The sequence below is a fragment of the Methylobacterium sp. Gmos1 genome, from assembly GCF_053764715.1.
Genome location: NZ_JBSNCC010000019.1, coordinates 54226 through 109631 on the forward strand (window position 1 = coordinate 54226; position 55406 = coordinate 109631).

The 55406-nt window shown below is 71.3% G+C and carries 50 protein-coding genes, 2 tRNA genes, 1 rRNA gene, 2 pseudogenes and 1 CRISPR repeat array (1 of these 56 running past the window's edge); of the genes and pseudogenes, 28 read left to right on the forward strand and 27 right to left on the reverse strand.

Features of this window, described 5'->3' with window-relative positions:
• Positions 1 to 143: direct repeats of the CRISPR family, unit length 29 nt; unit sequence GTGTTCCCCGCAGGCGCGGGGATGAACCG (it extends 801 nt beyond the left edge of the window).
• A 66-nt stretch (positions 144 to 209) separates the two neighbouring features.
• From ACS5PV_RS26510 to ACS5PV_RS26520, 3 genes and pseudogenes are all read right to left on the reverse strand, one after another.
• Positions 210 to 530 carry a BrnA antitoxin family protein gene (locus ACS5PV_RS26510; protein ID WP_455398327.1) on the reverse strand — a complete coding sequence of 107 codons (321 nt, stop codon included), beginning with the start codon at positions 528 to 530 and terminating at the stop codon, positions 210 to 212.
• Between the two features lie 70 nt (positions 531 to 600).
• Positions 601 to 789: pseudogene (locus tag ACS5PV_RS26515) on the reverse strand (BrnT family toxin); the annotation flags it as partial.
• Between the two features lie 218 nt (positions 790 to 1007).
• Positions 1008 to 1208 (reverse strand): annotated as a pseudogene (locus tag ACS5PV_RS26520) (hypothetical protein); the annotation flags it as partial.
• A gap of 129 nt (positions 1209 to 1337) precedes the next feature.
• Between ACS5PV_RS26520 and pyk the strand changes: the two are divergent.
• The gene (pyk, locus tag ACS5PV_RS26525) at positions 1338 to 2774 is read left to right on the forward strand and encodes a pyruvate kinase (RefSeq protein WP_455398328.1); all 1437 of its coding nucleotides are present in this window, start codon (positions 1338 to 1340) and stop codon (positions 2772 to 2774) included.
• A 320-nt stretch (positions 2775 to 3094) separates the two neighbouring features.
• Here pyk and ACS5PV_RS26530 read toward each other — a convergent pair whose 3' ends face one another.
• A complete protein-coding gene (locus ACS5PV_RS26530; protein WP_455398329.1) occupies positions 3095 to 3649 on the reverse strand; it encodes a hypothetical protein in 555 nt (184 codons plus the stop codon).
• An 88-nt stretch (positions 3650 to 3737) separates the two neighbouring features.
• Here ACS5PV_RS26530 and ACS5PV_RS26535 point away from each other — a divergent pair, with 88 nt between their 5' ends.
• Entirely contained in the window at positions 3738 to 4247 is a 510-nt protein-coding gene (locus ACS5PV_RS26535) for a GNAT family N-acetyltransferase (protein ID WP_455398330.1), read from the forward strand.
• Between the two features lie 7 nt (positions 4248 to 4254).
• Here ACS5PV_RS26535 and ACS5PV_RS26540 read toward each other — a convergent pair whose 3' ends face one another.
• The 4 genes from ACS5PV_RS26540 to ACS5PV_RS26555 form a co-directional block, all read right to left on the reverse strand.
• Positions 4255 to 5256, reverse strand: a complete 1002-nt coding sequence (locus ACS5PV_RS26540; RefSeq protein WP_455398378.1) for an alpha/beta fold hydrolase — start codon at positions 5254 to 5256, stop codon at positions 4255 to 4257.
• A gap of 32 nt (positions 5257 to 5288) precedes the next feature.
• Positions 5289 to 5894, reverse strand: a complete 606-nt coding sequence (locus ACS5PV_RS26545) for a tetratricopeptide repeat protein (RefSeq protein ID WP_455398331.1) — start codon at positions 5892 to 5894, stop codon at positions 5289 to 5291.
• Positions 5895 to 5980: 86 nt separating this feature from the next.
• Complete coding sequence (gene ykgO, locus ACS5PV_RS26550) at positions 5981 to 6106, reverse strand: type B 50S ribosomal protein L36 (RefSeq protein WP_012334921.1); 126 nt, start codon at positions 6104 to 6106, stop codon at positions 5981 to 5983.
• Between the two features lie 184 nt (positions 6107 to 6290).
• Positions 6291 to 6593 (reverse strand): hypothetical protein, encoded by a 303-nt coding sequence (locus tag ACS5PV_RS26555; RefSeq protein WP_455398332.1) that lies wholly within the window; start codon positions 6591 to 6593, stop codon positions 6291 to 6293.
• 183 nt (positions 6594 to 6776) lie between these two features.
• Between ACS5PV_RS26555 and ACS5PV_RS26560 the strand changes: the two genes are divergently transcribed.
• The 6 genes from ACS5PV_RS26560 (at position 6777) to ACS5PV_RS26585 (ending at position 12834) form a co-directional block, all read left to right on the forward strand.
• A complete protein-coding gene (locus tag ACS5PV_RS26560) occupies positions 6777 to 8309 on the forward strand; it encodes a phytoene desaturase family protein (protein WP_455398333.1) in 1533 nt (510 codons plus the stop codon).
• A gap of 113 nt (positions 8310 to 8422) precedes the next feature.
• On the forward strand, positions 8423 to 9169 hold the full coding sequence (locus tag ACS5PV_RS26565; protein ID WP_455398379.1) for a lysophospholipid acyltransferase family protein: 747 nt from the start codon (positions 8423 to 8425) through the stop codon (positions 9167 to 9169).
• A complete protein-coding gene (locus ACS5PV_RS26570; RefSeq protein ID WP_455398334.1) occupies positions 9166 to 10284 on the forward strand; it encodes a glycosyltransferase in 1119 nt (372 codons plus the stop codon). Before ACS5PV_RS26565 ends, ACS5PV_RS26570 begins: the two co-directional genes overlap by 4 nt.
• Before the next feature lie 26 nt (positions 10285 to 10310).
• A complete protein-coding gene (locus ACS5PV_RS26575) occupies positions 10311 to 11726 on the forward strand; it encodes an amidase (protein WP_455398335.1) in 1416 nt (471 codons plus the stop codon).
• Between the two features lie 358 nt (positions 11727 to 12084).
• Entirely contained in the window at positions 12085 to 12594 is a 510-nt protein-coding gene (locus tag ACS5PV_RS26580; protein WP_455398336.1) for a hypothetical protein, read from the forward strand.
• Between the two features lie 63 nt (positions 12595 to 12657).
• Positions 12658 to 12834: a hypothetical protein gene (locus ACS5PV_RS26585; RefSeq protein ID WP_455398337.1), complete on the forward strand. Its 177-nt coding sequence runs from the start codon at positions 12658 to 12660 to the stop codon at positions 12832 to 12834.
• Between the two features lie 27 nt (positions 12835 to 12861).
• Here the strand turns inward: ACS5PV_RS26585 and ACS5PV_RS26590 are convergent, their stop codons facing one another.
• From ACS5PV_RS26590 to ACS5PV_RS26600, 3 genes are all read right to left on the reverse strand, one after another.
• Positions 12862 to 13089, reverse strand: coding sequence for a hypothetical protein (locus ACS5PV_RS26590; protein ID WP_455398338.1), 228 nt, complete (start codon positions 13087 to 13089; stop codon positions 12862 to 12864).
• 19 nt (positions 13090 to 13108) lie between these two features.
• Positions 13109 to 13606: a lysozyme inhibitor LprI family protein gene (locus tag ACS5PV_RS26595; RefSeq protein ID WP_455398339.1), complete on the reverse strand. Its 498-nt coding sequence runs from the start codon at positions 13604 to 13606 to the stop codon at positions 13109 to 13111.
• A 144-nt stretch (positions 13607 to 13750) separates the two neighbouring features.
• On the reverse strand, positions 13751 to 14284 hold the full coding sequence (locus ACS5PV_RS26600) for a MucR family transcriptional regulator (RefSeq protein ID WP_455398340.1): 534 nt from the start codon (positions 14282 to 14284) through the stop codon (positions 13751 to 13753).
• A gap of 488 nt (positions 14285 to 14772) precedes the next feature.
• Here ACS5PV_RS26600 and ACS5PV_RS26605 point away from each other — a divergent pair.
• A tRNA-Gln gene (locus ACS5PV_RS26605) sits at positions 14773 to 14846 on the forward strand.
• 441 nt (positions 14847 to 15287) lie between these two features.
• Here ACS5PV_RS26605 and ACS5PV_RS26610 read toward each other — a convergent pair.
• The 8 genes from ACS5PV_RS26610 to urtA all read right to left on the reverse strand — a co-directional run bounded on the left by ACS5PV_RS26610 (position 15288) and on the right by urtA (position 23096).
• On the reverse strand, positions 15288 to 16334 hold the full coding sequence (locus ACS5PV_RS26610; RefSeq protein WP_455398341.1) for an aliphatic amidase: 1047 nt from the start codon (positions 16332 to 16334) through the stop codon (positions 15288 to 15290).
• 66 nt (positions 16335 to 16400) lie between these two features.
• Positions 16401 to 16712 (reverse strand): FmdB family zinc ribbon protein, encoded by a 312-nt coding sequence (locus ACS5PV_RS26615; protein WP_455398342.1) that lies wholly within the window; start codon positions 16710 to 16712, stop codon positions 16401 to 16403.
• 1 nt (position 16713) lies between these two features.
• Complete coding sequence (gene fmdA / locus ACS5PV_RS26620) at positions 16714 to 17943, reverse strand: formamidase (RefSeq protein ID WP_455398343.1); 1230 nt, start codon at positions 17941 to 17943, stop codon at positions 16714 to 16716.
• An 89-nt stretch (positions 17944 to 18032) separates the two neighbouring features.
• Positions 18033 to 18776: an urea ABC transporter ATP-binding subunit UrtE gene (gene urtE, locus ACS5PV_RS26625; protein WP_455398344.1), complete on the reverse strand. Its 744-nt coding sequence runs from the start codon at positions 18774 to 18776 to the stop codon at positions 18033 to 18035.
• A 15-nt stretch (positions 18777 to 18791) separates the two neighbouring features.
• Positions 18792 to 19565 (reverse strand): urea ABC transporter ATP-binding protein UrtD, encoded by a 774-nt coding sequence (urtD, locus tag ACS5PV_RS26630; RefSeq protein ID WP_455398345.1) that lies wholly within the window; start codon positions 19563 to 19565, stop codon positions 18792 to 18794.
• A gap of 8 nt (positions 19566 to 19573) precedes the next feature.
• Positions 19574 to 20707 (reverse strand): urea ABC transporter permease subunit UrtC, encoded by a 1134-nt coding sequence (gene urtC / locus ACS5PV_RS26635; protein ID WP_455398346.1) that lies wholly within the window; start codon positions 20705 to 20707, stop codon positions 19574 to 19576.
• Between the two features lie 11 nt (positions 20708 to 20718).
• Positions 20719 to 21645, reverse strand: coding sequence for an urea ABC transporter permease subunit UrtB (gene urtB, locus ACS5PV_RS26640; protein WP_455398347.1), 927 nt, complete (start codon positions 21643 to 21645; stop codon positions 20719 to 20721).
• 194 nt (positions 21646 to 21839) lie between these two features.
• Complete coding sequence (gene urtA, locus ACS5PV_RS26645; RefSeq protein WP_455398348.1) at positions 21840 to 23096, reverse strand: urea ABC transporter substrate-binding protein; 1257 nt, start codon at positions 23094 to 23096, stop codon at positions 21840 to 21842.
• Between the two features lie 258 nt (positions 23097 to 23354).
• On the opposite strand from urtA, the gene ACS5PV_RS26650 reads away from it, so the two are divergent.
• Both ACS5PV_RS26650 and ACS5PV_RS26655 read left to right on the forward strand, forming a co-directional pair.
• A complete protein-coding gene (locus ACS5PV_RS26650; RefSeq protein ID WP_455398349.1) occupies positions 23355 to 26771 on the forward strand; it encodes an ATP-binding protein in 3417 nt (1138 codons plus the stop codon).
• A complete protein-coding gene (locus tag ACS5PV_RS26655) occupies positions 26764 to 27663 on the forward strand; it encodes a response regulator (RefSeq protein WP_455398350.1) in 900 nt (299 codons plus the stop codon). The genes ACS5PV_RS26650 and ACS5PV_RS26655 overlap by 8 nt, the downstream gene beginning before the upstream one ends.
• 87 nt (positions 27664 to 27750) lie before the next feature.
• On the opposite strand, the gene ACS5PV_RS26660 is transcribed toward ACS5PV_RS26655, so the two are convergent.
• Entirely contained in the window at positions 27751 to 28596 is an 846-nt protein-coding gene (locus ACS5PV_RS26660; protein ID WP_455398351.1) for an IclR family transcriptional regulator, read from the reverse strand.
• A gap of 143 nt (positions 28597 to 28739) precedes the next feature.
• On the opposite strand from ACS5PV_RS26660, the gene ACS5PV_RS26665 reads away from it, so the two are divergent.
• From ACS5PV_RS26665 to ACS5PV_RS26720, 12 genes are all read left to right on the forward strand, one after another.
• Positions 28740 to 29429, forward strand: a complete 690-nt coding sequence (locus tag ACS5PV_RS26665) for an SDR family NAD(P)-dependent oxidoreductase (RefSeq protein ID WP_455398352.1) — start codon at positions 28740 to 28742, stop codon at positions 29427 to 29429.
• A complete protein-coding gene (locus ACS5PV_RS26670; RefSeq protein ID WP_455398353.1) occupies positions 29426 to 29716 on the forward strand; it encodes a (2Fe-2S)-binding protein in 291 nt (96 codons plus the stop codon). The genes ACS5PV_RS26665 and ACS5PV_RS26670 overlap by 4 nt, the downstream gene beginning before the upstream one ends.
• Positions 29709 to 31085 carry an FAD-dependent oxidoreductase gene (locus ACS5PV_RS26675; protein ID WP_455398354.1) on the forward strand — a complete coding sequence of 459 codons (1377 nt, stop codon included), beginning with the start codon at positions 29709 to 29711 and terminating at the stop codon, positions 31083 to 31085. The genes ACS5PV_RS26670 and ACS5PV_RS26675 overlap by 8 nt, the downstream gene beginning before the upstream one ends.
• A complete protein-coding gene (locus ACS5PV_RS26680; RefSeq protein ID WP_455398355.1) occupies positions 31085 to 32233 on the forward strand; it encodes an NAD(P)/FAD-dependent oxidoreductase in 1149 nt (382 codons plus the stop codon). Before ACS5PV_RS26675 ends, ACS5PV_RS26680 begins: the two co-directional genes overlap by 1 nt.
• A gap of 31 nt (positions 32234 to 32264) precedes the next feature.
• Positions 32265 to 33800, forward strand: coding sequence for an ABC transporter substrate-binding protein (locus ACS5PV_RS26685; RefSeq protein ID WP_455398356.1), 1536 nt, complete (start codon positions 32265 to 32267; stop codon positions 33798 to 33800).
• Between the two features lie 284 nt (positions 33801 to 34084).
• Positions 34085 to 35026 (forward strand): ABC transporter permease, encoded by a 942-nt coding sequence (locus ACS5PV_RS26690; RefSeq protein WP_455398357.1) that lies wholly within the window; start codon positions 34085 to 34087, stop codon positions 35024 to 35026.
• The gene (locus ACS5PV_RS26695; RefSeq protein WP_455398358.1) at positions 35023 to 35877 is read left to right on the forward strand and encodes an ABC transporter permease; all 855 of its coding nucleotides are present in this window, start codon (positions 35023 to 35025) and stop codon (positions 35875 to 35877) included. Before ACS5PV_RS26690 ends, ACS5PV_RS26695 begins: the two co-directional genes overlap by 4 nt.
• On the forward strand, positions 35874 to 36848 hold the full coding sequence (locus ACS5PV_RS26700) for an ABC transporter ATP-binding protein (protein ID WP_455398359.1): 975 nt from the start codon (positions 35874 to 35876) through the stop codon (positions 36846 to 36848). The genes ACS5PV_RS26695 and ACS5PV_RS26700 overlap by 4 nt, the downstream gene beginning before the upstream one ends.
• Complete coding sequence (locus tag ACS5PV_RS26705) at positions 36845 to 37840, forward strand: ABC transporter ATP-binding protein (protein WP_455398360.1); 996 nt, start codon at positions 36845 to 36847, stop codon at positions 37838 to 37840. The genes ACS5PV_RS26700 and ACS5PV_RS26705 overlap by 4 nt, the downstream gene beginning before the upstream one ends.
• Positions 37841 to 37958: 118 nt before the next feature.
• Positions 37959 to 38372, forward strand: coding sequence for a hypothetical protein (locus ACS5PV_RS26710; protein ID WP_455398361.1), 414 nt, complete (start codon positions 37959 to 37961; stop codon positions 38370 to 38372).
• Between the two features lie 187 nt (positions 38373 to 38559).
• The gene (locus tag ACS5PV_RS26715) at positions 38560 to 39108 is read left to right on the forward strand and encodes a YciE/YciF ferroxidase family protein (protein WP_455398362.1); all 549 of its coding nucleotides are present in this window, start codon (positions 38560 to 38562) and stop codon (positions 39106 to 39108) included.
• A gap of 240 nt (positions 39109 to 39348) precedes the next feature.
• Positions 39349 to 40464, forward strand: a complete 1116-nt coding sequence (locus ACS5PV_RS26720; RefSeq protein WP_455398363.1) for a calcium-binding protein — start codon at positions 39349 to 39351, stop codon at positions 40462 to 40464.
• A gap of 79 nt (positions 40465 to 40543) precedes the next feature.
• On the opposite strand, the gene ACS5PV_RS26725 is transcribed toward ACS5PV_RS26720, so the two are convergent.
• The 5 genes from ACS5PV_RS26725 to ACS5PV_RS26745 all read right to left on the reverse strand — a co-directional run bounded on the left by ACS5PV_RS26725 (position 40544) and on the right by ACS5PV_RS26745 (position 48114).
• Complete coding sequence (locus ACS5PV_RS26725; protein WP_455398364.1) at positions 40544 to 42859, reverse strand: xanthine dehydrogenase family protein molybdopterin-binding subunit; 2316 nt, start codon at positions 42857 to 42859, stop codon at positions 40544 to 40546.
• 299 nt (positions 42860 to 43158) lie between these two features.
• The gene (locus ACS5PV_RS26730; protein WP_455398365.1) at positions 43159 to 43512 is read right to left on the reverse strand and encodes a HigA family addiction module antitoxin; all 354 of its coding nucleotides are present in this window, start codon (positions 43510 to 43512) and stop codon (positions 43159 to 43161) included.
• A 120-nt stretch (positions 43513 to 43632) separates the two neighbouring features.
• A complete protein-coding gene (locus ACS5PV_RS26735; RefSeq protein ID WP_455398366.1) occupies positions 43633 to 45396 on the reverse strand; it encodes a response regulator in 1764 nt (587 codons plus the stop codon).
• Positions 45389 to 45850 (reverse strand): response regulator, encoded by a 462-nt coding sequence (locus tag ACS5PV_RS26740; protein ID WP_455398367.1) that lies wholly within the window; start codon positions 45848 to 45850, stop codon positions 45389 to 45391. The genes ACS5PV_RS26735 and ACS5PV_RS26740 overlap by 8 nt, the downstream gene beginning before the upstream one ends.
• A gap of 8 nt (positions 45851 to 45858) precedes the next feature.
• Positions 45859 to 48114 (reverse strand): ATP-binding protein, encoded by a 2256-nt coding sequence (locus ACS5PV_RS26745; protein WP_455398368.1) that lies wholly within the window; start codon positions 48112 to 48114, stop codon positions 45859 to 45861.
• A gap of 421 nt (positions 48115 to 48535) precedes the next feature.
• Here ACS5PV_RS26745 and ACS5PV_RS26750 point away from each other — a divergent pair, with 421 nt between their 5' ends.
• The 5 genes from ACS5PV_RS26750 to ACS5PV_RS26770 all read left to right on the forward strand — a co-directional run bounded on the left by ACS5PV_RS26750 (position 48536) and on the right by ACS5PV_RS26770 (position 55069).
• Positions 48536 to 49459, forward strand: coding sequence for a LysR family transcriptional regulator (locus ACS5PV_RS26750; RefSeq protein ID WP_455398380.1), 924 nt, complete (start codon positions 48536 to 48538; stop codon positions 49457 to 49459).
• A gap of 120 nt (positions 49460 to 49579) precedes the next feature.
• On the forward strand, positions 49580 to 50773 hold the full coding sequence (locus ACS5PV_RS26755; RefSeq protein WP_455398369.1) for a CaiB/BaiF CoA transferase family protein: 1194 nt from the start codon (positions 49580 to 49582) through the stop codon (positions 50771 to 50773).
• Entirely contained in the window at positions 50770 to 51705 is a 936-nt protein-coding gene (locus ACS5PV_RS26760) for a hydroxymethylglutaryl-CoA lyase (protein WP_455398370.1), read from the forward strand. The genes ACS5PV_RS26755 and ACS5PV_RS26760 overlap by 4 nt, the downstream gene beginning before the upstream one ends.
• A gap of 170 nt (positions 51706 to 51875) precedes the next feature.
• Positions 51876 to 53198, forward strand: coding sequence for an MFS transporter (locus ACS5PV_RS26765; protein ID WP_455398371.1), 1323 nt, complete (start codon positions 51876 to 51878; stop codon positions 53196 to 53198).
• 251 nt (positions 53199 to 53449) lie between these two features.
• On the forward strand, positions 53450 to 55069 hold the full coding sequence (locus tag ACS5PV_RS26770; protein ID WP_455398372.1) for a flavin-containing monooxygenase: 1620 nt from the start codon (positions 53450 to 53452) through the stop codon (positions 55067 to 55069).
• Between the two features lie 110 nt (positions 55070 to 55179).
• Here the strand turns inward: ACS5PV_RS26770 and ACS5PV_RS26775 are convergent.
• Positions 55180 to 55256: transfer RNA gene (locus ACS5PV_RS26775), tRNA-Met, on the reverse strand.
• A 44-nt stretch (positions 55257 to 55300) separates the two neighbouring features.
• Positions 55301 to 55406, reverse strand: a 5S ribosomal RNA gene (gene rrf, locus ACS5PV_RS26780); the annotation flags it as partial.

Here is a 55406-nt window from a genome sequence, read left to right on the forward strand (position 1 = left end):
CGCAGGCGCGGGGATGAACCGATCTGGCTTGAGGACACGACACGGGCGATGACGTGTTCCCCGCAGGCGCGGGGATGAACCGCCTCGACGAGGCGGCCTGCCTGCGGGGCTTCGGTGTTCCCCGCAGGCGCGGGGATGAACCGAACCAAGACGTCCTGAACCCGCACATGGTGCTGTATTCCCCCGTGCGCGGGTTAGGCCCATCAGCCTCAAGCAGCCCGCAGCTTGCGCGCCGCCTCCGCCAGCACCTCGTTCATCCGCGTCTGCCAGCCCGGGCCCGTCGCCTTGAACGCGGCCAACACCTCGGGGTCGACGCGCAGCGAGATCGGGACGCGCTTCACGTCGGCCTTCGGGCGTCCGCCGCGGCTCCTGAAGGCAGCAGCAAGATCCGGGGGCAGTCCTTTCGGGCCGAGCCGCATCCGAGACAACTCTTCGTCGGTCAACGGCGGGTTGTCGGACACCTCGTCCCAATCCTCCTGGGAGTAGTGCGGATTTGGAACGTAGCCGGGGGCGTGCCTGGAGCGCGTCATAGATGGCCCTTTCCTTGCGGTCGGCGCGGCGGACGCTGACGATGTCCGTCGCTTCCGAGCCGGGCGGAGAGACGATCACTACGACGGTCACGCCGTACCACGTGCCGACCAGCTTGTGCCGCGCGCGGCCGGTGGGGCTGGGCTTGCCCGGCAGGACGGCGTAGCGATCGACATCGAAGGCTTCCTCGAATTCCGCGAAGTCGAAGCCGTGCTTCGCGAGGTTCGCTTGCCGCTTCGGCTCGTCGTAGCTGAACAGCATGATTGCGGTATATACGAAAACCCGGCCGGAATGAAGGGGCTCGATGCAGGTGCGGGCGCTTGCCGGTACGCCATCCGCACGTTTCCCGCGCCTCTTTCGCCGCCCGTCGCCGCAATGGTTCGCGACGCCGCCCGCAACTTCTGCGCCGCCTCCGCCGGCACCTCGTTCATCCGCGTCTGCCAGCCCGGCCCCGTCGCCTTGAAGGTCTCGACCACGTCCGGGTCCAGGCGCAGGCTCACGAGCTGCTCGGGCCGCTCGCCTCGCGGCCGTCCGCCGCGGCTCGGCAGCGCCGCGTAGACCTCGGGCGGAAGGATCTCCCGGGCGAACTCCTCGTCGGTCAATTCGGGAGACCCCACGTCGTCCCGATCCTCCTGCGTGCAGGCGGGAGGGGCCGGGGCGGTCATCGAGGGACCGGGCATGGGCGCTCCTTCCCCGACGAGCTCGTGCGATGCGCGCCCATCCCACCCGCGCCGCCAAATCGCCGATTGACCCGGGCGCGCCGACCGGCTTTCCGTAGCGCGACTTTTCTCACCCCGGACGACACCCCCATGAAGCGCGCCCGCCGCACCAAGATCGTCGCGACCCTCGGCCCGGCCTCCGAGGATCCGGCGGTGATCGAGGCGCTGTTCGCGGCCGGCGCCGACGTGTTCCGCATCAACATGAGCCACCTGCCGCGCGAGCGGCTGATCGAGCGGGTGGCGACGATCCGGGGCATCGAGCAGAAGCTCAGGCGCCCGATCGCCGTGCTGGTCGACCTCCAGGGGCCGAAGCTCCGGGTCGGGCGCTTCGCCGAGGACGCCGCGGTGATCGAGAACGGCCAAAACTTCGTCCTCGACGACGATCCGGCGCCGGGCGACGCGACCCGGGTCCACCTGCCCCATCCCGAGATCCTCTCGGCCCTGGAGCCCGGCCACGCGGTGATCGTCGACGACGGCAAGCTGCGCCTCGTCGTGACCGAGGTCGGGCCCGGCCGGGCGGTGACCCGGGTGGTGACCGGCGGAAAAATCTCGAACCGCAAGGGCGTGTCGCTGCCCGACACCACGATCCCGGTCGCGGCGATGACGGAGAAGGACCGCCTCGACCTCGAGGCCGGCCTCGCGGCGGGGGCCGACTGGATCGCGGTGTCGTTCGTGCAGCGCCCGGAGGACGTCGCCGAGGTCAAGGCGGTGGCGCAGGGACGCGCCCTGGTGATGGCCAAGATCGAGAAGCCGCAGGCGGTGGCGGCCCTCGACGCGATCATGGCGGTGGCCGACGGGCTGATGGTCGCCCGCGGCGATCTCGGGGTCGAGATGCCGCTGGAGCAGGTGCCCGGCGTGCAGAAGCGCATCACCCGCGGCGCGCGCCGCCTCGGCAAGCCGGTGGTGGTGGCCACGCAAATGCTCGAGTCGATGATCTCCGCCCCGGTGCCGACCCGGGCCGAGGTCTCGGACGTCGCGACCGCGGTCTACGAGGGCGCCGACGCCGTGATGCTCTCGGCCGAGAGCGCGTCGGGGGCGTTCCCCATCGAGGCGGTCTCGACGATGAACCGCATCGCCGAGCAGGTCGAGCGCGACGGGATCTACTGGTCGATCATCGCGGCGCAGCGCAACCAGCCGGAATCGACCGCGTCCGACGCCATCGCGGCCGCCGCCCACCAGATCGCCGAGACGCTCGGCCTCAACGCCGTGATGGCCTGGACCGCTTCCGGTTCGACCGCCCTGCGGCTCGCCCGCGCCCGCCCCGACGCCACGGTGATCGCGCTCACCCCGAAGCGCGAGACGGCGCGGCGCCTCGCGCTCGCCTGGGGCACCCACCCGATCGTCACCAACGACGCCAGCGACATCGACGACATGTCGTTCCGCGCCTGCAAGTTCGCGGTGCGCGAAGCCTTCGCGGGGGTGGGAGACCGGGTGATCGTGGTGGCTGGCCTGCCCTTCGGCACCCCGGGGGCGACGAACCTCGTGCGCATCGCGACGGTGACGCCGGAGCATGCGGCGAAGGCGTGACGTGGAGAAGCAAGCGGAGTTGCCCGTGAGTTGGGAATATGTGGCGCATTATGCTCAGGCATGATCCGCTCGCCCTGGCTCGAACGCTCCGAAGGGTGAGCCAAACTTCGGAGGAACGGCTGCGAGCCTCCTCCCGGTAAGGGGCGGCTCAACACTGCGGAATGGTGGCACCGTCCGGGCAAGGGACCGCCCTTCACGGTCCCGATCGAGGAGGATGGGCGGAGCGACTTCTGGGCCATTCAGCGGATCTGTGACGGATTCCGCGCGGTGCCTCGCTTGCTGCTGGACAATTAGGCCTCACCATCGCGTGTCATTCGGCGCTACGGGAGGCGGACACTCTGCGCAACGGCCCGCCAGACCGCCCGCTCCGGTTTCTCATCGGCGGCTCCGAGGCTGGCGCGGCCGTCGGCCCGATAGGTCAGCATGCGCTCGCCCGGCGTGGAGAGCGACCATTGCTCCTCGTCGTTCGCCTCGCACGGCCAGGTCGTCAAGGTCGCGCCGAGGTCGAACGAGAAGACGGCCTGCCGGGAGGCGGCATCGAGCGTGAACGCCGTCAGCGCCTGCCCGTCCATCGCCCGCGCGGCGTCCTCGGTTCGCGCGGGAGGGCTGTCGTCATCCGCCAGGACCTGCCCGGCGGCGGTGACGCGCCAGCGGCAGTGGAAGATGAAGAGGTGCCACTCCCCGACCGGCTTGACGATCCGCTGCGCCGCCCGCTCCCGCAGCCGGGGGGAGGACGAGGTCGAGACGTATGGCTCGCGCACGAAGAGACGGGGTGATCCGAACTCGAAGGAGAGGATGCTGCCCTGCCCGCGTTCGACGCTCCAGCAGGGCAGGCCGATCAGCGGCGCGAAGGCGGTGGTGACGGCATCATCCATGCGCCCGATCATGCCGGCAGCCGTGAGGCTCGCCAATCGCCGCGTCAGGCTTTCTCGCAAACCCGCGCGCGGGCATGATCGATAACCGATGGACACGCCCGCGATCCCGACCCTCCGCACATCCCGGCTGACGCTGAGAGCCCTCGGCGAGGCGGACCACGCCGCCCTGCACGCGCTCGCGCATGACGAGGCGGTCGGCCGCTTCATGCATGAGGGCGATCCGCCGTCGATGGCGGACATCGCCGCCCGCGTGGCGGGATCGCGGCGCCAGTGGCACGCGCGCGGCTACGGCATGATGGGCGTAGCGGATTCCGAGGGATTCGTCGGACGTCTCGGGCTTTTTCACCCGCAAGGTGCTGCGGAGCCTCTCCTGGTCTACGCGCTGAGCCGGCGCGGCTGGGGCCGGGGTTACGCGACCGAGGCCGGCCGCGCGTTCCTGCGCTGGTTGCGCGAGACCCACGGCGCGATGACGGTCCACGCGCAGATCGACCCGCGCAACGACGGGTCGGCGCGGGTGGCGGCCAAGCTCGGGGGCGTGCGGACGGGAACGGTGTCGCGGGCGGGCCGTGTGCTGGACGTCTGGGCCCTCAATCCCTGAAGACCCCCTACTCCGCCCCCGCCCGCTCCCGCGCCGCCAGGGCCTCGATCTCCGCCACCACCGTGTCGGCGGCGACGTACTGGAGCATGTGGCCGACGCCCGGCAGCACTACGAGCTTGGCGCCCGGCACCTCGCGGCCGAGCGCCGCGGCGTGGACCTCGGTCTTCACCACCCGGTCGACGTCGCCGGCGATGATGACGGTGGGCGCCGTGATCTCGCGGTAGCGCGGGCTCTGGCGTTGCAGGAAGGCGTAGAGACCGTCGAGATCGCGCAGGTTCGCCCCGAAGGTCGAGGGGCGCAGGACGAGCGGCACCCGCGCGCCGTCGAGGTAGCCCTCGGGCAGGCCTTGCGGGCGGAAGACCACCTCGGCGAAGCGGTCGAGATAGAGGAAGCCCAGCGGTGCCGCGACCGTGTAGGTGGCGAGCGTCAGGAGCATCCGCCCGGGCCACGAGCGGTACCAGGCGGCGTAGCCGCCGACCGAGCCGCCCGGCCAGGGGTGGCTCACGGGGGCGAGGAGCGCGAGGCCGGAGACCCGCTCGGGGTGGTCGAGGGCGATGGCCGTGGCGAGTGCGCCCGACCAGGAATGGCCGACGATCAGGGCCGGGCCGATCTTCATCGCCGCCAGCGCCTCGCTCACCAGCCGGGCCTGCACCGCCGGCGAGGCGGCGTCGGGCGCGATGCGGTCGCTGTAGCCGAAGCCGGGCCGGTCGAAGGAGAGCACCCGGAAGCCGTCGCCGGCGAGGCGCCGGCCGATCGCCTGCATCGGGTCCATGGCGTTGGCCGACGCCCCGTGCAGCAGCACGACGGTGCCGCGGCTGGGCGCGCCCTCGCCGGGGCCGGCCTCCAGCACCGCGAGGTGGCCGCCCTCGACCGAGACCCGCCGTCCTGCCGGGGGATAGCGCGCCTCGACGACCATCGTGATGATCCAGGTCGCGAGCAATCCCGCGGCGACGAGCGCGAGCACGAATCCGGCGAGCAGGCCGGCGATCAGGGTCAGCACGCGGGAGATCCGTCTTGCGAGCCGGCGCAGAGGCCGGCCGGTCACAGGTCGCGGCCGTCGACGTCGGGGCTGAGGCGCTCGATCGCCTCGTGCACCTTGCCCATGCGGGGATAGAGCGCCTCGGCGCGGCGGAAGGCGGCGAGCGCCCGGGTCTTGTCGTCGTTCGCCATGTAGATGTGGGCGAGCGCCGCCCAGGCCTCGAAGTGGCGCGGCTCCAGGGTCAGGGTCTTGTGCAGGTCGGCGAGCGCGCTCGCCTGGTCCTCGAGGAGGAAGAACGCGGTGGCGCGCCGGCTCCAGCCCTCGGCCCAACCGGGCTCCAGCACCGTCACCCGATCGAGGAGCTCGATGGCCAGCGGATAGTCCTTGGCCTGCATCGCCTCCGCGGCGCGGCTCGCCAGCAGGTCGACGGTGTCGCTGCCCGAGCGGTCGAGGCGGCGCTCGATCAGCTGGGCGACGCCCCGGGCCTCGGCGTCGTCCTTGGCGCCTTTGAGCCGGGCGTACAGGTCGTCGAGGGTGACGGGCGCGCGCGGCGCCTCCTTGGGCGCGTCCTTCGGGGCCGCGGCCACGGATGGAGTCGTCCAAACGACGAAAGCCGGCGCTCCGAGAAGGCCGGCCATCATGCAGATCGGAAGAGAGAGACGGCGCATGCCGGCACTGTCCGGCGCCGGCGCTGCCCCGTCAACGCGATGGCTTGCCGCGGGCTCCGGGGGAGCCCGGCAAGCCCCGCGCGTCTTCAGCCCTGGCGGGCCTTGTAGCGCTTCTGGGTCTTGTTGATGACGTAGACCCGGCCCTTGCGGCGCACGAGCTGGTTGTCACGGTGCCGGCCGCGGAGCGACTTCAGCGAGTTGCGGATCTTCATCGGTCTGGTCTCACGTCGGTGCGCCGGAACGCCCGGGCGCGGATGGGAAAGCGGGCTCGCGGCGAACGCCGACAAGGCGAACGCCGACGCCGGGCGATGCGAGAGCACCGCCCGTGCGGAGGCGCGTGACTTACCCGGCGGGGACCCGAAAAGTCAACCGGACCGGGGCGAAAACGTCGCGGGCTTACGGCCGCGAGAACGGCGCGTTCGGCGTCAGGGCCGGCGAGCCGGGGCTGAGGGGCTCGCTGTCTCCGATGACGCTGGTGGTGCCGCCGGGCGGTCCGTCGAAGCCGACGACGCCCATCGGGTTGCTCGGCGTGACGTTCGGGTTCGGCCGCAACGGGCGGACGCTGCCGGTGGCCGGCGGGTCGATCGGGGTCGTTGCGCGCGGGCTCACCGTGATGTCGAGGGCTTCCTGGGCCGAGGCTGGCCCGGCGAGGCCGAGGGCGAGGAGGCCGGCGACGGCGAGGGTCGTCTTCCTGTTCATGGGTGTCTCCGGTGCGGGGTTCGCTTGCTGCCGGGTCAACCCGCCGGAGCCGGGCCCGGGTTCCCTGACCTTCAGGAATGCCACCGGCGCGGCAACGTGTGCCGCGCCCCCCGCGTTGACCCGCCCTCCCCCGAGCCTAGCTTGTCCGGAACGGGCGCTCACGCCCGCTCGGGAGAGGCTGTGATGGCGGGGACCTCGGTCGCGGTGGTCGGCGGCGGGTTGGGCGGTCTGGCGGCGGCCTGCGTGGCGGCGGCGCGGGGGCACGACGTCACCCTCTACGACAAGAACGCCTGGATCGGCGGCAAGGCCGCGGTGCTGCACGAGGGCGGCTTCCGCTTCGACATGGGGCCGACGATCCTGACGGTACCCCGGGTGCTCGAGCGCATCTTCGCCGAATCTGGCCGCTCGGTGCACGATTACATGGACCTGCGCCGCCTCGACCCGCAATGGCGCTGCTTCTTCGACGACGGTAGCCGCATCGACCTGATGGAGAACGTCAAGACGATGGCGGCCGAGATGGACCGCTTCGCCCCCGGCCAGGGTGCCGGCGAGGGCTACGAGCGCTTCATCGCCCTCTCCGAGAACCTGCACGGCGTCTCCGAGCGCTTCTTCTTCTGGAAGCCGGTGCAGGACCTGCTCGACACCATCAACATCCGCGCCAACCTCAATCCCGGCACCCTGCGCGACGTGCTCTCGCTGCGCATGCACGCTTCGGTCGCCGGCACCATCCGGGGCAAGGTGCGCGACGCGCGTCTCGCCCAGATGCTCGACCACTTCGTGCAGTATGTCGGGTCCTCGCCCTACGGTGCGCCGGCGGTGCTGTGTGCCATCGCCCACATGCAGACCGCCGACGGGGTCTGGTACCCGATGGGCGGCACCCGCGCGGTGGCCGAGGGGCTGATGAAGCTCGCCGGCGATCTCGGCGCGAAGCTCAAGCCCCACAGCGAGGTCGAGGGCGTCGCGATCGAGAACGGCGCCGTCAAGGGCGTGCGGGTCGGCGGCGGCGTGGTGCCGTACGATCGCGTCATCTCGAACATGGACGCGGTGCGCACCTACCGCGAGCTCGTCGGCGGCGAGGTCGGCCGGACTTACGAGAAGCGCAGCTTCGAGCCGGCCTGCTCGGGGGTGGTGCTCTATCTCGGCCTGAACAAGCGCTACGACCACCTCGCCCACCACGACTTCGTGTTCTCGCGCGACCCCGAGGAGGAGTTCGACGCGATCTACCGCAAGGGCGAGCCGGCGCCGGACCCGACCGCCTATCTCGCGGCACCCAGCAGCACCGATCCTTCGGTGGCGCCGGAGGGCGGCGAGGCGCTCTACGTGCTAGTCCACACCCCGTACCTGCGCCCGCACCACGACTGGTCGCAGATGCTGCCGGCCTACCGCCAGAAGATCCTCGACAAGCTGAAGCGCACCGCCGGCATGCCGGACATCGAGGAGCGCATCGTCGTCGAGCGCCACCTGACCCCGGCCGACATCCACTCGCGCTACAAGGTGCTCAACGGCGCGATCTACGGGCTGGCCTCGCACGGCCGGATCATGGGGGCGTTCAAGCCCGGCAACCGCTCGCGGGAGGTGCGCGGCCTCTACCTCGCCGGCGGCGCCGCCCATCCGGGGCCGGGCATGCCGATGGTGATGATGTCGGGCTGGATCGCCGCCGACGCCCTCGACCAGGACGCCCGCGGGACCGCCGAGGACCTGAAGGCGGCCTCGTGAGCGGACGGGCCGACCCGTCCCGGCGGGCCTTATCGTCCCGGCGGGCCTTATCGTCCCGGCGGGGCCTGCCCGAGGACCCGGTGGCGGCCCGCTCCCCCGCCATCTGGCGCTTCATGGGCGTGTACTTCGCCCGCTACGTGCGGCGCCACCTCAACGGCGTGCGGCTGGCGAACTGGGGCCAGCCCCCGGCGGCGCCCGCCGCCGGGCCGGTGGTGATCTACTGCAACCATCCGGCCTGGTGGGATGCGGCGCTCATCATCCTGCTCGCGCAGCGCTTCTTCCCCGCGGCCGAGAGCTACGCGCCGTTCGACGCCGCGATGCTCGCCCGCTACCGCATCTTCTCCCGCATGGGCGCCTTCGGGGTCGACCTCGACAGCCCCCGGGGTGCGGCCTCGTTCATGGCCGCCTCGCGCAAGATCCTGGAGCGGCCGGGGCGGGTGCTGTGGATCACCGCGCAAGGACGCTTCAGCGACGTGCGCGAGCGGCCGCTGGGCTTGCGCCCCGGCGTCGCGCGGCTGGCCGAACTGGCGCCCGACGCCCTGTTCGTCCCCCTCGCCCTCGATTACGCCTTCTGGGAGGAGCGCGGGGCGGAGGCCTGCGCCGCCTTCGGGCCCGGGGTGCCGGCCCGCGACCTCCTTGCTCTCTCCCGCCCGGACCGCCTCGCCCGCCTGGAGGCCGACCTGACCGACACCCTCGACCGCCTCGGCGCCGACGTGCGGAGCCGCGATCCCGCCCGCTTCGCCTCCCTGCTCGACGGGCGGCGCGGCGTCGGCGGCGTCTACGATGCCTGGCACCGGCTGGCAGCTTTGCTGACCGGGCGCCGCTTCGTCGCCGGCCACCGCGAGGGCCGCGCCCCGTGACCGTGCTGGCGCTCCTCGCCCTCGCGCTGGCGCTGCTGCCGGCGGTCCTGGCGCTCGCCAACCTGCTCGCCCTGCGCGGGACGGCACCCGCGGCACCGGTGCCGGACGGCCTGGTATCGATCCTGATCCCGGCCCGCAACGAGGCGGCCAACATCCGCCCGACTCTCGCCGCGGCGCTCGCCAGCACCGGAATCCCGATCGAGGTGATCGTCGCCGACGACCACTCGACCGACGGGACGGCGGCGATCGTGGAGGACATCGCCGCGGGCGATTCCCGCCTGCGCCTCGTTGCGGTGCCGCCGCTGCCGCCGGGCTGGACCGGCAAGAACCACGCCTGCCACGTCCTCAGTGAGGCCGCGACCGGCCGCTGCCTGCTGTTCATCGACGCCGACGTGCGCCTCGCGCCCCACGCCGCTGCGTCCCTGGCGGGTGCGGCCGCGGCGGCGGGCGCGGCCCTCGTCAGCGGCGTGCCGCGCCAGGTCACCGGCTCGCTCGGCGAGCGATTGACCGTGCCGATGATCAATTTCCTGCTGCTCGGCTACCTGCCGATCCCGCTGATGCGCCGCTTGCGCGATCCCGGCCTCGGGGCGGCCTGCGGCCAGCTAGTGATGGTGGAGGCGGAAGGCTACCGCCGGGTCGGCGGCCACGGCGCGATCCGCGCGTGCCTGCACGACGGCGTGCGGCTGCCCCGGGTCTTTCGCCGCGCCGGTCTCGGGACCGACCTCGTGGCGGCTTCCAGCCTCGCCACCTGCCGGATGTACACCGACTTCCCCCAGGCCTGGGCCGGCTTCTCGAAGAACGCCCACGAGGGCCTGGCGACGCCGCGCGCCCTGCCGGTCTGGACGCTGCTCCTCGGCGGCGGTCACGTCCTGCCGCTCCTCCTGGTGATCGCCGCGCTGCTGGGGGCCGGCGATGGGATGCTCGCGGGGGCGGCCCTCGGCCTCTCCCTTCTCACGCGGGCGGCGATCACGCTCGCCACCCGCGAGGACCCCTGGACGATTCCCCTCCATCCCCTCACCGTGGCCCTGGCGCTGGCCTTGCAATGGAACGCGCTCCTGCGCCCGGCCCGAGCCGGGGTCGCCACCTGGAAGGGGCGCACCTATCCGGCCGGATGAGGGGATGAGGGGATGAGGGGGACAGCATGACCGAGATCCGCGACCTCGACGGCACCGCGACGCTCCACGCCTATCGCGACCGCAGCCTCTCGCCGCGGGAGGTGGTGGCGGAGGCCCTGGCCCGGATCGACCGCTTCGCCCCGGACCTCGACGCCTTCGTGCTCGTCGACCACGACGGCGCGATGGCAGCGGCGGCAGCCTCCGAGGCGCGCTGGGCGTCGGGCGAACCCCTCGGCCCCCTCGACGGCATCACCTTCACGGTCAAGGACAACATCGCCTGGGCCGGCCATCCGATGCGCCGCGGCTCGCTCACCTCCTCCGACGCGCCCGCGACCGAGAACGCCCCGATCGTCGACCGGCTGCTGGAGGCCGGCGCGATCCCGCTTGCCAAGACCACGATGCCGGAATTCGGCTGGAAGGGCCTGGGCGACTCGAGCCATACCGGCTCGACCCGCAACCCCTGGGACACGCGCATGACCACCGGCGGCTCCTCCGCCGGGGCCGCCGCGGCCGCCGCGCTCAATCTCGGTCTCCTGCACATCGGCACCGACGGGGCGGGCTCGATCCGCATCCCGGCCGCCTTCTGCGGGGTCTATGGGCTCAAGCCCAGCTTCGGCCGGGTGCCGGCCTTCCCGCCCTCGCCCTTCGGGCCGGTGGCGCATCTCGGGCCGATCACCCGGGGCGTGCGCGATGCCGCCCTGATGATGCGGACGATCGGCCGGCCCGATCCCCGCGACATGGCGGCCTCGCTCACCGAGCCGCCGGATTACGCCGCCGGCCTCGAGGACGGGGTGCGGGGCCTGCGCGTCGCCTGGAGCCCGCGGCTGGGCTTTGCCACCCGGGTCGATCCCGAGGTGGCGCGCCTGACCGAGGCGGCGGCCAGGCGCTTCGCCGATCTCGGCGCGATCGTGGAGGAGGCCGATCCGGGCTTTTCCGACCCGGTCGAGACCCTGAACGGGATCTGGCTCGTCGGCGCCTGGTGCGTGCTGCGGGGGATCCCGGAGGACAAGCGCGGCCTCGTCGAGCCGGCCCTGCGCGCGGCGGCCGAGCGCGGACGGCAGATCGCGGCGCCGGACTTCGTCGCCGCCCTCAACGCCCGCGGCGCGCTCTACACCGCCATGGCGCGGTTCCACCGCACCTACGACCTGCTGCTGACCCCTTCGCTCGCCACCCCCGCCTTCACGGCCGGCCACCTGACGCCGCCGGACGGGCGCTTCGGCGACGACTGGCTCAACTGGACCCCGTTCTCCTACCCGTTCAACCTCACCGGCCAGCCCGCCGCGAGCGTGCCCTGCGGGCTGACGGATGAGGGCCTCACGGTCGGCCTCCAGATCGTCGGGCCGATGGGAGCCGATGCCCGGGTGCTTGCGGCCTCGCGCGCCTTCGAGGCGGCCCAGCCCTGGCCGGTCCTGGCGGAACCGCGGGTGACGCATCGGGGGTGAGCCCGCCCGATACGGTCCGCCGCGCCGTGCGCCCTCCCGGGGCTCGACATCGGCCGCGGCGGGGGGGGCCGGGGAATGGGCAATCTCGATCGGGAACGGTGCTTGATCGAAGCGCCCGTTCCTTGGTCGCGCCCCAGACATGAGAACGGTTTTTCCAGGTTGGCGTCAGTAGACGGCCGCGGCGGCAAGTCCGCCCGGACCGTCGGCTCGCCCGGAGCCCCGCGGGGTTCGGTGCGATGCCACCCGCTCACGAAGCCGCGATCGGGCGACATCCGGCGCGCCGGCCCCGAACCGCCCCTGTTTGCCGGCGTTGTTCGGCCCTGAAGGAACCCTTTCTTCACGATCAGGAGATGGTGCCATGAGGCATCTCGTACTCGCATCCGCGCTCGCCGCAGGTGCCCTCGCCTTATCCACGGCCGGGGCCGATGCCCGCGGCGGCTTCGGCGGCGGCGGTTTCCGGGGTGGCGGCGGCTTCCACGGCGGCGGCTTCGGCGGGGCCGGGTTCCGGGGCGGCGGCTTCGGCGGCGGCTTCCGGGGCGCGGGCCTCGGCGGCGGCTATCGCGGCGTCGGCTTCGGGGGTGGCTACCGGGGCGGCTTCGGCGGGTATCGCGGCGTCGGGTTCGGCGGCTACCGGGGCGGCTACGGAGGATATCGGGGCTACGGCTATCGCGGCGGCTACGGGCGCGGCCTCGGCTACGGCCTCGCCGGGGTCGGCCTCGGTCTCGGGCTCGGCTACGGCCTCTCCAATGTCGGCTATTACGGCGGCTACGGCTATGGCGCCTACGGCGCCTCCTACGGCGGCTGCGGTCCCTACGCGTATTACGACGACGTCTACGGGACCTGCGTCTCGTACGGCTACGGCTACTGACAGCACGAGGCGGAGCCGGGCATTCGCGCCCGGCTCCCCCGCCCACCTCACCGGAGGGACGCCATGGCCGATTCATCCGAGCCGGGAGACCGCAAGCCGGGGGACAAGGCGGATCCCGGGACGCCCGGCACCGGCGAGAACCTCTGCCCGCGTTGCGCCGGCACCGGCCGGATCGGGGGCGGGCCCTGCCCGGACTGCGCCGGCACCGGCACGGTGACCGAACCGATCGGCGGTGCCTGAGCGGAAACTCCGCGGCACCGGCCCCCGTCAGGGCGCCAGGATGATCTCCGCCAGCGCCACCGCCTTGGCCAGGGCCGCCTCGGTCTTCGGTGTCGGCGGGGCCGGCACCTCCGCCTCGCGCCGCAGCGCCGCCAGCACCGCCTCCCGGGCGTGCGGGTCGCGCTCCACCCGCTCGCGCAGGAGAGCGGTCACGATCAGCTCGAGGGCGCCCAGGCGCGCCTCGACGTCGTCCTCGAAGGCGAGCGGCGCACTCATCCGTGCATCTCCGGCTGGCTCACGGTCCCGCCTCCTGCAACTCGTCGATCCGCGCCGCGAGGAGCCGGATCTTGCACGACGAGGCGAGCTGCCCCGCCGCCGAGCCGCCATGATAGTCGAAGTCGTAGAGGCTGTCGCAGTGGCGCCGGAAATACTCCTCCCAGGCTCCCTGCGCCGCCAGGAAGGCCTTGCGCCAGTTCTCCGCATCCTCGCGCCCGGCGAGGCTGCCGGGGCTCGGCGCGCGGGTGGCGACCGCCGCGATGGCGGCGAGCCGGCGCTCCACCAGTGCCCCCAGGCGCTCCCGCAGCGCCTTGGCGGCGTCGTCGAGGCAGGCGCCCTTGCGGTATTCCGGCATGTCCTTGCCGGTGCAGGCGCGTAAAACCGCCGCCGCGGAGACCGGCCTGTCCCGGGGCGCTGCCGCCCCGGCCGGTATCGCGATCGTCAAGGCGGCCGACATCACGCAAGCGGACATCGCGAGGGCGGGCGCGAGGCGCGCCACGCAGGGTCTGCGCCTCATCCGGGCCAACGCCCCAGCCAGTCGCCGCCGGCCAGCGCGACGCCCACGGTCACGATGGCCGCGGCCGTCAGGAGCAGGAGCGCCCGCTCGCGCGACGGCAAACGGCGTCCGCGGGCCTGCCGCCAGGGATTGGCCAGACCCATCCTACTCGGCCGCGGCTTTGCGCGGGCGACGGCGCGGGGCGGGCTTCTCGGCCGCAGCCTCCGGCGCCGCGGGCGCCGGCTCCGCTTCCGCCGCCTGCGCCTCGGCGGCCTGGGCCGCCGCGGCGTCGCGCCGGCGCTGCCCGAGGCCGAGGCTCTTGGCCAGCGCCGAACGCTGGGCGGCGTAGCTCGCCGCGACCATCGGGTAATCGTGCGGCAGGCCGAACTTCTGGCGGTAATCGGCGGGCGTCAGGCCCTGCGAGGTGAGGTGGCGCTTCAGCGAGCGATAGGGCTTGCCGTCGAGGAAGCTGATCAGGTGGTCGGGCGTGACCGACTTGCGGATCTGCGCCGGGGTCGCCCGGCTCTCCTCGACCGCCGGCGCCGCCGGCTGGCCCAGCGCCGACAGCGACGCATGCACCGACGCGATCAATCCCGGCAGCTCGGCGACCTGGATGTTGTTGTTCGCGACATAAGACGAGACGATGTCGGCCGCGAGGCCGACGAACTCAGACTGCTGCTCCAGGTTGACGTCCGACACGAGGTTCCATCCCGATCTGAGCAACCCGGTTCGCTCCGAGTCGTCCAGGCATATCGGGCGAAGTACGCCTTCATCAAGTGAAACCGTATCGGCGCGAAGGAAAACTTGTGTATCGCGGGCGGGCGCAGGCGCCTCCCGATCGGTCTTCATGCGGCCAGCGGCCGCCGCGACGTTGGTCACGCGGTGCACGCCCGGCCCGTTGCACCGCCCCCGTCGCCGCCTCAGCCTTCGCGTCCTGACAGCGAGACCGGCACGGCCGGCCGTCGCCCCGCCGAAACCTTTCGGGCACCGGGCCGGCCGGGCTCGATTCGCCCCGGCGCCGGCCGTCCGGCTGCCCGCCCTCGCGCGTCCCGCAAGAATGCCCCTCGCCCCGCAAGAATGCCTTGACCGGTCCGGCGAACCGGCCTATCAGCACCGCACCCGAGGCGGTGACGCGCCACCCCGGACAGACGGATCGCTCCTCTGCTCCACAGCGCGACGGGCCTCGTTGGGGGATAGTTTAACGGTAGAACAGCGGACTCTGACTCCGTTAGTCGTGGTTCGAATCCACGTCCCCCAGCCACTCGGCATTCTCATCCACTCCCGGCATCCAGGAACTCGCCGAGCCGCATTGCGGTCCGGGCGCTCGCCGCACATCGCTGCGAGGCGGGCCGCGACGGCGGAAGCGTGGGTTCGGCTCGCCCGCCGAGGTCGTCGCGCGAGCGCATCGTCGATGTCCGGCTCCATGGTCCGGCCGCCCTGCGGCGACGCCTGCGCGGGCGCGAGGGTCCGGCGCGGTACGGATCGGGCTGAACCGGCGGGGCGGTGGCGGTCGGGAACTTCCCTTCGCGCGAACCCGTCCGGCCTGGCCCGTCGCCGATCCGTGCGGCTCGTGCCTTCTCGGGCGGCGCTCTCGCACAGGCCGGCTTGGTCGTCGCGCGCGACGAGGCAGGCGCGCGGGCCGAACGGCGCGTGCAGCCGGCCGAGATCGGTCCCGGTCCGGTCCGCGACGTGCGACCATGCCCTAACGAGGCGCCGCCTCGCCCTCGCCTACGATCGGGATGCCGTCGATAGGGCATTCGGGCGTGCCGACGCTCGCGCGGGTGATGCCGCGCACCGCGTCGCGGGTCGCGTCGGGATCCTCGATCCAGCGGCGGTAGAAGTCATACGGGCAGGCCGACAGGCCGTGCCGGTTCTCGCGCGAGTTGATCATGCCGGTATAGCCGCGGTGGAGCAGCTTGAAGAGGTGATTCTCGGACTGCCAGTGCTGGCGCGCGTCGCGGATCAGGAATTTCGAGAGCGCTGCATACTGGATGCCCATCGCCTCCTCGCCGCACTCGCCGAGCGTGCGGCCGTCGAAGCCGATCAGCGCCGAGTGGCCGAAATAGGTATAGACCCCGTCGAAGCCGGCGGCGTTCGCCACCGCCACGTAGACGTTGTTGGCAAACGCCATCGCCTTCGACATCAGGATCTGCTGCTCCTTGGCCGGATACATGTAGCCCTGGCAGCGGATGATGAGCTCGGCGCCGCGCATCGCGCAGTCGCGCCAGATCTCCGGGTAGTTGCCGTCGTCGCAGATGATCAGGCTGATCTTGAGCCCCTTCGGCCCGTCGGAGACGTAGGTGCAGTCGCCCGGATACCAGCCCTCGATCGGCACCCAGGGCATGATCTTGCGGTACTTCTGCACGATCTCGCCCTGATCGTTCATCAGGATCAGGGTGTTGTAGGGCGCCTTGTGCGGATGCTCCTCGTGGCGCTCGCCGGTGAGCGAGAACACGCCCCACACCTTCGCCTTGCGGCAGGCTTCGGCGAAGATCGCGGTCTCCTCGCCGGGGATGGTCGAGGCGGTGTCGTACATCTCCGCGGCGTCGTACATGATGCCGTGCGTCGAGTATTCGGGAAAGACCACGAGGTCCATGCCCGGCAGGCCGGACTTCATGCCGACCACCATGTCGGCGATCTTGCGGCAGTTGGCGATGACCTCGGCCTTGGTGTGCAGGCGCGGCATCGTGTAGTTGACGACGGCGACGCCGACGCTGTCGTGGCTGCTGGAAATGTCGCCGTGATGCATGGCCTCTCCTCCCTCGCTCAAGGAACCCCTCGCTCCGGCCGGCCGGAGCGAGGGAGCGATGTCTCGTCAGTGGCTGATCATCCACGGCCGCGCGGCCGGGAAGCCCTTGGCGGCGGCAGGCGCCGCCGCGGCCTTCTTCGGCGCGCAGCAGCCGCAGCCGGCGCCGTGGCTGCGCTTGGGCGCGTAGCGGCTCTGCTCGTTGGTGGCGTGGGCGGCTTTCACCCCCGCATCCATGCCCGACAGGCGCGGCGCGGTGAGGAAGGCGCGCTCGCAAGGCCCGCCGCAATCCGGGCAGTCGTGGGGGTCGCGGAACTGCGCCATCGGGCGCAGCACCGTGAACGGGCCGCAGGCCTCGCAGGAATAGTCGTAGACCGGCATGCTACTTGTCCGGCGAGATCGGCATCTGGACCGAGCCGTCGAGGAACTTCGTCGGGCCGCTCGCGCTCGGGTTGATGTCGAAGTCGAAGATGCCGGTCGGCAGCCACAGGGTCGCGCAGGCGTTCGGCACGTCGACGACGCCCGAGATGTGGCCCTGCACCGGCGCGGTGCCGAGGATCGAGTAGGCCTGGGCGCCGGAATAGCCGAACTTCTTCAGGTACTCGATCGCGTTGAGGCAGGCCTGGCGGTAGGCGACCGTCACGTCGAGGTAGTGCTGGCCGCCGCTCTCGTCGACCGAGATGCCCTCGAAGATGAGATGGTCGTCGAAGCGCGGGACGATCGGCGACGGCTTGAAGATCGGGTTCTTGATCCCGTACTTCGCCATGCCGTCCTTGATGACCTCGACCTTGAGGTGGACCCAGCCGGCCATCTCGATCGCGCCGCAGAAGGTGATCTCGCCGTCGCCCTGGCTGAAATGCAGGTCGCCCATCGAGAGGCCGGCGCCCGGGACGTAGACCGGGAAGTAGATCTTCGAGCCGCGCGACAGGTCCTTGATGTCGCAATTGCCGCCGTGCTCGCGCGGCGGCACGGTGCGGGCGCCTTCCGCCGCCGCCTTGTCCTTCGCCTCGCCGGCGAGCCGGCCCATATGGGCGGTCGGGCCGAAGGGGGGGTTGGCGAGCCCCGGCACCCGGGTCGGGTTGGTGGCGATGAGCGCGGTCTCGCGCTCGTTCCAGGTCGCGAGCAGCTTCGGGTCGGGCAGGCAGCCGATCAGGCCGGGATGGATCAGGCCGGGGAAGCGCACGCCGGGCACGTGGCGCGACTTCGTGAACATCCCCTCGAAGTCCCAGATCGACTTCTGGGCCAGCGGGAAGTGGTCGGTGAGGAAGCCGCCGCCGTTCTGCTTCGAGAAGAAGCCGTTGAAGCCCCATTGCGACTCGGGCTTGGCGCCGATGTCGAGGAGGTCGACGACCAGGAGGTCGCCGGGCTCGGCGCCCTCGACGCCGATCGGGCCGGACAGGAAGTGCACGATCGACAGGTCGATGTCGCGCACGTCGTCGGCCGAATCGTTGTTCTTGATGAACCCGCCGGTCCAGTCGTAGGTCTCGACGATGAAGTCCTGGCCCGGCTTGACGTAGGCCACCATCGGGATGTCCGGGTGCCAGCGATTGTGCACCATGTCGTTCTCGTAGGCCGACTGCGTCAGGTCGACCTTGATCAACGTCTCGGGCATGCGTTTCCCTTTCCCTGGACTGGGGATCTCCCGGCTCGCGGCCGGGATCGTCGGGCGAGGGCGTGGCGCGTCCTCGCGGTATTCTCGGGTCAGACCGACAGGTAGCGGGCGACCTTCGCCTCATCGATGTCGGCGCGGGCCTCCTCGTGGACGATCGTGCCGTTCTCGATCACCAGCACCCGGTCGGCGATGTCGAGGGCGAAGCTGAGCACCTGCTCGGAGACGACGATCGACAGCCCGCGCTCGTCGCGGATCTTCTTCAGCGTCCGGCCCATCTCGCGGATGATCGAGGGCTGGATGCCCTCGGTCGGCTCGTCGAGGAGCAGCACCTTCGGGCGGCTCGCCAGCGCCCGGGCGATGGCGAGCTGCTGCTGCTGGCCGCCCGACAGGTTGCCGCCGCGCCGCCCCTTCATCTCGAGCAGCACCGGGAACATCGCGTAGAGGTCGGCCGGCACCCTGGATTCGCCGGTGACGGTGAGCCCGGTCTCGATGTTCTCCTGCACCGTCATGGCCGAGAAGATCATCCGCCCCTGCGGCACGTAGGCGAGGCCCCGGGCGACGCGCTGGTGGCTCTTCAAGCCGGTCACGTCCCGGCCGTCGACCCGGATGTTGCCGCTCTTCGCCGGCAGGATGCCCATCAGGGTCCGCATCAGGGTCGACTTGCCCATGCCGTTGCGGCCCATCACGGCGACGATCTCGCCGGGTGAGACGGTGAGGTCGATGCCGTGCAGCACCTCGCTCTGTCCGTAGGCCGCGTGGAGGTCGGTCACGGTGAGCATCGGGGTGGCGCCCGGCGCCGCGACGATGCCTGAGGCGGGAACGGTCTGGAGCATGGCTTGTGCCTCCCCTCAATGCCCGAGATAGACTTCGACCACCTTCGGGTCGTTCTTGACGCGCTCCATCGAGCCCTCGGACAGGACCTTGCCCTGGTGCAGCACCGTGACCCGGTGGGCGATGTCCTCGACAAACTTCATGTCGTGCTCGATCACCAGCACCGAGCGGCCCTTGATGATCTGGTGCAGGAGCTCGGCGGTCTTCTTGCGCTCGGCGACGCTCATCCCGGCCACCGGCTCGTCGAGCATCAAGAGTTCGGGATCCTGGATCAGCAGCATGCCGATCTCGAGCCACTGCTTCTGGCCGTGGCTGAGGAACTCCGCCCGCTTGGTCAGCTGATCCTTCAGGAAGATCATCTCGGCGATCTCGGCGATGCGGTCGCGCACCTCGGCGTCGCGCTTGAACGTCAGGGCGCCGAGCACGCTGCGGCCGCGCGGGAACGAGATCTCGAGGTTCTCGAACACCGTCAGGTCGTCGTAGATCGAGGGCGTCTGGAACTTGCGCCCGACCCCGGCCTGGACGATCGCGCTCTCCGAGAGCTTGGTCAGCTCCGTGCCCTTGTACTTGATCGAGCCGGAGGTCGCCCGGGTGCGGCCGCAGATCAGGTCGAGCACCGTGGTCTTGCCGGCGCCGTTGGGGCCGATGATGACCCGGATCTCGTCCGGATCGACGTAGAACGACACGTCGTTGACCGCCTTGAACCCGTCGAACGAGACGGTGAGCGCCTCGACCGCGAGGAGGAAGTCCTTGTCGCCGGCGGTCGCGCCGGGGAGGATGGCTGCGTTCATCGAAATCCTCACTCGGCGGGGGCGCCCTGGGGCAGGGCGGCGGGGGCGGCTTTCAGGCGGCGGGTCAGCCGCGGCTCGACGTGCTGGCGCCAGATGCCGGCGAGCCCGTTGGGGAAGGCGAGCACGACCGCGATGAACAGGGCGCCGAGGCCGAACAGCCACAATTCGGGGAAGGATTCCGAGAAGGTGGTCTTGGCCCAGTTGACGAGCAGCGTGCCGTAGATCGCGCCGAACAGCGACATCCGTCCGCCGACCGCGGCGTAGATCACCATCTCGATCGACGGCACGATGCCGACGAAGGACGGCGACATGAACCCGACCTGGAGGGTGAACATCGCCCCCCCGATCGCCGCGAAGGCGGCGGCGAGGCAGAAGGCGAAGATCTTGAAGCTCGCGACACCGTAGCCGGAGAAGCGGACCCGGTCCTCCTTGTCGCGCATCGCCACCAGGATGCGGCCGAGCTTCGAGCGCTTGACGTACTGCGCGACCAGCACGCAGGCGACGAGGAGACCGCCGTTGACGAAGTAGAGGACGTACTTGGCCGCGTCGGTGCGGATGTCCCAGCCGTTGAGCGTGCGCAGGTCCGTGATGCCGTTGATGCCGCCGGTATAGCCCTGCTGGCCGACGATCAGGATGGTCAGGATCGCGGCGATCGCCTGGGTGATGATCGCGAAGTAGGTGCCGCCGACCCGGCGCTTGAACATCGCCGCCCCGATGACGAAGGCAAACAGCGTCGGCACCAGCACGACGGCGATCAGTGTCAGCGGCAGGCTGTGGAACGGCTTCCAGAACCACGGCAGCGCCGTGATCTGGTTCCAGTCCATGAAGTCCGGGATGCCCGGGGTCGACTGGATCTTGGTGTTCTCGACCGACGAGGCCTCGAGCTTGAGGTACATCGCCATGCAGTAGCCGCCGAGCCCGAAGAACACGCCCTGGCCGAGCGACAGGATCCCGCAGGTGCCCCAGCAGATGACGAGGCCGAGCGCGACGAAGGCGTAGGTGAGGTACTTGCCGACCAGGTTGAGCCGGAAGCCGTCGAGGGCGAGCGGCAGGACGCAGAAGATCAGGCCGCAGAGGAGCGCGAGCGCCATCCACTCCACCGGCTTCATGAACGGGTTGTCGTTGACGGTCGGGAGTTTCATGGCGTCGCTCCTCAGCGCCGGACCTTGAGGGTGAAGAGGCCCTGGGGCCGCAGCATCAGGATTCCCACGACGGCGAGCAGGGTGATGACCTTCGCGGTCGAGCCGGAGAGGAAGAATTCGAGCGTCGACTGGGTCTGCGAGATCGAGAAGGCCGACGCGATGGTGCCGAGCAAACTCGCGGCGCCGCCGAAGACCACGATCAGGAAGGTGTCGACGATGTAGAGCTGGCCCGAGGTCGGCCCGGTCGAGCCGATCATCGTGAAGGCCGAGCCGGCGATGCCGGCGATGCCGCAGCCGAGGCCGAAGGTGAGGCGGTCGACCCGGCCGGTGTCGATGCCGACGGCGCCGGCCATCACCCGGTTCTGCATCACCGCCCGGACCTGCTTGCCGTAGGCCGACGCGAACAGAAGGCCCGCGACCGCCAGCGTGATGAGCACGGTGATCGCCATCACGAACAGGCCGTTGATCGGGATCTCGATCGTGTCGGTCGCCTGCACCGAGCCCATCATCCAGGACGGCAACTCGACGCCGACCTCGCGGGCGCCGAAGATCGAGCGGTAGGCCTGCTGGAGGATCAGCGACAGGCCCCAGGTGGCGAGCAGCGTGTCGAGCGGCCGCTTGTAGAGGTGGCGGATCAGCGCCCACTCGACCAGCATCCCGAGCAGGCCCGCGGCCACGAAGGCCAGCGCCATCGCGACGAAGAAGTACGCCGAAAACAGCCCCGGCAGGTGGGCCTGGAAGAAACCCGAGCAGAGATAGGTGACGTAGGCGCCGAGAATCATGAACTCGCCGTGCGCCATGTTGATGACGCCCATCTGCCCGAAGATGATCGCGAGACCCAGCGCCATCAGCACGTAGACCGAGAACAGGATCAGGCCGGCGAAGCCCTGCATGGCGAAGATCGCGCCGAGGTCGCCGAGCGAGTAGTCACCGAACATGGACGGGCTCCGGCATAATCTTGGAATGTCTTTTGCACATGAGACTCCCGAACCCTTCCCGCAGAGACAGGGCTGTCGGGGAAATGGACGAGCTCGGGTTCTCTCCTCTCCCCGCCCGCGGGGAGAGGAGAGAACCCGCGCCTCTTCCTTTCCCGGACAGCCGTGCCGCAGAGGGGGGAGGGTTCGGGATTGCGCTACTGGTACCCCTTCGGGAACGGGTTCGGCTCGATCAGGTCGGGGCTCTCGTAGACCACCTCGAACTGGCCGTTCGGCAGCGCCTTGCCGACCCGGGTCTTCGACCAGAGATGGTGGTTGGGGTGGATGCGCACGTAGCCCTCCGGCGCGCCCTTGAACTCGATGCCGCTCGAGGCCGCCGCGACCTTGTCGACGTCGAACGAGCCGGCCTTCTCGACGGTGAGCTTCCACAGGTAGGGCCCGAGATAGGCGGCCTGCGTCACGTCGCCGATCACCGTCTTCTCGCCCCACATCTTCTTGAAGGCGGCGACGAACTTCTCGTTGTTCGGGTTCTTCAGCGACTGGAAGTACTTCATGCAGGCATAGGCGCCGGCGATGTTCTCGCCGCCGATCCCGTCGATCTCGTCCTCGGTGACCGAGATCGTCATCAGCACCTGCTTCGACAGATCGATGCCGGCCGCCTTGAGCTGCTTGTAGAACGCCACGTTCGAGCCGCCGACCACGTCGGTGAAGATCACGTTCGGCTTCGTCAGCTTGATCTTGTTGATCACCGAGTTGAACTGGGTGTGGCCGAGCGGGAAGTATTCCTCGCCGACGACCTTGCCCTTCAGCACGTTCTCGACGTGCTTGCGGGCGATCTTGTTCGAGGTGCGCGGCCAGATGTAGTCCGAGCCGATGAAGAAGAAGCTCTTGGCGTCCTTCTCCTTGGCGACCCAGTCGAGGCTGGCGAGGATCTGCTGCGTCGCCTCCTGGCCGGTATAGATGACGTTCTTCGACTGCTCCAGGCCCTCGTAGAAGGTCGGGTAGTACAGCATGCCGTTGTACTGCTCGAACACCGGCAGCACCGCCTTGCGCGAGGCCGAGGTCCAGCAGCCCATCACGGCCGCGCACTTGTCGTTGACGAGCAGCTTCTTCGCCTTCTCGGCGAAGGTCGGCCAGTCGGAGGCGCCGTCCTCCTGGATCACCTTGATCTTGCGGCCGAGCACGCCGCCGGCCTGGTTGATCTCCTCGATCGCGAGTTTTTCCGCCTGCTGCGCCCCGGTCTCGGAGATCGCCATCGTGCCGGTGACGGAGTGCAGGATGCCGACGGTCACCTCGGTGTCGGTCACCGCGAGGCCGGTGGTGTTGACGGACGCGGTCGGCGGTCCTGCGGCCTGCGCGAGCCGCGGCAGGAGCGAGGCGGCCGGCACCGCCGCGAGCCCCATCAGCAGCCGGCGCCGCAACGCCGATTCGAGCCCGTCCTCGTTCTCCGCCATCGCCCTCTCCTGTCGTCCCGCCCGGGCGCCCTCTCAAGGGCCGGTCCCGCCGCATCCGGATCTCAGGCTAGGTGGCGTATTGCGCCGCAGCATATACGCGTTTTTACGTATTCCGCGCCGGGCGGAAGCCGGACAGGATCATGCGCTCCCGTGGGTCGCGCGACAGGGGAGCGCGAGGCGGCATCCCGCCAGGACGGTATTCTCGGATGCCGGGCCGGGGCCGGATACTGCACCGCAGCGGGCGCGACACGGAGGCCCATGCCCGGACGACAGCGCATCATCCCGGTCCGCCGCGAATACAACCAGTGGGTCGCGAACGAGACCCTGGAGGACTTCGCGCTGCGCTTCACGGCGAAGCGCGCCCGGCGCTGGTCGGGCTGGCGGGTCGCCCAGACGGCGCTCGGCTCGGTCGCCTTCCTGGCGCTGGAGGCGATCGGCGGCACCCTGATCCTGTCGAGCGGCTTCACCAACACGCTGTGGGCCGTGCTCACCGTCGGGCTGGTGATCTTCCTCACCGGCGTGCCGGTGAGCGCCTACGCCGCCCGCCACGGGCTCGACGTCGACCTGCTCACCCGGGGCGCGGGCTTCGGCTATATCGGCTCGACCATCACCTCGCTCATCTACGCGAGCTTCACCTACCTGTTCTTCGCCATCGAGGCCGCCATCCTGGCGCTCGCCCTCGAGCTCGGCTTCGGGCTGCCGCTCGCGATCGGCTATCTCGTCAGCGCGCTCGCGGTGATCCCGCTCGTCACCTACGGCATCGCGCTGATCAGCCGGTTCCAGCTCGTCACCCAGCCGGTCTGGCTCGCGCTCAACCTCCTGCCGGTGGCCTGCATCGCGGCCTATGCCGACGCGCCGCTCGACGCCTGGATGCGGCATGCCGGCCTCTCGGGCGAGCGGGGCGGCGGCTTCGACCTCCTCCTCTACGGCTCGGCCTGCGGGATCCTGTTCGCGCTCGTCGCGCAGATCGGCGAGCAGGTGGATTTCCTGCGCTTCGTGCCGCCGCCGGAACCGGGCCGGCGCGGGCGCTGGTGGGCCGCGGTGCTGGGGGCGGGGGCGGGCTGGATCGTGCCGGGGACCCTCAAGATCCTGCTCGGCTCGTTCCTCGCGGTGCTGGCGCTCGCCCACGGCGTCGCGCCGGAGCGGGCGAGCGAGCCGACGCAGATGTACGCGGTCGCCTTCGGCTACGTCGTGTCGGCGCCAGGCCTCGCGGTCGCGCTCACGACCCTGTTCGTCGTGCTCTCGCAGCTCAAGATCAACGTGACCAACGCCTATGCCGGCTCGATCGCGTGGTCGAACTTCTTCTCGCGCCTGACCCACAGCCATCCCGGCCGCGTGATCTGGCTCGTGTTCAACGTCGCCATCGCGCTCCTGCTGATGGAGCTCGGCGTCTACAAGACCCTGGAGCGGACGCTCGGCGTCTACGCCCTCGTGGCGGCGGCCTGGATCGGGGCGCTCGTCGCCGACCTCGCGGTCAACAAGCCGCTCGGGCTGTCGCCGCCGGGCATCGAGTTCAAGCGCGCCCACCTCTACGACGTGAACCCCGTCGGCACCGGCGCGATGGCGTTGGCCTGCCTCGTCGCGGGCCTGGCGCATGCGGGCCTGTTCGGGGACGTCGCGCAGGCCTTCGCGGCCTTCATCGCGCTCGCCACGGCGTTCGCGGCCGCGCCCGCCATCGCCTGGGCGACGGACGGACGCTACTACCTCGCGCGCCGGCCGCGGCGGCACTGGCGCCTGCGGCCCGAGATCACCTGCGGGGTGTGCGAGCACGGCTTCGAGCACGAGGACATGGCCCACTGCCCCGCCTACGGGGTGCCGATCTGCTCGCTGTGCTGCTCGCTCGATGCCCGCTGCGGCGACCTGTGCAAGCCGCATGCGCGGCTCGGGTCCCAGGCGCGCCGCGTCGCCGAGCGGCTGCTGCCGGCCCGGGCCGCCGCCCTCGTCGAGACCCGGCTCGGGCGCTACGCCGGGGTGATGCTGGCGCTCTGCTGCACCGCCGGGCTGATCCTCGGCGCCATCTACGCCGAGGCCGCCCACCGCCCCGCGGAGCACCGCGCCGTGCTGGCCCAGGCGCTCCAGGCGGTGTTCTTCGTCATGGCGGTGATCTTCGGAGTGGTGGCCTGGCTGTTCGTGCTGGCGCAGGAGAGCCGCCGCGTCGCGCAGGAGGAAAGCGTCCGCCAGACCGCGCTCCACCGCGCCGAGATCGCCGCCCACAAGCTCACCGACGCCAAGCTCCAGAAGGCCAAGGAGGCGGCCGAGGCGGCCAACCTCGCCAAGAGCCGCTACGTGACGGGCCTGAGCCACGAGCTGCGCACGCCGCTCAACGCCGTGCTCGGCTACGCCCAGCTCCTGGAGGCCGATTCCGCCATCCCGCCCCACCGTCAGGCGGGTCTCCGGGTGATCCGCCGCAGCGCCGAGCACCTCTCGGGGCTGATCGACGGGCTCCTCGACATCTCGCGCATGGAGGCGGGCCGGCTCCAGCTCCACCGCGACGAGGTGCGGCTGCCCGAATTCCTCGACCAGATCGTCGACATGTGCCGGCCGCAAGCCGAGGCCGCCGGCCTCGCCTTCCGCTTCGCGCGGCCGAAGGTCCTGCCCGCCCTCGTCGCCACCGACGAGAAGCGCCTGCGCCAGATCCTGCTCAACCTGATCTCGAACGCGATCAAGTTCACCGCGAAGGGCGAGGTCGGGCTGACGCTCGCCTATCGCAGCCAGATCGCCGAGTTCGCCGTGACCGATACCGGCACCGGCATCCCGGAGGCCGACCGCCAGCGGATCTTCGAGCCGTTCGTGCGCGGCTCGCTGCCGGCGGCGGCCGCCACCCCCGGCACCGGGCTCGGGCTCACCATCGCGCATCTGCTGGCCCAGGTGATGGGCGGCGAGATCGCGGTCGCGAGCGAGCTCGGGCGCGGCAGCACCTTCCGCCTGCGGCTGATGCTGTCGTCGCTGCCCGAGCCCGTCCGCGCCGCCCCGGTCGAGGCGCCGGTCACCGGCTATGCCGGGCGCCGGCGCACGATCTTCGTCGTCGACGACGACCCGGCCCACCGCGAGCTGATGCGTGAGATCCTCAGCCCCTTGGGCTTCACCCTGCTCTCGGCCGCCGACGGGCCGACCTGCCTCGAGCTGGCGGCGGAGTGCCGGCCGGACCTCTTCCTCCTCGACATCGCGATGCCGGGCATGACCGGCTGGGAGCTCGCCCGGCGCCTGCGCGCCGCCGGCCACGGTCCCGCCCGCATCGCCATGATGTCGGCCAACGCCCACGAGATCAGCCCGGTGCGGGGCGAGGACGCACCGCACGACGCGATGATCGCCAAGCCCTTCGACCTGCGCGACCTGCTCGCCCGCATCCAGGCCCTGCTCGGCCTCGACTGGACGGCCGCCGCACCGCCCGCCGCCCCCGGGCCGCGGCGGGCGCGCCCCGAGGAGGTCGCCGAGCTCATCCGGCTCGGGCGCATCGGCCATGTCCGCGGCATCGAGGCGAAGCTCGCGGAGATCGAGGCGGAGATGCCCGATCCCTTCCTGGCCGAGCTGCGCGGCCTCGTGCAGGCCTACGACCTGCCCCGCTACATGGCGGTTCTGGAATCGGCGGTCTTGGAATCGGCGGTCTTGGAATCGGCGGTCCTGGAATCGGCCGCGCCCGACGCCGCTGGCGACGGGAGGCGCGGCGATGCCTGAGCCCGGCCGCGACGTCGTGCTGGTGGTCGACGACTCGCCCGAGACGTTGAGCTTCCTCACCGCGGCCATCGAGGCGACGGGCGCCACCGTGCTGGTCGCGGTGTCGGGCAGCGCCGCGCTGGCGGTGGTGCGGGAGATCACCCCGGACGTCATCCTGCTCGACGCGGTGATGCCGGGCCTCGACGGGTTCGAGACCTGCCGCCGCCTCAAGGCCGATGCGGGCCTCGCCCACGTGCCGGTGATCTTCATGACCGGCCTATCGGAGACCGAGCACGTCGTGCGCGGCCTGGGGGCGGGCGGCGTCGACTACGTCACCAAGCCGATCTCCGCGGGCGAGATCCTGGCCCGGATTCGCGTCCACCTGGCGAATGCGCGGGCCTCCCAGAGCGCGCGCCTCGCGCTCGACAGCGCCGGGCGCTTCCTGTTCGCGGTCGACGCCGTCGGGGCGATCCGCTGGTGCACGCCCCAGGCGGCGCGGCTGCTGCGCGGCCTCGACGCCGACGGCGGCGACCCGAGGCTGCCGGCCGCGGCGTCGGCGTGGCTGCGCAGCGGTGCCGCAGAGCCGCTCACCCTGCCCGGCGGCGACGGGCGGCGCCTCCAGATCAGCCGCATCGGCCGCGTCGGCGGCGACGAGGTGCTGCTGCGCCTCGACCTCGACGCCGGCGACGAGATCGGGCGCCTGCGCCGCTCGCTCGGCCTGACGCAGCGCGAGGCCGAGGTGCTGCTCTGGGTCTCCCGCGGCAAGGCCAGCCGCGACATCGGCGCGATCCTGTCCCTGAGCCCCCGCACCGTCACCAAGCACCTGGAGCAGATCTACGCCAAGCTCGGCGTCGAGAATCGCACCTCGGCCTCGGCGCTGGTCGTCCGCGCGCTGCGGGACGAGCGCACCTGAGCGAAGCCGCCTCGCGCAGGGCGCGAGCGATCGCGACGCGTTCCGTCGGAGGGCCGTGCGATCCGGGATCCTTCCGGGGCCCCGCCGTCACGGCGCCGGGCGCTCCATCGCGGCGCCGGCCCGGCGCAGGGTCTCGTCGAAGGGATTGAGACCGGCGGCGATCCCGGCCGCCTCGCGCCGGAGCATCCCGGCGATGGCCTCGCGGCGCTCCCCGGCGAGGCGGTCGACCGTGCTGCCGACGCTGAGCGCTGCCACCGCGCGGCCGTCGGCATCGAGGATCGGCACGCCGAGCCCGGCCATGCCGGGGATCAGGCCCGAGGCCGCGGCGCAGTAGCCGAGGGCGCGGGTGCGGGCGATCTCGGTGTGCAGGAAGGCCTCGTCGAGGCTCGTCGCCTCGCGGATGCGCGGCAGGTTGTAGCGGATCACCGCCTCCTGCTCGTCCGCCGGCAGGTGGGCCAGGATCGCCATCGACCCCTGCCCGAGGCCGAGCATCACCCGGCCGCCGATGTCGCCGGTGAAGGAGCGGATCGGCAGCGGGCCCGCCGTGCGGTCGATGCAGACCGCGTCGTAGCCGCTGCGCACCATCAGGAACACCGTCTCGCCGAGGGCACCCGTGAGCCGCAGCAAGGCCGGGCGGGCGAGGTCGCGCAGGCCCCGCGGGTTGCCGGCCATGGCGGCGAGGCGAAACAGCCCGAGGCCGAGCCGGTAGGTCTTCGACGCCGGATCGAGGTCGACTAGTTCCTCGACGACGAGGGCCCGCAGCAGGCGCAACGCCGTCGGCGCCGGCAGGCCGGCCGCGGCGGCGAGCGCGCTCAGCCGCGCGCCGCCGGGACCCGCCTCGCCGAGATGGCGCAGCAGCCCGGCGATGCGCGCCGGCCCGGATCGCTCGGAGGATTTCGTTTCATCGGCGTCCATCCGGTCGTTCGCGTTCATCATTTTCATCCAGCGAAAGAATGCCGGCAAAATCGTTCGCCTGTCGAAATAGCTGTTGCTCAAGCCACGACAACGATCAATCCTCCGGTTCGCGAACGGGGAGATCTCTTCGATGCGGCGATCACCGGGGGAGCACGGCAGCGATGCTTGAGCCGGCGGGACGGGTCGCGATGGTCTCGGGCGCCTCGCGCGGCATCGGCCGGGCGGTGGCGGAGCGGCTGGCGCGGGCCGGATACCGGATCAGCGCCGGCCTGCGCGACCCGCGCTCGGCGGACGCCCCGTGGCACGCCTGCCGCTACGACGCCGCGGAGCCCGGCGCCGCCGAGGCCTGGACCAGAGCCACGCTCGACGCGTTCGGCCGGATCGACGTGCTGGTGAACGCCGCCGGCATCAACCCGATGGCCCGCTTCCTCGATTCCGACGAGACCGCCTTCGACGCGCTGATGGCCGTCAACGTCAAGGCGCCGATGCGGGTGATCCGGGCGGCCTGGCCGCACCTCGTGGCTTGCGGATCCGGGCGCATCGTCAACCTCGCCTCGCTCTCGGGCAAGCGGGTGCGCAACGACAATGCCGGCTACGCCATGGCGAAGGCCGCCCTCGTCAGCCTGACCCAGGCGGTGCGGCGCGAGGGCTGGGAGCACGGCATCCGGGCGACTGCCTTCTGCCCCGGCTTCGTCGAGACCGACATGACCGCGCGCGTCACGAAGCAGCCGCGGGACCTGATGTCCCGGCCCGAGGACGTCGCCGCGGTGATCGAGACGCTGGTGCGGCTGCCGAACACCGCGAGCGTCGCCGAACTGCTGCTCAACTGCCGGCACGAGGACATGCTGTGACCGGGCTGTTTCGGCGCCTCGTGCCGCGGCCGGGCCCGGCCGTGCCCTTCACCATCGACGGTGTACCGGCGGAGGCGCAGGCCGGCGACCTGCTCATCGGGGCGATCCTGCTGCACCGCCGCTCCTTGCGCCGGTTCGAGTTCGGGCCCGGCGAACGGGCCGGCTGGTGCCTGATGGGCGCCTGCCAGGATTGCTGGGTGACGCTCGCGGACGGCCGCCGCCTGCGCACCTGCACCACCCTGGTCGAGCCCGGCATGGCGGTGGTCACGGGAGGCGTCGATGGCTGATCCGGTGATCGCGATCGTCGGCGCGGGGCCGGCGGGCCTGCGGGCGGCGCAGGTGCTGGCCGAGGCGGGCTTGCGCCCGCTCCTCGTCGACGAAGGGCACCGCGCCGGCGGCCAGATCTACCGCCGCCCGCCCCCCGGCGCCGAGCGGCCGGCCGCCAGCCTCTACGGCTTCGAGGCCGGCCGGGCGCAGGCCCTGCACGACCTCGCCGATGCGCTGGCGTCGCGGATCGACTATCGCTCCGGCACGATGGTGTGGGGGATCTCGGGCCGCGACCCGGCTGGCTTCGACCTCGACTGCCTCGGGCCCGAGGGTCACGTCCGGATCGCCGCCGACCGGCTGGTCCTCGCGACGGGGGCCATGGACCGCACCCTGCCCTTCCCGGGCTGGACCCTGCCCGGCGTCTTCACCCTCGGCGCGGCGCAGATCGCCCTCAAGGCGCAGGGCATGGCGATCGGCCGGCGCGTCGCCCTCGTCGGGGCCGGTCCGCTGCTGCCGCTCGTCGCGTATCAATACGCCAAGGCGGGAGCGGAGATCGCCGCGGTGCTCGACGTCACGCCGCTCGGCGCGAAGGTGCGGCTGGCCCCGCGTCTCGCCGCCCTGCCGGCGACCCTGGCCAAGGGGGTCTGGTACACCCTGGCGGGCGCCCTGCGCGGCGTCCCGGTGCGCTCCGGCGTGCGGGCGGTCGCGGTCGAGGGCTCCCGCTACGTCGAGGCCCTGGCCTTCGAGGATTCCCGCGGCCGCCGGCATCGCGTCGCCTGCGACGCGGTCGGCGCCTCGTTCGGGCTGCGCAGCGAGGCGCAAGCGGCGGACCTCGCCGGATGCCGCTTCGTGTTCGAGCCGGTGACGCGGCAATGGCAGCCGGAGCGCTCGGGCGAAGGCCGTGCCTCGCACCCGCACGTGTATCTCGCCGGCGACGGCAGCGGCATCGGCGGGGCGGACGTCGCCGAGCTCCAGGGCGAGCGCACGGCGCTGACGCTGCTCGCCGATCTCGGCCGGCCGCGCGACGCCGCCCGTGAGGCCCGGCTCGACCGGCTCCTCGCCCGGCAGGCGGGTTTCCGCGCCGCGCTGGAGGCGGCGTATCCCTACCCGCACCACATCGTGGAGGCGATTGCCGACGACGAGATCGTCTGCCGCTGCGAGGGCATCACCGCCGGCACCCTGCGGCGGGCCGCGAGCGAGCGGGACGCCCGCGAGATGAACCGCCTCAAGGCCCTGACCCGGGCCGGGATGGGCCGCTGCCAGGGCCGGGTCTGCGGCCACGCCGCCGCCGAGATCCTGGCCCACACCTTGCGGGTGCCGGTCGAGACGGTCGGCCGCCTGCGCGGGCAGGCGCCGATCAAGCCGATCCCGCTGCGGGAGCCGGCGTGATGGAGCATCTGACCGTCGACGTCGCGATCATCGGCGGCGGCACCGCGGCCTGCGCCGCCGCCGTGGCCTTGCGCGAGGCCGGGCTCACCGTCGCCGTCCTGGAGAAGCGCCTGTGCGGCGCCGGCGCCAGCGGGGTGAATTTCGGCGGCGTGCGCCAGCAGGGCCGCGATTTTTCGGAGCTGCCGCTGTCGCAGCGTGCCCGCCGGCTGTGGGACGGCCTGAGCGCCAAGCTCGGTGAAGACGTCGGGTTCGAGGCGACCGGGCACATCAAGCTCGCCCGCTCCGACTCCGACATGGCGGTGCTGGAGGCTTACGCCCGCGACGCCGCCGAGCACGGCCTCGACCTCCAGCTCCTCGGGCCGAACGCCCTGCGCGCCGAGATGCCGTGGCTCGGCCCGGCGGTCGTCGGCGCCTCGCTCTCGCCCACCGACGGGCAGGCCAACCCGCGGGTGGTGGGACCGGCCTTCGCGCGGCTCGCCCGGCGGCTCGGCGCCGAGGTGCGCGAGCACGCCCCCGTACGCCGCGCGATCCACGACGGGTCCGGCTTCACGGTCGAGGCCGAGGGGGTGACGGTGAAGAGCCGCAGCCTCGTCAATGCCGCCGGCGCCTATGGCGGCGTCGTGGCGGGCTGGTTCGGCGAGGCGGCCCCGGTGGCGCCGCTCTCCCCCAACATGGTGGTGACCGAGCCGCTCAGCCCACTCGTCACCCGCTCGATCGGGGTCGTCGGCGGCGACGTCTACGTGCGCCAGACCCGGCGCGGCAACGTGGTGCTCGGCGGCGGGCGCGGCACGGCGGACGTCGCCGACGGCCTCGCCCGGCCGGTCCCGGCGGTCTCGCTCACGGCGGGCGCCAAGACCCTGGCGCTGATCCCGGACCTCGCCCACGCCCAGGTCATCCGCAGCTGGAGCGGCCTCGACGGCGAGATGCCCGACCACATCCCGGTCATCGGGCCCTCCTCGACCACGCCCGGCCTGGTTCATGCTTTCGGCTTCTCCGGCCACGGTTTCCAGCTCGGCCCGGCCGTCGGCGAGATCCTGGCGGAACTCGTGACGCAGGGGCGCTCCGCCTCCCCCCTCCAGCCGTTCCGGATCGAGCGCTTCGCCGCGTGGCGCGGGCCGTACCGGTCGGAGGGCGAGATCGAACACTGACACCATGATAAATCACAGGGGGATCACCACGATGAGACGCGTCCTCTTCGCCTTCGCCCTGCTCGCCGCCGGGCCGGCTCTCGCGCAAACGTCCAAGACCCTGACGATCGGCATGGCGGCGGCCGACGTCAGCCAGCTCGATCCATTCCGGGCCACCAGCACCCAGGACAAGCCGGTCGTGTCCTGGATCTTCAACGGGCTGGTGCGGTTCAAGCCGGGCTCGACCAGCCTCGAGACCCTGGAGCCGGACCTCGCCGAATCCTGGACCCGCTCGGAGGACGGCCGCACCTGGACCTTCGCGCTGCGCAAGGGCGTGAAGTTCCACGGCGGCTACGGCGAGATGACCGCCGACGACGTGGTGTACTCGTTGAAGCGCGCCGCCGACCCCAAGACCTCGTCGTTCTCGACCGACTACGCCGCCTTCGACACCATCGAGGCGGTCGACCCGTACACGGTGCGGATCACCCTCAAGCATCCGGTGCCGTCGCTCCTCGGGCTCGTGGCGAACTACCACGGCGGCAACGTGCTCAGCCGCAAGGCGGTCGAGGCGCTCGGCAACGACTTCCGCCTCAAGCCCGTCGGCACCGGGCCCTTCGCCTTCGCCGAGTACAAGCCGAACGAGAGCGTTCGGCTGACCGCCAACCCGGACTACTTCCGCGGCAAGCCGAAGCTCGGCGGCATCCTCTACCGGCTGATCCCGGCCGACGCCGCCCGCGATCTCGCCTTCACCTCGGGCGAACTCGACATCGTCTACGGCCGCCAGGACCAGCGCTGGGCCGATCGGTTCGGCCGCGAGGCGGACGTCTCGGTCGACATCGTGCGGCCGGCGGAGCTGTCGCTCCTCCACCTCAACACCAGCCACAAGCCCCTCGACGACGTGCGGGTGCGCCGGGCCATCGCCCACGCGGTCAGCCAGGCGCAGATCGTCCAGTTCAAGGGCGCCAGCGTCACCGAGCCGGCGGTGTCGATCATCCCCAAGGGCTATCTCGGCACCGACGACACGGCGCCGCTGCCGGCGTACGACCTCGCCAAGGCCAAGGCGCTGCTGGCCGAGGCCGGCCACCCGAACGGGATCACCATCACGGCGATCCAGACCAGCCTGCCGACCATGCTGACCGCGATGCAGATCGTGCAGGGCCAGCTCAAGAAGGCCGGCATCGAGCTGAAGCTCGACGTGGTCGACCACCAGACCTTCCACGCCCAGATCCGCAAGGACCTGTCGGACGCGGTCTACTACGCCGCGGCGCGCTTTCCGGTCGCCGACACCTACCTGACCCAGTTCTTCGATTCGGCCTCGACGGTCGGCACGCCGACGGCGGTGACCAACTTCTCCCACTGCAACGCGGCCGACGCCGAGATCCGGGCGGCCCGCACCGAGCCCGACCCGGAGAAGCAGAAGGCTTTGTGGAAGACGGCTCAGGTGAAGATCATCGAGCAGGTCTGCGCCGTGCCGCTCTCGGAAGGCTTGCAGGTCTGGGCGCACCGCAAGACGGTCGATTACGGCTACGACTTCAAGGGCGCGATCCACTTAGGCCCGGTGATCACGGAAGCGACGGACAAGAAGTAAGTCTTTCTCGACGCGCGACTTGCTCGTTGTTCACGGTAGGTCGTGCGCATCCCCTCTCCCCGCGGGCGGGGAGAGGGCTCCGGCGACCTTGTCGTCGACGGAGCGAGGCGGCAGCCGATGGTGAGGGGGTATTTCCGGAGGAGCCTCATCCGGAGACACCCCCTCACCCCCGCCCTTCGGGCTCCCTGAGCCCCTTCGGAGCTCAGGCCTCTCCCCGCCCGCGGGGAGAGGAGAGACCCGCGTCTCGTCCGACGACGTGATTCCTCCAACCCCCGGCCCGCCCCATGCTCCAGTTCATCCTCAAGCGCTTCCTCCTGGCGATCCCGACGCTGGTGGCGGTGCTGACCGTGGTGTTCGTGCTCGTGCGGGTGGTACCGGGCGATCCGACCATCGTGATCCTCGGCGACCAGGCGAGCGCCTCCGCCCGGGCCGACCTGCGGGGCAAGCTCGGGTTGGATAAGCCCATTGTCGTCCAGTACCTCAGCTTCATGGGCCAGGTCGCCACCGGTGATATCGGCCGCTCGCTCACCACCAACCGGCCGGTGCTGGAGGACGTCGCGCACGTCCTGCCCTACACGATCGAGCTGACGCTCGCGGCGATCGCCATCGGCGTCGGGGTCGGCGTGCCGCTCGGCGTGGTCGCGGCGCGGCGGCGCGACGGGGTCGCCGACTGGATCGCCCGCATCGTGTCGCTCGCCGGCGTGTCGTTCCCGGCCTTCGTCTCGGGGATCCTGCTGCTGATCGCGTTCGCCGTGCAGCTGCGCTGGTTTCCGGTGATCTCGACCCCGCGCACCGGCGGGATCCTCGACCGGCTCGGCGCCCTGGTGCTGCCGGCGCTCAATCTCGGCCTCCTGATGGTCGCCTACGTCACCCGCGTCACCCGCTCGGGCATGCTGAAGGCGCTCGGCGAAGACTACGTTCGCACCGCCCGCGCCAAGGGCATGCCGGCCCGGATCGTGGTCTGGCGCCACGCGCTCCGCAACGTGCTGGTGCCGGTCGTCACCGTGGTCGGGCTCTATCTCGGGGTGCTGATCGGCAACGCGGTGCTGACCGAGATCGTGTTCAACCGCCCCGGCCTCGGCAAGCTGATCGTCACCGCGCTGACGCAGCGCGACTACAGCCTGCTGCAGGGCCTGATGGTCGTCTCCGCCTTCGCCATCGTGGTCGCCAACGTGCTCACCGACATCACCTACGGCCTCGTCGATCCGCGGGTCTCGGCCCAATGAGCGCGAGCGCCGCCTCCGCCGCCCCGAGCGCCTGGCGCCGGGCCACCCGCTCGCCGGGCCTGATGATCGGCGCCGTCACGGTGCTCGCGGTCATCGTCCTCGCCCTCCTCGCGCCGTGGATCGCGCCGTACGATCCCAACGAGCAGGACCCGGTCGCCGCCCTGATGGGGCCGTCGGCCGAGCACTGGTTCGGCACCGACTTCTTCGGCCGCGACGTGCTCTCGCGGGTGATCTGGGGCGCCCGGATCTCGCTCTCGGTCGGCTTCCTCGCCACCGCCATCGGGGTCGTCGTCGGCACGGTGATCGGGGTCGTCGCCGGCTATTTCGGCGGCTGGACCGACCGGCTCATCACGGCGGCCACCGACGTGCTGCTCAGCTTCCCCCAGCTCATCATGGGGCTGATGCTGGTGGCGGTGCTCGGCCCGAGCCTCGGCAACCTGATCCTCGCCATCGCGGTCACGGCGATCCCGGCCTTCATCCGCATCGCCCGGGGCTCGACGCTCGCCATGCGCCAGCGCGACTTCGTCGATGCCTGCCGGGCGCTCGGCTACTCCGACCTCCGCATCATGTTCGGCCACATCCTGCCGAACATCCTCGACGAGGTGGTGGTGCTGGCATCCCTCTGGCTCGCCACCGCGATCCGCACCGAATCGACGCTGGCCTTCATCGGGCTCGGCGTGCCGCCACCCACGGCCACCTGGGGCAGCATCGTGCGCGAGGGCTTCGACAACCTCCTCGACGCGCCCTGGCTGTCGATCTTCCCGAGCCTCGCCATCCTCGCCGTGATGGTCGGCCTCAACCTGATCGGCGATGGCTTGCGCGACGCCACCGACCCGCGGGGGGCACCATGACCACACCCGATCTCCTGCGGGTCGAGGGGCTGACCACCCAGATCCGGGTCGGCGGCACATGGTACGATGCGGTGCGCGAGGTGTCGTTCTCGGTCTCCGGGGGTGAGACCCTGGCCCTCGTCGGCGAATCGGGCTGCGGCAAGAGCCTCACCGCCCTCTCGGTGATGGGGCTGCTCGCTCCCAAGGTCGGCCGGGTCGCCGCCGGCGCGATCGTGGTCGACGGCACCGACATGCGGGCGGCCTCGGAGGCTGAGCGCGAGGCGATGCGCGGCGACCGCCTGGCGATGATCTTCCAGGAGCCGATGACCTCGCTCAATCCGGTCCTGACCATCGGCTTCCAGATCGCCGAGGCGCTGCGGCGCCATCGCGGCCTGTCGAAGGCGGCGGCCCGCGAGAAGGCGGTCGCCCTCCTCGAACGGGTGCGGGTGCCCTCGGCGGCCGAGCGCATCGACGCCTACCCGCACCAGTTCTCCGGCGGCATGCGCCAGCGGGTGATGATCGCGATGGCGCTCGCCTGCTCGCCCCGCGTGCTGATCGCCGACGAGCCGACGACGGCCCTCGACGTCACCATCCAGGCGCAGGTGCTGGCTCTCCTCGCCGACATCCAGCGCCGCGAGGGGCTGGCGGTGCTGCTCATCACCCACAATCTCGGCGTCGTCGCCTCGGTCGCCGACCGGGTGATGGTGATGTATGGCGGCGACGTGGTCGAGAGCGCGCCGGTACGCGCCTTCTTCGCCCGGCCGACCCACCCCTACGCGGAAGGCCTGCTCCAGGCGATGCCCCGCGTCGACCGGGTGCAGGAACTGGCGGCGATCCCCGGCACGGTGCCGACCCTGCCGGAGATGCCGGAGGGTTGCCGCTTCCAGGGCCGGTGCTCGCTGCGCGAGGAGCGCTGCCGCGAGCGCCCGCCGCTCGTGCCGCTGACGGGCGCGCCCGACCACGCGGTGCGCTGCTGGGTGAGGGCCGCATGAGCACGATCACGAGCACGATCACCTCGCCGCTGCTCGAGGTCGAGGACCTCTCGAAGACCTTCACCATCCGCCGCGGCTTCCCGGTCGCGAGGACGAGCCTCGTGCGCGCCCTCGACCGGGTCTCGTTCCAGGTCGCCCGCGGCGAAGCGCTCGGCATCGTCGGCGAGTCGGGCTGCGGCAAGTCCACCACGGCGCGGGTGGCGCTGCGCCTCACCGAGGCCGACGGCGGCAGCGTCCGCTTCGACGGGCAGGACGTGCTGGCGGCCTCCGGCGGCGCGATGCGGCGCCTGCGGCGGCGGATGCAGATCGTGTTCCAGGACCCCGCCTCCTCTCTCGATCCGCGCCAGCGCATCGGCGAGGCGCTGGCCGAGCCGCTGCGGGTGCACGGCCTCGCCCGCGGGGCGGAGGCGTCCGAGCGGGTCGGCGCGCTGCTGGCCGAGGTCGGCCTGCCGGCGAGCGCCGCCGCGCGCTTTCCCCACGAATTCTCCGGCGGCCAGCGCCAGCGCATCGGCATCGCCCGGGCGCTCGCGCTCGGGCCCGACCTGATCTTCGCCGACGAGCCGGTCTCGGCCCTCGACGTCTCGGTCCAGGCGCAGATCCTGCGGCTGCTCGGAAGCTTGCGCCAGGCCCGGACCCTCGCCTTCGTGTTCATCTCGCACGATCTCGGCGTGGTCCGGCACTTCTGCCAGCGGGTGAGCGTGATGTATCTCGGCCGCGTGGTCGAGACCGGCCCGGTCGGCCCGCTCTTCGAGGAGCCGCTGCACCCCTACACCCGGCTCCTCAAGGCCTCCTCGCCGGTGCCGGACCCGGAGCGGCCGGTGGCGATGAGCTTCCAGGAGGGCGAGCCGCCCTCCCCGCTCAAGCCGCCGCCGGGCTGCCACTTCCACCCCCGCTGCCCGCACGCCGTCGACCGCTGCCGCGCCGAGGCGCCCGCTCTGCGCGAGGCGGCGCCGGGCCGGGCGGTCGCCTGCCACCTCTACGACGGGGCGTGACGGTTCCTCCGTAGACGGCCGCTCCGTCCGGGGCACGACGGCGCTATCCCCATCGGGCCGGATTGCTCTAGCTTTCCCGAGCGGCGACGAAGCGCCTTGTGAAGGGGGACGACGGACGATGAAGAAGCTCGGTATGATGGCGGTCGTTGGATTGGGCCTGATCGGCGCGGTGGGCACCGCCGTGGCCCAGCCCTATGGCAGCCCCGATTATGGCTACCGCGACCGCGGCGACTACCGGGACCGCGACTATCGCGGCCGCGACAGCGATTACCGCGACCGCGGCGAGTATCGCGACCGCCGCGACGATTACGGCCGGCGCGACGACTATCGCGGCCGCGAGCGCGACTACGGCTCCCGCGACCGCGACCGGGATTACGGCGAGCGCAGCCGTGGCGGCGTCGCCTTCAACGAGCGCGAGTACCTGCGCTGCAACCCGGACGTGGCCCGCGCCGTGCTCGCCGGCAAGATGGAATCGGGCCAGAAGCACTTCCAGGTCCACGGCTTCCGCGAGGGCCGCAAGCTGTCCTGCTGACCCCACCCGGAGTGCGACCGCCGCCGGGGACGATCGCCCCGGCGGCGGGGGTGCCGGCCCGCTCCCGAATCGACGTTTTCCACGATTGCGTCCGGACCCCTGCCAGATTCCACGCGTTCTGCCTGCGATCCCGGTTCGACGAGCCGGCGATCGGGTCAGTTGACCTTCAGTCAAGGCAGGCGCGCGTATGGCAACCAAGCAGAAGACATTGCAGGACGCGTTCTACGAGACGCTCAAGGACGTGTACTATGCCGAGCGGCAATCGGTCCGTGCGCTGAAGAAGGCGGCCAAGTCGGCGCAACACGAGGAGTTGCGGCAGGCCTTCGAGACCCATGCCGAGGAGAGCGCGACCCAGGTCGAGCGGATCCAGCAGGTCTTCGACATCATCGGCAAGCCCGCCCGCGGCAAGACCTGCGAGGCGATGCAGGGCCTGACGAGCGAGATGGAGGAGGACCTGGAGGATTTCGGCGACGGCCCGGCCGCGGATGCGGTGCTGGCCGCCTCGGCCCAGGCCCTCGAACACTACGAGATCGCCCGCTACGGCACGCTGAAGACCTGGGCGCTCCAGCTCGGCCACGAGGACGCCGCCCGGCTCCTCGACGAGACGCTCCAGGAAGAGAAGAAGACCGACCAGCTCCTGACCGACCTCGCCGAGCGCCTGAACGCCGAGGGTGCGCAGGGCGGCGAGTCCGGTTCGTCCAAATCCGGCTCGTCCAGATCGGGCAAGGCGGCCTGACCCAGCCGATTCGGGAGGCGCCGGTGCAGCGCCTCCCTCGCTTCCGCGTGGCAGGCACGGCGGCGCAGGCATCTGCGCCGCTGGAATTCGCGCATCTCCAGCATATTTCGTTGTAATGGTCCCGATGTTGCTCGTTGTAATCAGAAATATTCATTGATTAATCTGGATCAAGGTTCGATCTCTTCATATCTATAGGTTTGCGCCGTCGCAACTCCTGTCCAATCCTCGGAAGGATGAAGCATGGCCACGATCACCGGCACGAACGGCAACGACGCCCTCACCGGCACGGCTGCCAACGACGTCATCCTCGGCCTCCTCGGTGACGACACGATCACCGATCCGGGCGGCTTCAACCGCATCGACGGGCAGGACGGCAACGACGTCATCACCGGCGGGGCCGACATCGACTACATCGCCGGCGGGCCCGGCAACGACGTCATCTACGGCGGCGCGGGCGTCGACCAGCTCATCGGCGAGGCCGGCGACGACCTGATCTACGGCCAGGACGGCGACGACTACGCCGCCGGCAACCCGGGCAACGACACGATCTATGGCGGTGCCGGCAACGACTTCTTCGTCGGCGAGCAGGGCAACGACCAGGTGTTCGGCGAGGCCGGCAACGACTTCGTCGCCGGCGGCGAGGACGACGACCTGGTGAGCGGCGGCGACGGCGACGACCTCGTCGACGGCGACCTCGGCAACGACACGCTGCTGGGCGACGCCGGCAACGACGTGCTGTTCGGCGATTACGGCAACGACCGGATGAACGGCGGGCCGGGCAACGACCGGCTCGACGGCGCGGTCGGCACCGACACGGCGGTGTTCGACGCGGCCTTCCGCGACCTTCGCGTCACGTCGTCCGGGTCGCTCGCGACCTTCGACGGGGCGACGGGCACCGACGAGGTCAGGAACACCGAAGTCTTCGAGTTCTCCGACCGCACCATCGTCCAGGCCGACGGCAACGCCGCGGTCGACGACCTGTTCTATCTCAGCCAGTACACCGACGTGCTGCTCGCCGGCCAGGATGCGGAGGCGCATTTCGGCCAGTATGGCTGGAAGGAAGGCCGCGACCCCAACGCCTATTTCGACACCAAGGGCTATCTCGCCGCCTACGGCGACGTGGCGGCGGCCGGCATCGACCCGCTCCAGCACTACCTGCAATATGGCTGGAAGGAGGGCCGCGACCCCTCGGCCAATTTCGACACCAAGGCCTACCTGGCGGCCAATCCCGACGTGGCGGCGGCCGGCATCAACCCGCTGGAGCACTTCCTGCAGTACGGCGCCGGCGAGGGCCGCGCGGTGCAGGCGGGCGACGGCGCCTTCGCGGCTGCCACGGCGCCGGGGGTCTATACCTGAGCGGCCCCTGGTCACCGCAAAGGAAACGGCGCCCGGCCTCGTGGCCGGGCGCCGCATCCCATCGTCAGAGCCGTCGCCGTCAGGCGGCGGCCGCCTTGCGCAGGGGCTCCAGCGCCGCGAACATCCGGGCCGGGGTCGCCGGCATGTCGATGTCGCGCAGGCCCACGCTGCGGTCGAGGGCGTCGACCACCGCGTTCATGATCGCCGGGCAGGAGCCGATGCTGCCGGCCTCGCCCGCGCCCTTGATGCCCATCGGGTTGGTGGTCGATGGCACGTTCTTCGTCTCGAAGTGGAAGAACGGCACGTCGCCGGCCCGCGGCATCGCGTAGTCCATGAAGCTCGCGGTCAGGAGCTGGCCGTCGTCGTCGTAGACCGTGCGCTCGTGCAGCGCCTGGCCGATGCCCTGCACCACCCCGCCATGGACCTGGCCGGCGAGCAGCAGCGGGTTCACCACGATGCCGAAATCGTCGCACACGGTGTAGCGCACGATCGTGGTGATGCCGGTCTCGGGGTCGATCTCGACCTCGGCGACGTGGGTGCCGTTGGGGTAGGTCGCGCTCGGCGGCACGAAGTCGCCCTGGCCGGTCAGCGCCGCCTCGCTGGCCTTGGGCAGGTTCGCCAGCGCCGCGAAGTCGATCGACCGGTCGGTGCCGGCAACCCTCACCGCGCCCTCGGCGATCTCGAGATCCTGGACGCCTGCCTCCAGCTCCTCGGAGGCGAGTTCCTTGAGCTTGCCGGCGAGGTTCTTCGACGCGGCGCCCACCGAGATGCCCCCGACGGGAATCGAGCGCGAGCCGCCGGTGCCGGCGCCCGTGGCGACCTTGTCGGTGTCGCCCTGCACCATCCGGATGCGCTCCAGCGGCAGGTCGAGATGCTCGGCCGCGAACTGGGCGTAGGCGGTGGCGTGGCCCTGCCCGTTCGACTGGGTGCCGACATAGACGGTGGCGCCGCCGTCCTTGTCGAGGGTGATCTTGACGTCCTCGCCCTCGCCCCAGGCGGTGCACTCGATGTAGGTGGCGAGCCCGATGCCGCGCACGAGGCCGTTGCGCTGCGATTCCGCGGCGCGGGCCTCGAATCCGTTCCAGTCCGCCGCCTCGATGGCGCGGCCCATATGGGCGGCGAAGTCGCCGGTGTCGTAGGTGCGGTCGCCGATCGGGGTGGTGTAGGGCATCGCGCTCGGCGGGATGAAGTTGCGCCGGCGGATCTCGGCCGGCGACATCCCGGTCTCCCGCGCCGCCCGGTCGACCAGGCGCTCGATCAGGTAGGCCGCCTCCGGCCGCCCGGCGCCGCGATAGGCGTCGACCGGCACGGTGTTGGTGTAGACGCCGCGCACCCGCACGTAGACCGCCGGGGTCTTGTAGACGCCGGTCAGCATCGTGGCGCCGAGGTAGGGGATGTAGGGCCCGTACTGCGACAGGTAGGCGCCGAGATCGCCGATCACGTCGAAGCGCATGGCGAGGAAGGTGCCGTCCGCGTCGAGCGCGACCTCGCCGACCGAGAGGTTGTCGCGCCCCTGCGTGCAGGCGACGAAGTGCTCGCCGCGCTCCGACACCCACTTCACCGGCCGGTTCAGCCGGCGCGCGGCCTCCGCCGCCAGCGGGTACTCGCGGTAGGTGAAGGTCTTGGTGCCGAAGCCGCCGCCGACGTCACCGGTGACGACCCGGATCTGGTCCTTCCCGACCCCGAGCACGCCCGTCAGCGTCTTGCGCAGGCCGTGCACGCCCTGGCTCGGGATGGTGAGGGTGAAGCGCTTGGCCCCCGCATCGTACTCGGCGACGACGCTGCGGGTCTCCATGTAGTTGGTGACGAGGCGCTGGTTCTCGACCTCGACCTTCACCACCTTGGCGGCCTTGGCGAAGGCGGCGTCGACCGGGGCCTTGTCGCCCATGGCCGCGTCGAACGAGACGTTGTCGGGCTGCTCGTCCCACACGGCGGTGGCGCCGCCCGCGATCGCGCCGCGGATGCCGACGACGGCCGGCAGCACCTCGTAGTCGATCCCGATCGCCTCGACGGCGTCGCGCGCCTGCGCCACCGTGTCGGCGACCACGAAGGCGACGGCGTCGCCGATATGCTTGACGACGCCCTTGGCGAGCAGCGGGATGTTGGCGACGTGGTTCTGGCTGCCGTCGCTGTTCGGCAGCGGCGCTTGGCACTTGATGTCGCCGAGGCCGGCCACGTCCTCGGCGGTGAGCACGAGGTGCACGCCGGGCATCGCTCTCGCGGCCTCGACGTCGGTGATGGTGAACCTGGCGTGGGCGTGCGGGCTGCGCAGCAAAGCCGCGTGCAGGCAGCCCTCGGGGGCGTGGTCGTCGCCGTAATGGCCCTCGCCGGTGATCAGCCGACGATCCTCGACCCGGCGCAGGGGCTGGCCGAGACCGAACTTGGTCACTGTCATGGAAACCTCGCGATGCGATGCGGAACGGGAGGCACGAGCGGCCGCGAAGGCCGGCTAAGGGGACACGGGGCTCGCGCGATCGAGGGGATGCGACGGCGGACGGCGTCCGCTCCCGCCTGCGCGGGGACACGGATCGATCGGGCCCCGGCCATGGATGTCACCATGGGTCCTGCCATGCGGCGTTCATCCTCCCGTGGACCGGCCGAGCGTGCGGCCCGGTCCTTATCGCGGGGAACCTAGCATGCCGGATCGGAGGCGTCTGCGGCGCTGCTGACGCGGCGCCCCTCGCCGCAGGGCCGTCACGCGGCGTCGGGCACGGGGCTGATGCCGTCGAGTTCGGCTCCGATCGCCGCCAGCAGCATCTCGCTCGCGAAACGGATCGGGAGGTTGAGCCAGAACAGGTGCGAAGTGCGGAAGTAGCGGCTCAGGCGCAAGGCGGTGTCGGCGCTGATGCCGATCTCTTCCTTGACGATGCGCTCGATGCGCGAGCGCGGCAGGTTGAGAGCCTTGGCGACCGTGCCGGCCGAGAGGCCGAGCGGTGCCATGAACTCCTCGCGCAGGATCTCCCCCGGGTGGACCAGCGGCAGCACCGTGACGCCCTCGGTGTCGTCGAAGGACCGCCGCAGGGCGTCGAGCGTGATGGTGTCCGACATGGGGGGCCCTCGAAGACTGTTCAATTCGCTCGACGGCCTCGACATCCTCCGCGGCGCCGGAGTGACCAGGAGGGTGGATGGTCCGTCGCTGTGGCCGCGGACCGTCCGCGTGCACGGCGCTCACCCCCGGCCCGTACCGACCACCCGCACCGGCGTCTCCGCGCCCCCGCTCACCAGGGTCAGCCGCGGTCGCGGGTCGAGGATCGACGCGACCTTGCGCTCCAGGTCCTCGCCGCGGAACGGCTTCTGCACCACCCGGTCCTCGCCGCCGCCCTCGATCCGCGACAGGGCGGTGTGGTCGGCGTAGCCGGTGACGAACAGGATCTGGATCTGCGGCCAGCGGCTGCGGATCACGGTCGCCACCTCGGCCCCGTTCATCCCCGGCATCGCGAAGTCGAGCACCGCGAGGTCGACGCAAGGGTCGGCCTCGAGCGCCTGGATCGCCGCGAGGCCCGAGCCCGCCTCGCGGATCGCGTAGCCGGCCTCGCCGAGGCGCGTCGTGGTGATGTCGCGCACCGCGCTGTCGTCGTCGACGACCAGGATCACCCGCTGGTCGCCGGGCTCGCGGACCCGCGCGCAGTCGATCTCGACCGGGCGCGACTCGCGCGGGACGGCGCCCGCGGCCACCCGCGGCAGGTAGACCCGCACCGAGGTGCCCTCGCCGGGTGTCGTCTCGATGCGCACGCCGCCGCCGGACTGCTTGGCGAAGCCGTAGACCTGGGCGAGGCCGAGGCCCGAGCCCTTGCCGACCTCCTTGGTGGTGAAGAACGGCTCGAACACCCGGGCGAGCACCTCGGGCGCGATCCCGGTGCCGGTGTCGCTCACCGCCACCATGGCGTAGTCGCCGGGGTTCGGCTCCTCGGGCCGGCCCGGCTCGGCCATGAGCGGCACGTTGGCGGTCTCGATCGTCAGGCAGCCGCCGACCGCCATCGCGTCGCGGGCGTTGATCGCGAGGTTGAGGATGATGAGCTCGATCTGGGTCGCGTCGACGAGGGCCGGCCACAGGTCGGGCTGGAGCGTCATCTCGATGCGGACCGAGCCGCCCATCGAGCTCTGCAGCAGGTCGCGCATCGACGCGACGGTCTGGTTGAGCTGCACCGGCACCGGCGCAAGCTTCTGGCGGCGCGAGAAGGCGAGGAGCTGGGCGGTGAGCCGGGCGCCGCGCTCGGCGGCGCCCCGCATCATGTCGAGCCGGCGCTTCGAGCGCTCGTCCGAGACCGCGCGCTCCAGGAACTCGATGTTGCCGGCGATCACGGTCAGCAGGTTGTTGAAGTCGTGGGCGACGCCGCTGGTGAGCTGGCCCACCGCCTCGAGCCGCTGGGCCTGGCGCAGGGCGTCCTCGACCCGCTCGCGCTCGGCGATCTGGTGCTGGAGCGCGGCGTTGGTCTCGGCGAGCTCGCGCGTGCGCTCCGCGACGCGTTGCTCGAGGGATTCGTTGAGGTCGCGCAGGGCCTGCTCGGCGGCGTCGCGGCGCAGGTGGGCGCTGGCCTCCGAGAGGGCCCGCAGGATGACCCGCGGCAGCCGGTCGAGGCGCTGCTTGGTCACGTAGTCGGTGGCGCCGTGCTTCAGGGCCTCGACGGCCACGTCCTCGCCGAGGGTGCCGGAGACGAACACGAACGGGACGTCCGGGCAGGTCTCCCGGGCGGTGGCGAGCGCGCTCATCCCGTCGAAGGCGGGCAGCACGTAATCGGCCAGGATGATGTCGTGGCGGCGCTGGAGCGTGGCCGCGGTGAAGGCGTCGCGGGTGATCACCCGGTCGAGAACGATGGCGAGCCGCGCATCCTCCAGGACGGCGCAGAGCAGTTCGGTGTCGAGGTCGCTGTCCTCAAGCAGCAGGATGCGCAAGGGGGCGGCGCCGTCCTCCGGCGCGATCGCCTCACTCACCGGTGGCCCAATCGGCGCGGTGGGGCGGCGGCTCGTTGAGGACGGCCCAGAACACGCCGAGGTCCTGGATCGCCTCGAAGAACTCCTTGAACCCGACCGGCTTGACCACGAAGGCGTTCACGCCGAGCTGGTAGGAGCGCACGAGGTCGCTCTCCTCCCGCGACGAGGTCAGCATCACGATCGGGATCGCCCGCATCTTCGGGTCGCCCTTCACCGCCGCCAGCACCTCGAGCCCGTCGACCTTCGGCAGCTTCAGGTCGAGCAGCACGACCGCCGGGTCCTGCACCGGCCGGTCGGCGTGCGGGCCCTGGCGGCGCAGGAATTCCAGCGCCTCGGCCCCGTCGCGGCAGATGACGATCTTGTTCGCCAGCTGGCTCTTCTCGAGCGCCGCGAGGGTGAGCTCGATGTCGTTGGGGTTGTCCTCGACGAGGAGGATCGGCTTGAGGTCGGCCATGGCGCTCTCTAACGGATGGGGAGCGTGAAGTGGAAGGTCGCGCCCTGGCCGAGGACGCCCTCGGCCCAGACCTGTCCACCGTGACGCTCGACGATGCGGCGGACATTCGCAAGCCCGATGCCGGTCCCCTCGAACTCCTCGACCCGGTGCAGGCGCTGGAACACGCCGAACAGCTTGCCGACATAGGCCATGTCGAAGCCGACGCCGTTGTCGCGCACGGCGAACACCGCCTCGCCGTCGCGGTCGGCCTCGCGGGAGACCTCGATCACCGCTTCAGAGCGGCCGCGGGTGTACTTGACCGCGTTGGAGAGCAGGTTCTCGATCACCAGGCGCATCATCACCGGGTCGGCCTGGGCCCGGCCGAGCGGCCCGACCTGCCAGCGGATCGCCCGCTCGAGCGGGATGTCGCGGATCATCTTCCGGCGCACGTCCTCGACGAGCTGGTTCATGTCGCAGGAGATGCGGTTGAGGGCGTTGCGGCCCATCTGCGAGAAGGTCAGCAGGTTGTCGACCAGGGTGCCGGCGGAGAACGCCGCCTCGATGATGGTGTCGACGTAGCGCCGGCCGCGCTCCGAGAACTTCTCTCCCTCGCGCGAGCGCAGGAGCTCGGCGTAGCCGACGATGTGGCGGAACGGCGCCCGCAGGTCGTGGCTGACCGAGTACGAGAACGCCTCAAGCTCCTTGTTCGAGCGCTGCAACTCCTCGGTGAGGGCCGCCAGCTCCTCGGCCCGGCGCAGCACGATGCCGAGCACCGCGGCGCGCAGGTCCTTGGCGGTGTCGACCTCCGGCACGGTCCAGGGCAGGGAGCGGCCCTGCAGGGTCTCCTTCCAGGTCTCGAAGGATTTGCGCGGGTGCAGCCGGTCGGGGCCGCCGGCCGGGTCCTTGGAGGTGACCTTCCTCGGCTCGCCGCCCCAGCGCACGGTCTGCACCACCTCGGGCCGGAACCACATCACGTAGCTGGCGTACTTCTCCGAGATCGAGATGGCGAGGAGCCCGCTCGCGGTGTCGGCGATGGTGCGCGCCGGCGGGAATTCCTCGCCCAGCGCGTCGGTGACGTGCACCGCCTCGCCGCCATGCTCGGCCGAGAGCCACTCGTAGACCGCCCGCACCTGCCGCTCGGAGGGGGTGCGGCCCATCAGGTGGCAGCGATGGTCGGTGACGATCGCCGCGCCGCCGGCATTGGCCATCGCCAGCACGTCCTCGGGGTGGTTGAGGAAGCCCTGGACGAAGGTCTCCTCCTCGGCCATGAAGCCGAGCAGCCGCGACTGGATCGCCCCCAGCGCCAGGCGCTGCTCGGAGAGCGCCCCGCGCTCCTTGGCGGCGAGCTGCAGCGCGAAGGTCTGGGTGAGGATGTCGCAGGCGTTGCGGGTCTGGAGCGGCACCCGCCGCGGCGTCTTGTTGTGGCAGGAGATCAGGCCCCACAGCGCGCCCTCGACCAGGATCGAGATCGACATCGACGCCATGGTGCCCATGTTGCGCATGTACTCGACGTGGACCGGCGAGACGCTGCGCAGGATCGACTGGCCGAGGTCGAGGGGCTGTCCGGTCGTCGGCGACAGGGGCGGCACCAGCGGCACCGGCTCGTAGCCGGCGTCGGGGATGATGCGCAGGCGGTTGCGGCGGTAGAGCTCGCGGGCCTGGGCCGGGATGTCGGAGGCCGGAAAGCGCAGGTCGAGGTAGGACGGCAGCACGCCGTTGCCGTCCTCGGCCACCACGGTGCCGTGCCACTCGCGGTCGAAGCGGTAGACGAGCGCGCGGTCGAACCCGGTGAGCAGGCGGATGTCGGCGGCGAGAAGCCCGCACAGCTCCTCGACGCTGGAAGCGCCGTGCAGCGCCTCGATGAAGGCCCGCAGGCGCGGGTAGAGCGTGTCGAGGCTGCCGGAGGCCGCGGTCTCGCCGGCATTCTCCTCGAATTCGAGCACCGTGCGCTCGCCCGAGCGGTGGGCGGCGAGGTCGTAGAGGCGCGGGCCCTCGCCGGTCTCGAGGGCAAGCACGCCGAGATAGGCCGCGCCGTCGTGGTCGAGCTGGGTCGTCAGCGCCTCGATCAGCGGCGCCCCGATCTCCGGCATCGCCTCGGCGAGCGGCTTGCCGTGGGCCCTCGCCGCCGGGCGGCCGGGCAGGTCCGGCAGGTTGGCGCTGGCCTGGGCGACGCGCAAGGCCGGTCCTTCGAGCGCCAGCAGGAAGCCGTGCGGCTGCAACGTGCCGAGGATGTGGATCGGCTCCTTGTCGCAGGCCGTGAGTTCCGCCGGTTGCACAGGCCGCATGGTCGCCCTCGTCCCTCGCGCCGTCCGAATCGTGACAGGGCTCACCCGGGCACCTTACGGGAAGCCCACCTATCCCACCAGTGCGCGAAACCCGCGCGGCCCCGTAAATCGGCCGCAATCGATTCCCGGCCTCACGGGGCACGTCATCGCGTTTATCGGTGCTGACGATCAGTCGTCTTTGCAGCCCGCCGGGCTCGACACCGGGTCTTCATCGATGGTTGGCGTCGTCGTCGCCGAAGAGGCGTGAGCCCTCGCGCAGGCGAGAGACCGACATGCCTTCGATGAGGCCAGGGGCCGCGCCGGACGGTCTTGATCTGCCGCAGGTGCCGGGACCGACGACGCGTTGGCGCGCCGGCCCGAAGGCGCCTACGATCCGCTTCGCGCGAGCCGCAATTCCCCCCAACCTCGCGGAGAGCGGGCCATTCCCGACGAGCCTCCCGCCTCCGGCCTCCTCAACCGCCTCGACCTCAAGACGCTGCGGCTGTTCGCGGCGATCTGCGAGGAGGGCACGCTCAACGGCGCGGCCCGGCGTGCGGCGATCGCGCCCTCGGCCGTGAGCAAGCGCCTGGCCGAGATGGAGCAGGCCTTGGGGAGCCAGCTGCTGACCCGCGAGCCGCGGGGGATGCGCCCGACGCCGGCCGGCGAGACGCTGCTCCACCATACCCGCCGCATGCTGGCGAGCGCCGAGCAGATCGCGCTCGAACTCGCCGAGCACGCCAAGGGGGTGCGCGGCATCGTCCGGATGCTCGCCAACCTCTCGGCGATCGTGCAGTTCCTGCCCGAGGACCTGCGCGCCTTCCAGGCCCGGCAGGGCGCGATCAGGATCGACCTGGAGGAGCGGCCGAGCGGCGGGGTGATCCGCGGCGTCGCCGAGGGCGCGGCCGAGATCGGCATCTGCTCCGGCTCCGTCGCGTCGCACGAGCTGCAAAGCACGCTCTACCGGCGCGACCGGCTCGTCCTGGTGATGCGGCGCGAGCACCCGCTCGCCTCGCGCGCGAGCATCGCCTTCGCCGACGCCCTCGGCTACGACTTCATCGGCCTGCACGCCCAGAGCTCGATCCACGACAGCGTCCGGGCCGAGGCGCAACGCCTCGGCAGACCCTTGCGCCTGCGGGTGCACGTGCCGGGCTTCGACGCGGTCTGCCGCATGGTCCAGGCCGACATGGGCCTCGGCGTGGTGCCGGAGCAGGTCTTCGGCCTGATCGGCGGCGCGATGCAGCTCGCGGCGGTCCCGCTCGTCGACCCGTGGGCCGCACGCGAACTCATCATCGTGACGCGGCCCGGCACGCTCTCGCCCGCCGCCGGGCTCCTCGTCGCGCACCTGTCGCAAGGTCCCGCGACCTGATCCTGCGTTCCCGGTCCTTGCGTTCTCCGCACGCGAACGGTCGCTCGCGAGATACGGTTGGATCGTCCCCGCCCTCCTCCAGTATAGAGAGGCACAATCAAGCCTGATGGAGGAAATGCCATGAGCGGACCGCTCGCGGGCATTCGCGTTCTGGAACTCGGCCAGCTCATCGCCGCGCCCTTCGCCACCCGCCTGATGGCGGAGTTCGGCGCCGAGGTGATCAAGGTCGAGCCGCCCGGCGAGGGCGATCCCTTGCGCAAGTGGCGCAAGATGCACGAGGGCACCTCGCTCTGGTGGTACCTGCAATCGCGCAACAAGAAGTCGATCGCCGTCAACCTGAAGTCGCCGGAAGGCCTCGCGGTCGTCAAGCAGCTCGCCGAGAGCGCCGACGTCGTCGTCGAGAATTTTCGCCCCGGCGGCCTGGAGAAGCTCGGCCTCGGCTGGGACGTGCTCTCGGGCCTCAACCCGAACCTCGTGATGGTCCGCATCTCCGGCTACGGCCAGACCGGGCCCTACCGCGACCGGCCCGGCTTCGGCGCCATCGGCGAATCGATGGGCGGCATCCGCTTCACCACCGGCGATCCGACCACCCCGCCCGCCCGCGTCGGCGTCAGCATCGGCGACACGCTCGCTTCGCTCCACGGCGTGATCGGCGCGCTGATGGCGCTCCTGCGGGTCAAGACCGGCCAGGGGGCCGGCCAGGTCATCGACGTCTCGCTCGTCGAGAGCGTGTTCAACGTCATGGAGAGCCTGGTGCCGGAATACGACCTGCTCGGCGAGGTCCGCACCCGCACCGGCGGCGCGCTGCCCGGCATCACGCCCTCGAACACCTACCCGACGAAGGACGGCGGCTTTGTCGTCATCGCGGGCAACAGCGACCCGATCTTCCGCCGCTTCATGGCGGCGATCGGCCGGCCCGACCTCGCCGAGAACCCGGATTTCCGCAACAACGAGGGCCGCTCGAAACAGGCCGCGATGCTGGATTCCGTCATCACCGACTGGACGAAGAGCCAGACCGTGACCGAGGCGCTGGAGGTGCTCGACCGCGCCGAGGTCCCGGCCGGCCGGATCTACTCGGTCGCCGACATCGTCACCGACCCGCACTACCTCGCCCGCGACATGATCCTGCAGGCCGAGCTTCCGGGCGACACCAAAGTGAAGATGCCCGGCATCGTGCCGAAGCTCTCCGAGACCCCCGGCACCGTGCGCTGGCAGGGCCCGGCGCTCGGTGCACACACCGATTCGGTCCTGTCCGATCTCGGCTTCGACGAGGCCGCGATCTCGTCGCTGCGCCAGAAGGGAGCCGTCGCGTGAGCCGGAGCGGCCAGGACCCCATCATCGTCCAGGAGGTCGCGACCCGCGACGGCTTCCAGATCGAGCCGGCCTTCGTGCCGACGCCCGAAAAGATCCGGCTGATCGACGCGCTCTCGACCGCGGGCTTTTCCCGCATCGAGGTCTCGTCCTTCGTCTCGCCGAAGGCGGTGCCGGCGCTCGCCGACGCGGCCGAGGTGTTTTCCGGTATCGCCCGCCGCCCGGGCACGACCTACGTCGCCCTCGTGCCGAACCCGAAGGGCGCCGAGCGGGCGCTGGCGGCCAAGGCCGACGAGATCAACCTCGTCGCCTCGGTGAGCGAGACCCACAACCGCGCCAACATGGGCATGACGCCCGACGCCTCGATCCGGGGCTTCTCCGCCATCATGGAGACGGCGCGGGGGGAGGTCAGCGTCAACGCCACCGCCGCGACCGCCTTCGGCTGCCCGTTCGAGGGGCCCGAGCCCGAGGACAAGGTGGTGGCTCAGGTCGAGCGCTACCTCGCCCTCGGGGTGGACGGCGTGACGCTCGCGGACACCACCGGCATGGCCAACCCGCGCCAGGTCGCCCGCCTCGTCGCCCGGGTGCTGCCGCTCGTCGGGCCCGAGCGCCTGACGCTGCACTTCCACAACACCCGCGGCTGCGGCCTCGCCAACGTGCTCGCGGCCTTCGAGGCCGGCGCGCGCCGGTTCGACGCGGCGCTGGGCGGCCTGGGCGGTTGCCCGTTCGCGCCGGGTGCGACCGGCAACATCTGCACCGAGGACCTGGTCAGCATGGCCGAGGAGATGGGGCTCTCGACCGGCCTCGACCTCGACGCGCTCATCGCCCTCTCCCGCGACCTGCCCCGCCTCGTCGGCCACGACGTGCCGGGCCAGGTCGCCAAGGCCGGCCGGCCGCTCGACCTGCACCAGGCTCCGCCGCTCAAGGCGGCCTGACCACCGGCCCGCGAGCCGCCCGGGAGAAGGCGGCCACGGTCCATCCCACCGCACCGAACCCTGCCCCGCCCGCATCCCCGGGCGCAGGCGCCCCCATGCCCGCATTGCGGGCGACGTCTTTGCCCTGCCCGCATCGCGGGCGACGTCTCTGCATGTCCGGAGGAAACCCCATGGCCATCGCCACCGCCGGCCCGCTCGCCGGCTCGGACGCCCTCACCGAGGCGGCCGTCGTTCGCAAGGTCGCCTGGCGGCTGATGCCGCTCATCATGATCTGCTACCTGTTCGCGTTCTTCGACCGCATCAACATCAGCTTCGCCAAGTTCCAGCTCCAGAGTGACCTCGGCTTCAGCAACGTCGCCTATGGGCTGGGCGCCAGCATGTTCGTCGTCGGCTACGTGATCTTCGAGGTGCCCTCGAACCTCGCGCTCTACCGGGTCGGCGCGCGGCGCTGGATCGCCCGGATCATGATCTCGTGGGGCATCGCCACCGCGCTGATGATCTTCATCCGCACCGAGTGGCACTTCTACGTCCTGCGCTTCCTGATCGGCGCGATGGAGGCCGGCTTCGCCCCGGGCATCCTCTATTACCTCACCCTGTGGTTCCCGGCCTCGTTCCGCGGCCGCATCACCTCGTTCATGTTCGTCGCCTCGGCCTTCGCCGGCATCGTCGGCGCACCGGTGGCCGGCCTGATCCTCGGCGGGCTCAACGGCGTGGCGGGCCTCGCCGGCTGGCAGTGGCTCTTCCTCGCCGGCGGCCTGCCCTGCCTGATCCTTGGCGCCCTGGTGCTCAGCCGCCTCGACGACCGCATCGCGGATGCGCGCTGGCTGTCGGCGCAAGAGAAGGACCTCCTGTCCTCGCGCATCGCCCACCACAACCGCGACATCGGCGACCATTCGCTCTGGGGGGCGATCAAGCAGCCGGGCTTCCTGCTCATCGCCTTCGTATACTTCCTATTGCAGGTCGGCTCCTACGGCCTGAACTTCTGGGGGCCGGACCTGATCAAGACCGCGACCGGCGGGACCGCGGCCTCGGTCGGGTTCCTGACGGCCATCCCTTACATCTGCGGCGCGATCAGCATGATCGTCATCGGGCGCCTGTCGGACGCCTCGGGCGAGCGGCCGAAATTCGTCGCCGGCCTCGCCGTCGCGGCTGCGATCGGCTTCTTCCTCGCCGGCCTGTTCGACAAGCAGATCGTGCCCTTGATGATCGCGCTCGCCCTTCTCGGCTCCGGCATCGTCGCGTCGATCCCGACCTTCTGGACCCTGCCGGCGAAGCTCGTCACCGGCGTCGGCGCGGCGGGCGGCATCGCGCTCATCAACACGCTCGGCCAGTTCGGCGGCATCGTCAGCCCGGTCATGGTCGGCTGGGTCAAGGACCTCACCGGCTCCACCACCCCGGCGCTCTACGGCATCGGCTGCCTCTGCCTCGTCGCGGCCGGGCTCCTGCTCTTCGCGACGCCCGAGAGCCTGCGCCGCAGCGACCGCGGCGTCTGACGGTTGAAGGGCGGCGGGCCAGACCCGCCGCCCGCCGGACGAGCCCGGGGAGGACGCGGCCCCCCTCGAGAGCCGGCCTGATCTCTCCTCATGGGTGGCGCGCGCTGATGGCGCGTGGTCGCGGTGCCGGGCGCTTGCTAGCCTCGCCGGATCGAGGCCCCGCGGCCACGCCATGACCCGCGGGCGCCGGACAATCACGGAGCCGGGCGCCGAGAGGCGCCACGGCACCCGGACAGGGAGAGGCCGACGCCATGAGAGAGCCACACGAGGCCGGTCCCCGGCGATTCGACGCGATCGTCGTCGGGGCCGGATTCTCCGGCCTGTACCAGCTGCACCTGCTGCGCGACCGGCTCGGCCTGTCGGTGCGGGTGCTGGAGGCGGCCGAGGGCATCGGCGGCACCTGGTACTGGAACCGCTATCCCGGGGCGCGCTGCGACTCCGAGAGCTACTATTATTCCTACTCGTTCTCGCGCGAACTCGAGGACGAGTGGGAGTGGACCGAGCGCTACCCCGAGCACGGCGAGATCCGCCGTTACCTCGACCACGTCGCCGACCGGTTCTCCTTGCGGCGCGACATCCAGCTGAACACCCGCGTCGCCGGTGCGGCCTACGACGAAGCCGCCAACCTCTGGACGGTCACCACCGAGACCGGCGAGCGGTTCGAGGCGCAGTTCCTGATCACCGCCGTCGGCTGCCTGTCGAGTGCCAACGTGCCGGCGATCCCCGGCCTCGAGACCTTCTCGGGCGCGTGGTTCCATACCGGCCGCTGGCCGCATGAGGGCGTCGACTTCTCGGGCAAGCGCGTCGGGCTGATCGGCACCGGCTCGACCGGCATCCAGGCGACGCCGGTCATTGCCGCCGAGGCGGCCCACCTCACGGTGTTCCAGCGCACCGCCAATTACAGCGTGCCGGCCCGCAACGGCCCGATGGACGACGGGTTCAAGGCCTGGGTCCGCGAGAATTCGTCGGATTTGCGCGCCAAGGCCCGCGCGACGCCGAACGGCCACCCGTTCGACTTCCACGACCGCTCCGCCTTCGACGTGTCGCCGCAGGAGCGGCAGGCGATCTACGAGGCGGCCTGGGAGCGGGGAGGCCTGCGCTTCCGCGCCGCCTTCCGCGACATCATGCTCGACCGGGACGCCAACGAGACCGCCTCGGAATTCATCCGTGCCAAGATCCGCAGCATCGTGGCGGATCCTGAGACCGCGGAAGCGCTGACGCCGCGCGACCACCTGTTCGCGACCAAGCGCCCGCCGATCGACACGCACTACTTCGAGACCTTCAACCGCCCGAACGTCACCCTCGTCGACCTGAAGAAGGCGCCGATCGAGGCGATCGTGCCGGAGGGCGTGCGCACCGTCGACGCGACCTACCCGCTCGACGTGATCGTGTTCGCCACCGGCTTCGACGCCCTCACCGGCCCCTTGCTCAACCTCGACATCCGCGGACGCGACGACGTCAGGCTGAAGGACGTGTGGGCGGCGGGACCGAAGAGCTATCTCGGCTTGCAGGTGCCGGGCTTCCCGAACCTGTTCACCATGACCGGGCCGGGCAGTCCCTCGGTGCTGACCAACATGCCGGTGGCGATCGAGCAGCACGCCGAATGGATCGCCGCCTGCATCGCGCACCTGCGCGAGCGCGGGCTCGACCGGATCGAGGCGAAGGCGGAGGCCGCGGAGTCGTGGGGCGCCGAGGTCGACCGGGCGGCCTCGGCGACGCTGCTGCCGATGGCGAGCAGCTCGTGGTACCTGGGCGCCAACGTGCCGGGCAAGCCGCGGGTGTTCATGCCCTATGCCGGCGGCATGGCGCATTACCGCGGCATCTGCGAGCGCGTCGCGGCGCAGGGCTACGACGGCTTCGCCTTGCGCTGAACTCCTCTCCCCCGCCGTCCGGCGGGGGCGACCATGCCGGGGACGCGGCGCTTTGTCGGCCCGAACGCGAAAAAGCCCGCCAGGATGACCTGACGAGCTTTCACGTTGGTTGGTTGCGGGGACAGGATTTGAACCTGTGACCTTCAGGTTATGAGCCTGACGAGCTACCGGGCTGCTCCACCCCGCGCCAGGGTGTTGTCGCGATGAGGGAACGTGTGACGTGCTTGGCAGGTCTGGCGGTGACCGACTCTCCCGTGTCTTGAGACACAGTACCATAGGCGCTGGGGCGGTTAACGGCCGAGTTCGAGATGGGATCGGGTTCTGATCACCCCGCTCA

Excerpts from the sequence above, each read along its gene's own strand:
- ACS5PV_RS26555 (WP_455398332.1), bottom strand. The coding sequence starts at position 6,593 with ATGAACAGGAAGACGACCCTCGCCGTCGCCGGCCTCCTCGCCCTCGGC.
- ACS5PV_RS26700 (WP_455398359.1), top strand. The coding sequence starts at position 35,874 with ATGACCACACCCGATCTCCTGCGGGTCGAGGGGCTGACCACCCAGATC.
- ACS5PV_RS26705 (WP_455398360.1), top strand. The coding sequence starts at position 36,845 with ATGAGCACGATCACGAGCACGATCACCTCGCCGCTGCTCGAGGTCGAG.
- ACS5PV_RS26755 (WP_455398369.1), top strand. The coding sequence starts at position 49,580 with ATGAGCGGACCGCTCGCGGGCATTCGCGTTCTGGAACTCGGCCAGCTC.
- ACS5PV_RS26745 (WP_455398368.1), bottom strand. The coding sequence starts at position 48,114 with ATGCGGCCTGTGCAACCGGCGGAACTCACGGCCTGCGACAAGGAGCCG.
- ACS5PV_RS26575 (WP_455398335.1), top strand. The coding sequence starts at position 10,311 with ATGACCGAGATCCGCGACCTCGACGGCACCGCGACGCTCCACGCCTAT.
- ACS5PV_RS26580 (WP_455398336.1), top strand. The coding sequence starts at position 12,085 with ATGAGGCATCTCGTACTCGCATCCGCGCTCGCCGCAGGTGCCCTCGCC.
- ACS5PV_RS26740 (WP_455398367.1), bottom strand. The coding sequence starts at position 45,850 with ATGGCCGACCTCAAGCCGATCCTCCTCGTCGAGGACAACCCCAACGAC.
- ACS5PV_RS26720 (WP_455398363.1), top strand. The coding sequence starts at position 39,349 with ATGGCCACGATCACCGGCACGAACGGCAACGACGCCCTCACCGGCACG.
- ACS5PV_RS26765 (WP_455398371.1), top strand. The coding sequence starts at position 51,876 with ATGGCCATCGCCACCGCCGGCCCGCTCGCCGGCTCGGACGCCCTCACC.
- ACS5PV_RS26565 (WP_455398379.1), top strand. The coding sequence starts at position 8,423 with ATGGGCGTGTACTTCGCCCGCTACGTGCGGCGCCACCTCAACGGCGTG.
- ACS5PV_RS26530 (WP_455398329.1), bottom strand. The coding sequence starts at position 3,649 with ATGGATGATGCCGTCACCACCGCCTTCGCGCCGCTGATCGGCCTGCCC.
- ACS5PV_RS26770 (WP_455398372.1), top strand. The coding sequence starts at position 53,450 with ATGAGAGAGCCACACGAGGCCGGTCCCCGGCGATTCGACGCGATCGTC.
- ACS5PV_RS26680 (WP_455398355.1), top strand. The coding sequence starts at position 31,085 with ATGGAGCATCTGACCGTCGACGTCGCGATCATCGGCGGCGGCACCGCG.
- ACS5PV_RS26535 (WP_455398330.1), top strand. The coding sequence starts at position 3,738 with ATGGACACGCCCGCGATCCCGACCCTCCGCACATCCCGGCTGACGCTG.
- ACS5PV_RS26510 (WP_455398327.1), bottom strand. The coding sequence starts at position 530 with ATGACGCGCTCCAGGCACGCCCCCGGCTACGTTCCAAATCCGCACTAC.
- ACS5PV_RS26665 (WP_455398352.1), top strand. The coding sequence starts at position 28,740 with ATGCTTGAGCCGGCGGGACGGGTCGCGATGGTCTCGGGCGCCTCGCGC.
- ACS5PV_RS26590 (WP_455398338.1), bottom strand. The coding sequence starts at position 13,089 with ATGAGTGCGCCGCTCGCCTTCGAGGACGACGTCGAGGCGCGCCTGGGC.
- ACS5PV_RS26660 (WP_455398351.1), bottom strand. The coding sequence starts at position 28,596 with ATGAACGCGAACGACCGGATGGACGCCGATGAAACGAAATCCTCCGAG.
- pyk (WP_455398328.1), top strand. The coding sequence starts at position 1,338 with ATGAAGCGCGCCCGCCGCACCAAGATCGTCGCGACCCTCGGCCCGGCC.
- urtD (WP_455398345.1), bottom strand. The coding sequence starts at position 19,565 with ATGAACGCAGCCATCCTCCCCGGCGCGACCGCCGGCGACAAGGACTTC.
- ykgO (WP_012334921.1), bottom strand. The coding sequence starts at position 6,106 with ATGAAGATCCGCAACTCGCTGAAGTCGCTCCGCGGCCGGCACCGTGAC.
- ACS5PV_RS26610 (WP_455398341.1), bottom strand. The coding sequence starts at position 16,334 with ATGCATCACGGCGACATTTCCAGCAGCCACGACAGCGTCGGCGTCGCC.
- ACS5PV_RS26730 (WP_455398365.1), bottom strand. The coding sequence starts at position 43,512 with ATGTCGGACACCATCACGCTCGACGCCCTGCGGCGGTCCTTCGACGAC.
- ACS5PV_RS26710 (WP_455398361.1), top strand. The coding sequence starts at position 37,959 with ATGAAGAAGCTCGGTATGATGGCGGTCGTTGGATTGGGCCTGATCGGC.
- ACS5PV_RS26690 (WP_455398357.1), top strand. The coding sequence starts at position 34,085 with ATGCTCCAGTTCATCCTCAAGCGCTTCCTCCTGGCGATCCCGACGCTG.
- ACS5PV_RS26655 (WP_455398350.1), top strand. The coding sequence starts at position 26,764 with ATGCCTGAGCCCGGCCGCGACGTCGTGCTGGTGGTCGACGACTCGCCC.
- ACS5PV_RS26585 (WP_455398337.1), top strand. The coding sequence starts at position 12,658 with ATGGCCGATTCATCCGAGCCGGGAGACCGCAAGCCGGGGGACAAGGCG.
- ACS5PV_RS26615 (WP_455398342.1), bottom strand. The coding sequence starts at position 16,712 with ATGCCGGTCTACGACTATTCCTGCGAGGCCTGCGGCCCGTTCACGGTG.
- ACS5PV_RS26685 (WP_455398356.1), top strand. The coding sequence starts at position 32,265 with ATGAGACGCGTCCTCTTCGCCTTCGCCCTGCTCGCCGCCGGGCCGGCT.
- ACS5PV_RS26695 (WP_455398358.1), top strand. The coding sequence starts at position 35,023 with ATGAGCGCGAGCGCCGCCTCCGCCGCCCCGAGCGCCTGGCGCCGGGCC.
- urtC (WP_455398346.1), bottom strand. The coding sequence starts at position 20,707 with ATGAAACTCCCGACCGTCAACGACAACCCGTTCATGAAGCCGGTGGAG.
- ACS5PV_RS26650 (WP_455398349.1), top strand. The coding sequence starts at position 23,355 with ATGCCCGGACGACAGCGCATCATCCCGGTCCGCCGCGAATACAACCAG.
- ACS5PV_RS26560 (WP_455398333.1), top strand. The coding sequence starts at position 6,777 with ATGGCGGGGACCTCGGTCGCGGTGGTCGGCGGCGGGTTGGGCGGTCTG.
- fmdA (WP_455398343.1), bottom strand. The coding sequence starts at position 17,943 with ATGCCCGAGACGTTGATCAAGGTCGACCTGACGCAGTCGGCCTACGAG.
- ACS5PV_RS26725 (WP_455398364.1), bottom strand. The coding sequence starts at position 42,859 with ATGACAGTGACCAAGTTCGGTCTCGGCCAGCCCCTGCGCCGGGTCGAG.
- ACS5PV_RS26675 (WP_455398354.1), top strand. The coding sequence starts at position 29,709 with ATGGCTGATCCGGTGATCGCGATCGTCGGCGCGGGGCCGGCGGGCCTG.
- ACS5PV_RS26595 (WP_455398339.1), bottom strand. The coding sequence starts at position 13,606 with ATGAGGCGCAGACCCTGCGTGGCGCGCCTCGCGCCCGCCCTCGCGATG.
- ACS5PV_RS26715 (WP_455398362.1), top strand. The coding sequence starts at position 38,560 with ATGGCAACCAAGCAGAAGACATTGCAGGACGCGTTCTACGAGACGCTC.
- ACS5PV_RS26545 (WP_455398331.1), bottom strand. The coding sequence starts at position 5,894 with ATGCGCCGTCTCTCTCTTCCGATCTGCATGATGGCCGGCCTTCTCGGA.
- urtE (WP_455398344.1), bottom strand. The coding sequence starts at position 18,776 with ATGCTCCAGACCGTTCCCGCCTCAGGCATCGTCGCGGCGCCGGGCGCC.
- urtB (WP_455398347.1), bottom strand. The coding sequence starts at position 21,645 with ATGTTCGGTGACTACTCGCTCGGCGACCTCGGCGCGATCTTCGCCATG.
- urtA (WP_455398348.1), bottom strand. The coding sequence starts at position 23,096 with ATGGCGGAGAACGAGGACGGGCTCGAATCGGCGTTGCGGCGCCGGCTG.